Below are 51,929 nucleotides of genomic sequence, written 5' to 3'. Positions count from 1 at the left end.
AAAGCCAAAGTCCAATAAAGGTAAAAACCAACCTTTACCGGCCTTTGTCTTTTGCTTGTCGGGGCTTTAGCAAACGCCTTCCACATTTCGTGTTTGAAAGGAGTGATGTGTTTGGTTGATTATGACTATGTATACCGAATAAAAAAAGATTTTGTAGAAAGAAGGAGTAATTTGGAAAAGGTAGAAATGGTTAAATGATGGAAACTTGCTTAAAAATGCTCAAAAAAGCTTTTAGCAAGATATAGATAGAACGGGTATTTTTAAGAAAGTAGAGTAATAGATTTTTAAGTGAAATAATTTTAAAAAGGGGAATTGATGACATGAAAGAAGCAGCTTTTGAAACAAAAATAATACCACCTCATTTGAAACAATACTTATCGGAGCAAAATTATGATCTTTACACGCCAATTGATCATGCTGTATGGCGCTATGTAATGAGACAGAATCATCACGCATTAAAAGATAAAGCACATTCTGCATTTGTCGATGGACTAAAGATGTCAGGAATTGAAACGGAAAAAATTCCAAATGTAGCTGAAATGAACGAGTGCCTTTCAAAAATCGGTTGGGGCGCAGGTATCGTTAATGGATTAATTCCGGGCGCTGCATTTTTTGAACTTTTAGCAAATGGTATTTTACCAATCGCAACTGAAATTAGACAAATAACGAATATAGAATATACACCTGCTCCAGATATTATTCATGAGGCTGCAGGCCACGCGCCAATATTATTTGATCCTGTATTTAGAGAATACGTACAAAAAATTGGATCAATTGGTGCAAAGGCATTTGCTACAAAAGAAAAACAAGAACTATTTGAAGCAGTTAGAAATTTAACGATTGTAATGGAAGATCCAAAATCGACTCCAGAAGAAAAAGCTGCTGCACAAAGATTAGTGGAAGAAAGACAAAAAGCAATTGTTGGAATTTCAGAAGCTGAAAAAATTTCACGCGTATTCTGGAGAACAGTTGAATATGGTCTAATAGGTGAACTAGAAAATCCAAAAATTTACGGTGCTGGTTTATTATCATCAGTAGGTGAAAGCACACATTGCTTTACAGATGCAGTTGAAAGACTACCTTTTTCGATTGAAGCTTCTACATTACAACCAAAAAACATAACTGAAATGCAAGCACAATTATTTGTATGCAAAGATTTCGATGAATTAATGCAAGGCGCTGAAGAATTGGCAAGCATTATGGCATTCCGTGTAGGTGGTACAGAAAGCTTAGATAAAGCTCTTAAATCGAAAAGCGTTGCTACATTTGAATTAAATTCTGGATTAAGTGTAACTGGTATTGTTCATGCAATCGTAAAAGACGAAAACGGTGAAGCAATTTACGTTAATACAACTGGCGAAACAGCACTTTCAATAAACAATAAACAATTAGAAGGTCACGGAAAAGACTACCATGCTAAAGGATTTGGTACACCAATTGGACTTCTAAAAGGAAATATTGAATTAGAAAAATGTGATGATGCTGCACTTGAAAATTTAGGTATTGTCGTAGGGAACTTTGTTGATTTAGAATTCTTAAGCAATGTAAGCGCTTCCGGTAGAATTGTGAATATCATTAAAAATGAAGACAAAGTTGCATTAATCTCATTTGAAGACTGCACTGTTACTTACGAAGGAAAAGAATTATTCAAAAAAGAGTGGGGAACTTTTGATATGGCAGTTGGTTCTCGAGTTGAATCAGCATACCCTGGTGCAGCAGATCCAACGTCTTACTTTAGTGATTCAATTAAAGAAGTAGAGTTTGTAATGGAAACACCTGCCCCATTAACTGAATTAGAAAAATTATATAAAGAAGTTAGAGTAATTAGAGAAAAGAATACATTCTGTGATGACTGTATTTCTAAACTAATTGCTGTGCATAACGAGCTTAATCGTGAACACCAAAATGATTGGTTATTACGATTAGAATTACTTGAAGTAGCTACAGTTAATGCTAAATTAGAGCAAATTGTTGAGCCGCTAAAAGCTGAATTGGAAGCATTAAGAAAAGAGGATTCTTTAAAGAATCTTATTACAAATGGCTTAAAGTTAGTATGATATGTAAGAATATTGGGAAAAGCGTTACTTCTATAGAAGTAATGCTTTTCTTATTTAATAGTTCTGGTAATCTAAAGATATAAATTTTCATAAAAGAAGAGGTGTTATCAATGGCATTTGAAGTAAAAGGAATTGATCATATTCAATTAGTTTGTCCAAAGGGTGGAGAGGACGAAGCTAGAAAATTTTATAATGGAATTTTAGGAATGAAGGAATTGCCAAAGCCGGAAAATTTAAAAGGCAGAGGTGGATGCTGGTTTATTTGTGGTAATCAAGAAATTCATATTAGTATTCAAGAAGATTTTATAGCACCTAAAAAAGCTCATCCTGGATTAATTGTTACAAACATAGAGGCATTAAGAGAGCAACTCCTTCAACTCAACTTAGAAATCAAAGAGGAACCACCAATAGAAGGTCGTACTCGCTTTTTTGTTAATGATCCGTTTGGGAACAGAGTCGAGTTTTTAGAATTTCATTAAGAATAATTGTTAACCACTGTATATAATCAGTGGTTCAGAGTGTTGAAATTTAAAATGGTCAATAGAGAAAACGGACATTAAATGAACATTTATTAATGATGAAATTTTCATTTTTTGGATGATCTATCTATTAATGGTTTTAAATTTTAATATGTTTGAGCAATTTTATGATTCCCCAATAACACTATTAAGTTTTTTTCAGAAGTTAAAAATATAATGAGCTAATTTTTTAGAAAAACAAATTCAATTGATTAGTTTATAATTAATGTTCGATCTTAATTGACCTACAAACTGATTGATAAACAACTGTTAGGATACTCTTAGTAAAGGCTATTTGATTAGGTTTTATTACAGACTTTTTTTGATGAATAAGTTGATTGGAATGGAGGGGTGCTCGACTCCTATGGGAGAAGCGGGAAGGCTGGGACCCCGCAGGCTTGCCGAGGAGGCTCAGGTCTCGCCCCATGGAAAGCGAGCATCCCGTAGTGGAAATCAACATCACTCTACTCCTTTTACGAAAACTTGGTAATTTAATTGACAAGATTGTTTTTCAATAGCGTGACCACTGTATATAAACAGTGGTTTTTTACTTTTAATTAGAGATTTATCGAGAATTAAATTGTTAAAATTGATATGATTTAATTATCAAATACAAAAGAAGGTGCTTCATGGTTAAACAATTAAATTTACCGAAAGAGTTACAAATTTATAAAGAAACAATTGAGTCTACTGTTAAAGATTCAGTTGAAATTGAACCGATCGTAAGAAAGACTTCTTTAATAGAAAGTAAGTTTTCAGGGGACCCTTATTTTCCAGTTAGTATGGAGTATCCAAAGGATGAAAATGAGGAGTCTATGAAATTACTTGCTCAGATAAACTTTTCTGAGTTACCAAAAATAGAAAATTTTCCAACATCGGGATTACTTCAGTTTTATATAGCGATTGATGATCTGTATGGGCAAGATTTTGATCATCCAACTAGTCAAAAAAGCTTTAGAGTAATCTATCATGAAAATATAAATGAAACAAATCTAATTGAAGATTTCTCTTTTATAAATGGTGATGTAAAAGATGAATTTCCAATTGGAAAAGAAGCTGCAATGCATTTTGAATTAACAGCTCAACCAATATCCCCTGAAGCAATGGACTTTGAGAAAATCGACTTAGACGTACCGTTTGACGCAGAAATTGAGCATGACGATTATGAAGAGCTAGGTGAGCTTTATTTTGAATATTTTAGTGGAGATGGTCATCGAATTGGAGGGTATCCATACTTTACTCAGTCAGATCCAAGGGAATATATTAAAAAAACTGAAAATCACTCCATCTTGTTATTACAAATTGATAGTGATGATACAATTGAATGTATGTTTGGCGACGTTGGTGTAGCGAATTTCTTTATTAAAAAAGAAGATTTGTTAAAAAAGGATTTTACTAATGTCCTATACACATGGGATTGTTGTTGAATTTTACTAGATGAAAGAGAGCATTATCCAGCTATAAGCAGGAAGTAGTGAACTTTTTATGGAACTAGTAATGAGTGAATGAAGAGATAATTTAAATAGTCAGAATTATTAAGTAGTTACACTTGTAAAAGTTGCAAGGAGGTTTGTTATGAAATTTATCGCGTTCGAAAATATACACTTAGATGAAGCGGCTAGTCTTTTGGCTATCCGTCATATGTATGACAGAAGTATAAACCCTGAATTACCATCTAAATTTGAAGAGGCTATATATGCTAAGAAAGCTATTGAAGCGCTTTTTAATGAAAAGGATAGTTTTGGTATTGCAGCGATGAAAGATTCTGAGTTAGTTGGCTATATGATTGGGTCAATTCAAACAGATAAAAATCGAGAACGTCATACTTGGATTAAGTATGCAGGGATGGCGATAGCAGAAAGTGAAGATGTAGAATTATATCGCGAATTATATGCAGAGTTTGCCAAGAAAATGGTAGAGCTTGGTTCGTTTAATCATTATGTAATGGTACCAAGTGGAAATAAGTCGACTTTAGATGCTTGGTTTCATATAGGATTTGCCTATGAGCAGGTTCATGGAATATGTGATTTATCAGTTTCGTCGGATCAAGTATTTGAAGGTATACAGATTCGAGGGGCTACTAGTGAAGATGAAAAAAGAATACGTGAATTAGCAACTGTGATCATGGAACACCAAGCGAAGTCACCGGTATTTGCACCAGGGTTTATTGAAGAAAGAGAAGACTATCAGGAAGGTTACGCTGAAATCATTAATGATGAAGCTGCAACGTTATGGTTAGCTCTCTATCAAAATGAGATTGTAGGTTTTCAAGTATTTGAATCAGCGGCAGCATCTGATGAGAATTTATTAACACCTGAATCTTGCATTAGTTTAGTAGTAGGAGCAACGGTCGAATCTTCTCGCGGAATGGGTGTTAGCTCGGCCCTATTACAGCATGGACTTACTTTTGCTGGCAAAGAAGGTTATAAACTTTGCGAAACAGATTGGAGAATAACGAATTTAGAATCCTCGAGATTCTGGCCAAAAAATGGTTTTAAACCGATAGCGTATCGTCTAGTCCGTAAGATTGATCCAAGAATAATATGGGCAACAGGTGTTTAATGGGGCAGGAAAAGCAGGGAAATTAAGGAGTGTAGGAAACAGATGAAATTAGTTGGTAATAATATATATTTAAGGCAGTTAGAAGTCGCAGATGCTGAGGATTTTTTATCATACGAAGTTCGAAATAGAGGGTTTTTTAAACCTTTTACATATATAAAAGACGAGAGTTTCTATACTTTGGAAGCTCAGCAGGATCGCATTAAGTCATATATAGAGAAAAGTGACAACGATCTGTATTATGGCTTTGGTATCTTTTTAAAGGAAACAAATGATTTTATAGGTTTTACGATGCTAGCAGAGGTTTTAAGAGGAGATTTACAAAGTTGTTTTGTTGGTTATTCTTTAGATGAACAACAAAATAGTAAAGGATATACAACTGAAGCTGCAAAGTTAGTTGTAGAATATGCCTTTAATGAATTAAAATTACATCGCATTGAAGCAGGTGTAATGCCTCATAACCTTGGTTCAATTAGAGTATTAGAAAAGGCGGGTTTCCATAAAGAGGGAATTGCCAAGAAAAATGTTCGCATAAACGGGAAATGGGAAGATCACCAAATGCTGGCTATTATTAATGAAAATGAATAACTATCTAACTTTTGGAGGGATTAACATGAATATTATTAGTTATCCAGATTTATCGAGTAGACCACATAGTCTCACTGTGGAACGAGTAATGGAAAATTCATTAGATGTATTGTATGAGGCTTGGACAAATAGATTTGGAGATTGGTTTGCTGCGCCAGGTTCGGTGATTATGAAGGCAGAGGTTAATTCCGTATTTTTCTTTGAGACGCATTTTGAAGATAAACGTCATCCTCATTATGGGCGCTTTTTAAAGCTTGAGCACAATCAACTTGTTGAGATTACTTGGTTCACCTCAGGATCAAAAACGGAGACTGTAGTCACTGTAGAGTTTTCAACAAATGAAAGTGGAGCAGCAGTTATTAAATTGACACATGCAGGTTTCCCAGATGAATTATCAAGAGACCAACACGAGCAAGCGTGGCCGATGGTGCTTGAGCAACTTGATCGTCGAATGAAGGAATTAGCATAAGTATGAAAAAAGAATCATTTCTTTTAGAGCTACAAGTATTAAAAGAAATTGCAGAAATATTAAACGAGGGTACTGATTTACACAGTACCCTCAATTGTGCCTTAGCCAAATTAGTTCAAGTTACGGGTCTAGATACAGGATGGATTTTTTTAATTGATAAAAATGGGGATTTTGAATTAGTCGCTTCACATGAATTACCACCAGCTCTTATGGACGAAGAAGCTAAGCCGATGTGCAATGGAGATTGTTGGTGTGTAAATAAATATAATACAGGCAGACTTAATAAGGCATCAAACATTATGGAATGTAAAAGATTAGAAGACTCAATTATTCATAATTGGGGAGAAACAAATGGTGTCACCCACCATGCGACTGTACCACTGCAAGCAGGTGAAGAATCTTTTGGTTTATTAAATGTTGCTGCTTCTAATAAATTAAAATTTGATCAGGAAGAATTGAATTTATTAGGTGCAGTTGCGTTGCAAATTGGAACGGCAATTAAACGAATTCAACTAACTGAAAAGGTAAAAGAGTTTGAGCTGATTCAAGAACGAAATCGTCTTGCAAAGGACTTACACGATTCAGTTAGTCAATTATTGTTTTCAATTAATGTAACTGCTAAAGCAGGTGCAAATGTATCCGACAGCCCGAAGTTAAAGGATACATTTAGTCATATTCAACAAATTGCCCAAGAAGCACAAGCAGAAATGAAAGCTTTAATATGGCAGCTTAGACCACAAGGTATTGAAAAAGGAATTGTTAGTGCATTAATTAACTATGGTGAAATGCTAGGATTAAGAGTAATTAGTAATGTAAAAGGAACAACAATCTTACCTTCTAAAATTGAAGAAACGTTATGGCGTGTAGGTCAGGAAGCGTTTAATAATTGTAGAAAACATTCAGGACAAAATACGGTATTTTTACAGTTGTCAATCAGTACTAAGAAAGCAAAAATGACGATACGAGATCAAGGTGTAGGTTTTATATGCCCAAAGGACGTACAAATTCCAACATTAGGTTTGAAAAGCATGAAGGAAAGAGTCGAATCGATAAAAGGGTCATTTTTAGTTGAAAGTGATTTGAATAAAGGAACAAAAATTACGACGAATATCCCTTTTTAAGAAGGAGAGTTTTATGTCTATTAAAATATTAATTGCTGATGATCATCATGTAGTTAGGAGAGGACTTATTTTCTTCTTAAATACGCAAGATGATATCGAGGTTATCGGAGAAGCATCGAATGGAGAAGAGGCATTAAGCTTAGTAAAAGAATTAAGACCTGATATTGTTATCATGGATTTAGCGATGCCAGTTCTAGATGGAATTGAGGCAACCAAAAGAATAAAAATAGAGGGCTTGGCTGTTAAAGTAATGATACTAACTAGTTTTTATGATCAAGATCATATTTTACCCGCTATTGAAGCGGGTGCAGCCGGATATTATTTAAAAGATAGTGACCCAGATGAGCTCGTTTCCGCAATCCGAAAGATACACGATGGGGAAAAACAGTTTCATTCGAAGGTTACGACGCAATTAGTTTCTGCTTTAACTGGGAAGATCGAAACAAAGAACGATGAATCATTTCAAGATAAATTAACTAAACGAGAAATGGATGTATTGAAGGAAATTACGAGGGGGAAGAGTAATAAAGAAATAGCAGCATCTTTATTTATTACAGAAAAAACTGTAAAAACCCATGTTTCGAATATTTTAGCCAAGACTCAGCTTCAAGATCGAACCCAACTGGCACTTTACGCAGTTCGAAATGGGATTCTAAAATAGACAGTAGCAAGTAAAGACTTTTAATTTTTAATAGAAAGGAAGAGTTTGATGCGAATTCTTGTATTAGGAGCTGGAGGAATTGGCGGCTATTTTGGAGGACGCTTAGTAGAAAAGGGTGAAGATGTTACATTTCTAGTACGAGCTAATCGGAAAAGGCAGCTAGAGGAAAATGGCTTGATCATTCGTAGTGTTAATGGTGATTTTTCATTTCAACCGAATCTAATTACTGCAAAGAGTCCTGCCGAGATTTTTGACATCGTGCTTTTCTCGACTAAGTCATATCATTTAAGTGACGCTATTTTGGATGTAAAACCGTTCGTAGGTGATCAAACTGTTATTTTACCTCTTTTGAATGGGATTGCTCATCTAAATCCTTTAAAGCAGGCATTTGGTGAAGAAAAAGTTATAGGCGGTTTATGTTTTATTGAAACAACTTTGAATGAAGCTGGGGAAGTTGCTCAAACAAGTAAAGCAGCTAGACTTGTATTTGGTGAGTTCTTAAGTAAAGAAACTGACCGTATTAAAAGAATTGCTGATGCATTTAGTGGTTCAAAAGCTGACTTTGTCCATAGTAAACAGATTGAACGTGATATGTGGCATAAATATTTGTTTATTACTGTAATGTCTGGCGTTACATCTCTTATGCGTGCCCCTATTGGCCCAATTAGAGAAAGTGATGGCGGAAGAGCTACTATCCGTGAATTATTTGAAGAATGTACTAATATTATGAGGTCCCATGGTGCACCGATTTCTGAAAATATTGTGGATGAGCATATGAAATCAATCAATGCACTTGGATATGATATGAAGTCTTCTTTGCAGAGGGATATGGAAAAAGGTTCCTTAGTAGAAGGGGACCATTTGCAAGGGTATTTACTAGAACTTGCAAAGAGAAAGGGCATACCTGCTAAATTACTTGAATTAGTTTATCAAAATATTAAAGTTTATCAAAAAATGAATCAAGAAACCGAACGTCTTTCTGTTTGAAATCTACAACTTTAGTTGTAGATTTTTTTTATTTTTATATACTCCTAAACGTGTAGAAAAGTTCTATCAAACGACTGAAGTTTGGACTTTATTAATTGACTATACTAAAAGTACAAATTAAAGGAGTGGAAAGTATGAAAATTATAATGATCAATGGTAGCCCAAGAAAAGAAGGTCGTACAGGTAAATTAACTACAATCATCTCGAAAAAATACAATGTAAAAACAATTGATTTAAGTGAACTGGTATTACCAATTTATAATGGTCAAGAGGAGCAAAATGAAATAGCAAATATCCAAAAACTAAGATCACAGCTAGAAAATGCTGATGCTATGATCATTGCAACACCGGAATATCACGGTGGAATGAGCGGAGCATTAAAAAACGCTTTTGACTTTTTAGGTAGTAAGCATTTTAAAGATAAGCCAGTTGCAATATTGGCTGTATCCGGTGGAGGAAAGGGAGGAATTAATGCACTTAACAATATGAGAATTGTTTTAAGAGCATTATATGCAAATGTTTTATCGAAACAAGTAGTGATTGATCCATCAGATTTTATATCAGAATGTACTGCGTTAGAAGAAAATACATCTTATTTAGTAGATGGCTTAATTCAAGAATTAAAGCTCTACACACAAATATCAAAAAAGCTAAGCGAAGAATGGGCAACATCCAATTATTAAAGGATAAAGGTGATGAAGATGAAAAATTGGGTTCAGTTTAGAATTGCAAGACCTACAAACCAATTAGCTGAAATAAGTAAATTCTATGGTGAAGGGCTTGGATTAAAAATCGTGGGAGGGTTTCAAAATCATAATGGGTATGATGGGATTATGTTTGGATTACCTGATGTTGAATACCATTTAGAATTTACTCAACATATTGATGGAAGCCCATGTCCTGCCCCAACAAAGGATAATCTTTTAGTATTTTATATACCTCATAAAGCTGAAATAGATCTTGTCATAAACCGATTAAATAATATGGGTTATATTGACGTTGAACCTGAGAATCCTTATTGGCTCGGAAAAGGTATTACATTTGAAGACCCGGATGGATGGAGAATTGTGTTAATGAATACTGAAGGATTGAGGAATACTTAGGATTTTATTTTAAGTTTTAAATATAAAACATACTGAAGAGGGCGTCCATAAGTCAGTTAACCTGACTTATGAGACTCCCTCTTAATTAATTCGGTATAGACTTATGTATATTATTGTGAAAGAAATATACATAAATTGAATTTTACAATTGGCTTAAACTAATGGTCTATCGATTAAGGTAGCGAATTCAAGATCGTGTTCATGATTATCAATGATCGTTGTCATTCCTTTGACAAAGTGAACGTGCTTACCGTTTCCTACTGGAATAGGAGGTCCAGTTTCAATAATAACCTCGTGATGATGATCTAGAAAATCTGTATTTACTATAATTCGATGTATATGACTGTGTCTTCCTACTGGAATGACTTCGCTTGTAACGCCAGCAAAACGATGATTATGTCGGTCTTCACCTTCTTCTGCAAGTTTAGTACTTGCTACGAACTCATGTACATGTGTTTGAGGCTTTTCTTCTTTGGGTTTTACTTCTTTCTCTTCATTAGGCTCTCTTTCATTTTCTTCATTTAGCTCTCTTTCTCTTTCTCTTTCCCTTAGTCTTTTTCGATATTCAAACGGGTCTCTTTTCATAAATTGACGCCCCCTTCGATAAAGATTGTCTTCCTTTTTCATCTTATTAGTACCAGTAAATAAATATGTTTATTAAACGTTAATATTTAGATGTTTTTTTATTTTAAATTATTGAATTACTTTCAAAAAATAAGTAAAATATAGTTAATACTTATAAAAAGAAGGTAGAATGTATGGATTCTTACGATTTAAAAATTATTAATCATTTAATGGATAATTCTAGAATAAAGTGGGCGGATTTAGCTAGTGAGGTTGGCTTGTCAGCTCCGGCTACTGCTGAACGTGTTAATCGATTAGTTGAACAAGGTGTGATTAAAGGATTTGGTGTGCTAGTTGATTCAGAAAAAGTTGGAAGTGAATTAACTGCGTTTGTAGCTGTCTCGCTTGAGCGACCTGAAAATCGAGCGCATTTTTTAGAGCTTGTTAATCAATTAGATGAAGTACAGGAATGTCATCATATTGCAGGTGAAGATGATTATTTACTAAAAATAAAAAGTAGAAATACAAAAGACTTGGATCGTGTAATTAGTCATGAAATAAAAGGGTTAAAGGGCGTAATAAGAACAAAAACAACGATTGTAATGGATACAACGAAAGAAACCTTTCGTCTGCCATTACAAAAACATAAATTTTCTATAGAGTAGGGAGGGCAACATGAATCTTGAATTTTATATAAAAGGATTATTAATTGGCCTATCAATTGCTGCACCTGTTGGCCCAATTGGGGTACTGTGTATCCGTAGAACTTTAGCATATGGAAGAATGGTTGGTTTAGTTTCTGGACTTGGGGCTGCTACTGCTGATGGTATTTATGGTTTAGTTGCAGGCTTTGGATTAACTGTCATTATGAACTTTTTAATTGGTCAGCATTTTTGGATTCAGCTAATCGGTGGCTTTTTCCTTTGTTATCTAGGTGTAAAAACACTTATTTCAAAAGCTAGCTATACTCAATCTGATACACAGAAGAAAAATATGATTAATGCGTTTTTATCAGTTTTATTTTTAACGCTGACAAACCCAATGACGATTCTATCATTTATCGCCATTTTTGCAGGTTTAGGAATCTCGAGTTCAGATAACAATATTGTTTCGTCGGTCATTTTAGTATTAGGTGTTTTTTGTGGTTCAAGTTTATGGTGGATAATATTAAGCAGTGGTGTGGGATTATTTAGAACTCGAATAAATGATCGATCTTTAACATTAATTAACCGTTTATCAGGTATCATTATTATTATTTTTGGTGGCATAGCTTTATATGGATTAATGTAAGTAAGCGTAAGAGGGCATTAAAATGTTATTAATAAAAAGTATTATTTTAGGTTTATCAGTTTCAGCACCTGTAGGCCCTGTTGGTTTATTGTGCATACAAAGAATTTTATCTAGAGGAAAAACAGCTGGATTTATGACAGGATTAGGCGCATCTTCGGCTAACTTATTTTACGCTAGTATTGCCGCATTTGGTTTTTCCATCGTTTCATCATTTTTAATTGAGCAGAAATTTGCTCTTCGAATCGTAGGTGCAATATTTTTACTTTATTTAGGAATAAAAACCTTTCTAAAAAAACCTGCTAAATCTGCCTCAAATTTGAAGGGTGAAAGCATGGTTAGCATGTTTCTCTCCACATTTTTATTAATGATCACAAATCCTGTAACAATATTAAACTTTGTAGCAATGTTTGCAGGACTAGGTTTTGATCAAAGTTCTACATCAATAGGTTCGGCAGTATCACTAATTATAGGTGTTTTTTTAGGAGCGGTTTCTTGGTGGCTTATTTTAAGTAGTGTAGTTAGTTTGTTACGAAATAAAATTACAACTCACTTAGGATTAGTAAATAAATTAGCTGGTTTAATGATTGTTGTTTTAGGAATTATGACATTTATTGAGTAAAGAAAGAAGCTATATACTAATAGCTTCTTTCCTTTTGGATAGATTGTTGTTTTCTAGAATTGAATGGATAGCCCTTTATTTATTGTAAAAAAACATCACATACCAAATTCCGATTGTTAGGAATGCGCCTAAGGCAATAAATATTGCTTTATATACCCAATGAGGCAAGAAGAACAATATAGCACCTATTCCACTAACGCCATTCCCTCCAACACCACTATTTTTTAAACCTGCATGTGCTTCTTTTTTATACATGATTCCAAAGCCAAGTAAAAACAAACCTATTATCGTAAAGCAAATTAGATAAGCAATATCATTTCCATTCATTTTCTTCACCCTTTTTATTAATCTTTCTTATAATTTAAGGATAAATTACCTACTATCACTGTTCAACCATTTTTTTCCATTTTTTAGCTGATTTTAACCATTAAGACACTGGTCAAAGTTTCCTTCTAATAGCAGCCGTTAACGATTTTCTACGGTTTAACTTGCTTCGATCATAAGTTTGTGTAAAATAAATATGATTGACATTTAATGAATGTTGTAACTATAATAGTTACATCGGAGGTTGAATCCTATGAAAATCAGTAGTCGTTTTACCGTTGCTGTTCATATTTTATCTTTAGTCACGATGGAGAATAGTGCGCTTTGTACTTCCGAATGGATTGCAGGAAGTGTAAATACGAATCCAGTCGTAATTAGAAGAGTAATGGGAAAACTTAAGAATGCTGGCTTAATTCAAGTCCGTCGAGGAACCGGTGGAGCTACACTTCAAAAGTCTTTGAGTGAAATTACTCTTTTAGATGTTTACAGAGCGGTTGAAGTTGTAGAAGAAGGAGAACTTTTTCAATTTCATGAGAAACCGAATCCGAATTGTCCAGTAGGTGCAAATATTCAGGCAGTGCTAGAACTGATCTTAAATCGAGCACAAGAAGCAATGGAAAAAATACTGGATGAAGTTACTATGGAAGAATTAGTTACAGTATTAAGCAAAAAAATTGGATAATATCATTCAATTTTTTTTATAAATGATGTAACTATTATCGTTACATCTGTATATTATTTATATTTTTTTTGAATTGGTTATAACTAGTTTAGTTACGACTATGAGGTCAAACAACTTAACAAAACTTTAGGAGGAAAAAAAGATGAAAATTGGTATTATTGGAGCAACAGGAAAAGCAGGAAACCTTATTTTAAAAGAAGCAGTAGAACGAGGACATGAGGTAACAGCAATCGTAAGAGATGCTTCTAAATTAACGAATAAAGAAGTACCAGTATTGGAAAAGGATTTATTAGATTTAAATTCAACTGACTTAAAGCAATTTGATGTTGTCGTAAATGCATTTAAAGCAGCTGAAGGTCAAGAGCATCTATATATTGAAGCTGGGAATGGCTTAATAAATGCGTTAAAAGATGCAAGAGATACTAAATTAATCGTAGTCGGTGGAGCAGGAAGCTTGTATGTTGATGAAGACAAAACGATTCAATTAGTGGACACACCTGAATTTCCAAAAGAATATTATGCTACTGCATCAAATATGACAAAAAGTCTTCATGACTTACAAAAAACAACTGATATTAAGTGGACGTTTATTAGTCCAGCGGCATTTTTTGATCCGAATGGTAAACGTACTGGAGCTTATCAAAAAGGAAAAGACAATTTTATTGTTAATAAAAAAGGTAATAGCTATGTAAGTTATGCTGACTATGCCATTGCATTACTAGACGAAATTGAAAATCCTCAGCACTTAAATGAGCGATTTACATTGGTTTCTGAAGCAGAATAAGCTTCAATCAGTCTGAAAATCAAATTTTAGGGACACACAGAAGCGATTCTTTATGAGAATCGCTTTTGCTCTTTATAAAAATAAAAAGGACCTCATAATTTGAAGTCCACCAAGTTAATTAATGTGCAATTATTATCTATATTTGTTTCTTTTTATAACCATAAAAATACATACTTAGAGGCCACCAAATAACTGCAAATATTGGATATACTGCCCAAATAGTATCTGGGGATGAAATGATATTTACAATGATAAAGAAAATACTAATTAGTATGCTAGCTGTAAACGAAAATGCTACAAACGCTTTTCTTTTCGCATAATAAATTGATAATGGCCACCAAATAATTGCGAATGCCGGATAAATGACCCAAGGATATTCTGGAGAAGCGATAAAATTCAATAATCCATAATATGCGATTGTAATGATACTGCCAAGGAGAGCAATCGATAAAGTTCTAGCCTTCTTACCTAAATGCATGAAGATTGGCCAACTAATAATAGGAAAAGCGGCATAGAAGAACCAAAGATAATCAGGTGAGTGAATTAAGTTTTCCGTTAACAAGAATGCAAGGAGTACGATACTGCCAAAGAGTGAGAATTGCTTCATCGATCTTTTTCCAATGAAGTATAAACTAATTGGCCAAAATAAAATGAAAAAGCATGGGTAAATGAACCAAATCGTGTTAGGAGATGTAATAAAATTAACGAGCATAAAAAAGACCATTGTCATAATGCAGCCTGCAGTTGCAAAACCGATATAATTTTTCATTGTTACTCACCTCACTTTTTACGTTGCCAGTAGAAATACATTGAAAGGGGCCACCATAATAATCCAAAGGTTGGGTATACAAACCATATGGTCTTTGGAGTATAGTAAAAATTAATAAATAAGAAAAAAGCGATCAGTAAACCACTACCCCAAATTGAGTAAGATAAATTTAGCTTTGCAAAATTTGACTTTTTGCTATCTGGTTTTCTAACACCAAGTTCACTCTTTAATTCCTCAATATCACCAAATTCTACAATTGCTTTGTTTATAGCATCTTCTTCTTCCTTACCATTTTCCATTAAAAACATGACTTTTTCTTCTAAGTTTTGAATGATCTCTTGTTTAACTATTTCTGATTGTTCAGTTTTAGGAACATCTTTAAATAGTTCTTCAATATGATTTCTAATTTTTTTCATCGTATCTCCTCCATAAATAAATCAATTATTTCTTTTACTTCCTGCCATTCTTTTACTAATTCACCTAAATATGCTTTACCTAATGAAGTAATTTTGTAATATTTTCTTTTTCCACCGTGTGTAATATCGCCAAAATAAGCTTCCACTAATTCCTTTTTTTCTAAGCGCTGAAATACAGCGTATAATGTTGCTTCTTTTATTTGAAAACGATTGTCTGTCCGTAATCCAATTTCTTGAGAAATCTCATATCCATAGCGGTCTTTCTCAGAAATGAGTTTTAATATGATTGAGTCAAGATGCCCGCGTATGATGTCACTTCTAACCATAATTCACCTTCTAAAATATTATTCTATCTGATAGAGTAATGTTAACAATAATTACTCTATCTGTCAAAGTAATTTTATGTAATTCTGTTTATGACTATTCGAGAGAAATGATAAGCCCGTCCGAAGCCAATATAAAATAATTATTTTTTCTTTGTCCTGCTCTACTATATGTCACATTTTTTGTATTTCATTCGTCTTAATTAGTGAAGAAAAGGAAAGGGAGAGAGAATAGTATGAATTTAAATCAAATAGATGGTCATCAAAAATGGGATGTTACTGTATTAGGTGGTGGTATTGCGGGGTTAACTGCTTCGATCTACTTAGCTCAAGCAGGTAAAAAAGTACTTCTATTGGATAAAGCAACTAAATTAGGTGGGAGAGGTATTTCTAATACAATTGGCGATGCGCATTTAAATCTTGGAGCACACGCATTATATACAAACTGTATCGAAATTTTAAATGAAGTAGGTGTTACTGTTTCTGGCAAACTTCCAAAATTGAGTGGTGCATTTATTCTTGGAGATCAATTTAATCAAATGAAAATAATCGAGGCATTTAATTTATTTTTGGGTAATCATTTAAAATGGAAAGAAAAAATGGAATTTATTCGTTTTTACCGACATATTCGTAAAATGGATTTAGATGAAATCAATCATATTAGTTTAGAAGAATATTTAAATAGAAGAATTACAAGTCTGAATGTAAAGAATTTATTTTTAGCCTTTATACGCGTATCTACCTTTACAAGTAATTCTGAATTGATAAGTGCCGGAGTGGCAATTGGTCAGCTTCGTAGTGCGAAAGTAATGTATATAAACGAAGGATGGCAATCGATTGTTAACGACCTAATTAAAAAGGCGAATCAACTTGGTGTTACGATTCAAAATAGTACTGTAGTATCTACAATTACTGGCTCTTATCCTAACTTAAATCTTTTCTTGAAAAATGATACTAGAATCAACACTAGCTGTTTGTTATCAACTATTAACCCAATTGATTTAGTTAAGTTAATAGATGAGCCAGTTTCAGATTCATTTTTACAAAAATGTAATCAAATGATTCCAGTAAAAGCTGCATGCCTTGACCTTGTAATGAAAGGTTTACCAAATCCAAAACTCAATTTTGCTTTAGGTGTTGATCAACCATGGTATTTTTCAAATCATTCAACAGTAGCTAAATTATCGAAAGAAGGAGAAATTGTAGTCCACATCATGAAATATTTAAACTCAGGTTTTGAAACAGATTCCTCAAAAGATGAGGAAGAGTTAGAAAGTTTACTTGATTTAGTTCAACCAGGTTGGAGAGAGTATGTCATTTCACGTCGCTATCTTCCTAAGCTTGTTGTTTCCAATGACATAAAAAAGCCATTTCATAAATTAGACAACAATTTATCAAATAATGAAGTAGGCTTAGAAGGAATTTACGTTGCAGGAGACTGGATAGGGGAGACAGAACTTTTATTGAATGCATCACTAAAGAGTGCTAAAAATGCTACTAAACTTATAAATGAGAAGCTTGAACTTCAACTAATTTAAGATAGAGGAGAAGATACTTCATGGAAGTAGATTATCTATATTCTCAATATAAACCACTTTTATTTTCAATAGGATATAGTATGCTAGGTTCGGTTGAGGATTCGGAGGATTTGGTGCAGGATACTTTTCTCACAGTTCAAAAGATGAATCAATCAACCACAAAAGAAGAGCCGAATAATATAAAAGCATTTCTATGTAAAGTTATGACAAATCGTTGCTTGGATTTATTAAAATCCTCAAAAAATAAACGTGAAGTTTATATAGGACCGTGGCTTCCAGAACCGATTATTCAAAACTTACCTGAAGATATACATGATGATCCGATGGAAAAGATGATTTTAGATGAAACGATAACCTATGCCTTTTTAGTTTTACTTGAACAGTTAAATCCAACCGAAAGAGCAGTATTTGTTTTACGTGAAGCCTTTCAGTTTGACTTTCGTACAATCGCAAATATTTTAAATAAAACTGAATTGAATTGCCGTAAAATATTCAGTAGACTTCAACGCAAAGTTCAAAGTAAGGATGTAGTTGAAAAACGAGATCTAAATCAAGAACTAGCCATTGCAAAACGATTTATTGAAGCTGCTGAAACAGGTAATTTAGAGATGCTAATATCACTTTTAACGGAAGATATCGTACTAGTAACTGATGCTGGTGGTAAAACGAAAGCTGCTCTTCGTCCAATCAATCTACAGAAAAATGTTATTGCATTCCTTGTTGGAGTGAGGAAGAAAATTAACTCTCCATCCGAAATCGAAATTGCTTTGATCAATAATCAAATTGGATTAATTGTTAAAAGTGAAGGCGAGGAGCCAACCGTAATTTGTTTTGAAATAGAAGGAGACCGTTATCGAAGTATTTATATGGTTCGAAATCCGGATAAGATAAGATTTTTAGGTTGATTATCAAGAGCATTTTAAACATTAGAAGAGGGTATCCCATTTTTATGGGAGCCCTTGTTTTTAAAAGGTAAGAAAATGAAAGCATCTTACCCATAGAGGGTTCATGAGTAAGTAAAATAGCGAAAATAAGAAAGAGAGTAACTCATAAAGGGTTCATGAGTAAGTAAAAAAGTAAAAATAAGAATTTTAGTAACTCATAAGGCGTTCATGCGTAAGTAAAATAGTGAAAACAAGAAAAAATACTAACTCATAAGAGTAAAAGGGTGTAAGTCTAAGAACAGCCCTTTTTATTTTTGGTTTTTTTTACAAAAAGCTTTATAGTTTTAGTAGTCACTATGTTCAGATTATAAATTTTAGGAGTGTTTATGGAAACGAAAGAGTATCTAATATCACAGCTTAATGAAATTGAAAAATGGGAAAAAGATCAAAAAAGCGTATTTTTTTGGGAGAAAATCGGTAGAATCCCATTTATGATCTTGGATAAAATTACACCTAAGTTCATTCACGATAAGATTGGAGTTATTTTAGATGAACTATCTAAATATGTGAATGCTGGTGGTCAATATTTAGTTAGTGTTCCTTCAACTTTAACTAGGATGAGTAAGGAGCTTTCTATTCAAGAATTAACCGAAGTGGAAATGGTCAAACAACTTAGTCTTGAACAAATGGATCGTGTTTCGAATGGTTTTATTGCTAGTCGTAAACAATTTGCAAAGGTTCAAGGGGCTACGACAGGTTTTGGTGGAATGTTTACGATTGCAATCGATATACCAATTTTATTAGGGCTTACATTAAAGACACTTCAAGAAATAGCGATTTCTTATGGTTATGATCCAAATGATCAAATGGAGAGAGTCTTCATTATTAAATGCTTACAATTTACATCTGCTGATATAGTTGGTAAAAAGGCGATATTAGAAGAGTTAACAAATATTGAAGGAAAAAAAGCCTTTTCTCAAATTGAAGGTTGGAGAGAAGTATTTTATACATATCGAGATAACATGGGCTGGAAGAAGCTGTTTCAAATGATCCCAATTGCAGGTTTAATATTTGGTGCATATGTAAATAAACAAGCAATTGAAGATGTTGGCGAAGCTGGAAGAATGCTTTATAAAAAAAGACGAATCATGGAAAGACTGCATGATTTAAAATAAACAGAAAAAAGATGAATTTAGTTTAGAGCTAAATTCATCTTTTTTGTTGAATTCATAAATCAAACGTTTGTTTAATTTTTAAATTTATTTGGGAATTGCTTAATAATGCCTGAAGACAATGCATCTGCAAGAACGATAATGTGATCAAGACCTGCATCAAATGCTTTTACATTGCCATCCCAATTCATTTGTATTCTTGTTACAACTTCATTTGTTACCATTTTTAGATGCTTGTATAGCAAGTCTTTTAAAGCTTGATTTGTCCAATTTGGATTTGCTTTACTCAAAAATGCAGCAATGTCATCTGCATTTTTAAACCATTGATCGTTTAATGTTTTTAAAGTTGCCATATCATTCGCTTTAGCAGCATCAATGATTTTACCAGCCAATACAATATGGTCAGTTAATAGTTTAGCAAGCTGATCTCCTGCTGCAGCACCATAATAAGGTTTAACTGCATTTCCAATATCTTGTTGATTTCTTAATAGTCGAGCAAGTACTATGTCCTTATCTGGCAATCCAGCAACCGCGCTAACAATATACTTACTAGTCCAAATCGTATGATCCATCCAAAGCTTTCTCATATCGCCTTGGAATTTACACGCTGATTTACTAATGTATCTTCCATGAGCTCGAGTATCAGTTTGCTCGGCACTGGATTTAATAGGGGATAAAATTAGTGCAAAACATAAAAATAGAGATGTGAATTTAAGTATTTGTTTCTTCATTTAGATGTCTCCTTTGAGATGTTTTCAAAATGTACCAGTATTATTTTGGATTTTTTTTAAAGTAATATTCAAAGTCTTTATATTTACTTCAATTGTTCAATGATTTTTCCTATGGAAAACATTAAAAAAGATTATATGTACTATGTAAAAAGTGATTTTGATTTAGTATAATAGTTAGTGGAAAAAAATGGGAATAACGGAATTGAAAGTATTGCTTATTCTTTGGAAGGTGAAGGGGAGGAAAGCTTTGTTAAATTATTTATATCCAAGTATCTTTATCATGACTTTAATCATTTTATTTTTTTGTTATAGATACTTTAAAGGTTATATTACTCTACTAAAATATTTATATTGGATCATCTTTGGAATCTACATTACATGTCTCGTGGATATTACTTTGTTCCCATTTCCTTATCAAAAAAATCTAATTCAAGTCATGATTGAGGATCACTTAGGATATACAAATAATTTTGTCCCTTTTAAAGTAGTTGTAGATTCAATAAGTTATGGATCATTTTCAATTGCTCTAAAGCAAGTTGGCGGAAATATTGTATTATTTATGCCAATAGGATTTGCTTTGCCAGTTCTGTATCCTAAAATTATGAAAAGTAGAACGATATTAGTTGGTTTTACTGTAAGTTTAGGGATTGAAATAATCCAAGGAACCATGGGATTTTTTCTTGGATATAATTATCGATCATGCGACATTGATGATTTATTATTAAATACATTTGGTACTGTATTAGGAGTCGTATTCTTTAGTTTAAGTACTAAATTATCTATTAAACCAAGACTATTAGAAGAAAGTCGTTAATCAATATATAAAAAGACAAGGAGCATGATGCTACTTGTCTTTTTGTAACTTCTGGAGTTCTTTCACTGTCACAAATTTATATCCATCTTTCGATAATAAATCCAATATCCCCTTAATTGTTGCTAATTCTTTACCAGTTTTATCATACATCGGATGAATTAAAATAATTGAACCCGGTTTAATATTTTTCTTTACATAGTTTATTTTGTCTTCAGGTTTTGTGTAAAAAGTATCTGGCTCCAAATTCCATGTAATCGTTTCTCTGTTATGTTTATGCATGTAATACGGTAACCCAAATAGTTTTTTCCCATTTGGTGGACGGAACTCAATTTCCCCTTTATAGCCAGCTTTTCGAATTAGTTTATCTGTCTTTTCTATTTCATTTTTGATAAATGAAGGTGATTTTAACACCATTCTGTCATGAGAATATGTATGATTTCCAACTTGTTGTCCCGCATCCACAATTTTTTTAGCTTCCTCGGGATTCTTTTCAATTGGCTGTTTTCGCATAGATTGTTGCTATTTTGACCATACTCCTAAAGGGTGCTAAAATACTTGTTTGGGAGGTGCTTTTTCAATGATGGAACATGTTTATGCTGATTTCACTGATTTATCAAAACAAGACCAAATCAAGTTATTCAATCGCTTAAAAACAGAGTTCTTCTGTAATGATGAAGAAGAAATAGCTGACACATACACTACAATTAGAGAAACTCGCTTTAGCGAAGGTCTTGGTTGTGTTCATTGTGGAAGTGTAAAGGTTAAGCGAAACGGTAAATATCGTGGGAGACAGCGTTACTTCTGTCATGATTGCAGCAAGTCATTTAATGACTTAACAAATACTCCGATTTCAGGTTCACGATATCTTGGAAAATGGGCTAAATATTTTCGTATGATGATTGAAGGCTACACCTTACCAAAAATTGCTGAAGAGCTTAAAATTCACATATCCACTTGTTTCTATTGGAGGCACAAGATTTTATTTGCATTGCGTTCTTTAGGATTTCAAGGTTTAAAGGGAATCGTTGAAAGCGACGAGACCTTTTTCAAAGAGTCCTTTAAAGGGCGTAAAGTAGAAGGCAGAGACCCCAAAGAACGTGGTGGAAGAGACCCGAAAAGAGGTATAAGTAATCTGAAAATTGCAGTTGTAGTTGCACAAGACCGTAATGGTCAAGTAGTTGTTAGAAAAGCTGGTCGTGGTCGTGTCCGAGCAGAAGAAATAGATGCGGTAATTGGGGAGTATATAGACCCCTCTGCTTTGTTATGCACTGATACTGCTACAAACTATAAAAAGTTTGCATTGGATAAAGGTCTAAAACATGAAACAATCAATGTTAGTAAAGAAGGGTATGTTAAAAAAGGCATATACCATGTTCAACATGTCAATAGCTTTCATAAACGTCTTGGAGATTGGATGGATAGATTTCAAGGAGTAGCCACTAAATATCTCGATAACTACCTATACTGGTTCAAATTCTTACAACAAAATAAGAAGTTAGCTACTAAGGATAGAGTAAAGGGTATGATGTTAGGTTCCTGTCAAAATCCTAATTACATTACAGTTAAGTATTTACGAGAAGTATAAATATAGTTGGATTAGAACAAAAAAGCCATATCAATTGATATGACTCTAAAGGCATATTATGCAACTAACGAATGCGTTAGCCATCCATGAATCCACAGATTCACAATAGTGAATGGAAGTTTATATCGTACTCCCATGGTAGTTGCTTAAGGAAATTTAAATTTATATTAAACTTTAATAATTTCATTTTTTTTCATTTTCTTCAGTATTAAATAAATCAGTTAAAGGATTTTGAATTGAACTGAAATACGTTGAAAACATATTAAGAATTCCTACAACGAACAGTATCCATCCGAAGCCTCTTAGTAAAACAGGTCCAACAAAATTAGTAAAATAAGTTAAAGTGACAATTAAAAGACCAAATATAATGTACATTGCACTGACTGGATTTTTCATGTTTATTTCTCAACCTCTCGATGTAAATTTTATTGTTAGTAAATAATTCCATATTTTACGCATAAATTCCTTCTTCAACTAACAATAATTTTCCTTTACTAATACATTATTTTATAAAAGCAACAAACTTTACGAAAACAGCCTTTCAATTTCATTACCGATTAGAAAAAAAGTAGCTTTTGCATTGTATTGATCTAAAAGTGGAAGAATGTCATCAACGTTTTTTGTTGGACCGTCGTCAAATGTTAAAGCCACTACTTTTTGGTTAGTGTGTACTTCGTTTGTTAATCCACCAAAAAGCTGAAAAGATCTTGCATTCATTAGCTTGTACAATCCAAATAAGATCAGAAACAAAATTAGAATACTTGCACTTATTTTAAGTAGTCTTTTTTTCATCTATTTTACCTGTCTTTCTAGATATTGAAATTAAACATAATTATATCATCACTAATTAAAAAAGAATAAAAGAAGGAAATTAAAGGGAATTTAAGAGTGATGGAAGAAGTAGTGTAATACAGATTAAGGTTCTTCTTTTTCGGGAGTATTTTTTGAAAATAAGTTTTTATTTAGTTAAAACAATCTACTTGCAAAGTTATCAGTTTAGTATTAAACTGATAACAAGATCGATCAAAGAGGTGCAAAAATGTTAAATAGTCATAATGAATCTTCTGCAAACAAATCAAAAAATTTAGCAGTATTACTTTGGTTTCGATTAGCTCGTTTTTATCTTAAAAATGTTAGAGAATCAAATAATCATTTGAAAAAGTGGGGACTGACGACTGCTCAATTTGATGTAATTGTACATGTAGGGAGAAATAAGCGTCTTACTCAGCAAGAATTAGCCGATAAATTAGTTGTTACAAAAGGAAATGTGACTCATCTATTAAAGAAAATGGAAGAGCTTCAGTGGATTAAAAGAGAAGTTGAATGGAAAAACAAATATCTCTCTTTAACAGAGATAGGTCAAAAAATGTATGAAGAAATCATTCCTACACAGGATGAGTTTCAACAAGCTCAATTCAACAAATTAACTGAAGAAGAACAATTACAATTACTTACTTTATTAAGGAAATTAAATAAAAAATGAATTAGAGCGGAGGAGAGTTTATGGAGAAAATGAAAGGCATACATCATATCACTGCGATAGTTGGTGATCCACAAGAAAATATGGATTTCTACGCTGGGATTTTAGGCTTACGCTTTGTGAAAAAAACAATTAATTTTGATGATCCAGGTACGTATCACTTTTATTTTGGAAATGAAGCTGCACAACCAGGGACGATCATGACTTTTTTCCCTTGGGCTAATGCATATAAAGGAAAAGTAGGAAGTGGGCAAGTAGGAATCACAACTTTCTTAATCCCAGCTAACTCAATGGAATTTTGGGAAGCGCGTTTAGCATCATTTAATATTCATACAAAAAAAGTAAGTCGATTTGGAGAAACATTTCTTCAATTTGAAGACTTTCATGGCTTACAGCTTGAATTAGTGGAAAGGGAAGCTGGCCAGGAAAATACTTGGGAATTTAATGGTGTTACAAAGGATGTAGCAATTAAAGGGTTTGGTGGTGCAGTTTTATATTCTGGAGCACCGAATAAAACAGCTGAACTGTTGGAAAACGTAATGGAATTAGAATGCTTAGGTCAAGAGGGGAATTATTTACGTTTTAAGGCTGCTAGCGATATCGGAAATATGATCGATATTGAATTAGCAGCAGTAGGAAGAGGCGCTATGGGAGTTGGAACTGTCCATCATATTGCATGGAGGGCAAGTAATGATGAAGAACATGTAAAATGGCAAGAAAAGTTATATGACAATCATTATGGAGTTACTGAAGTAAAAGATCGAAATTATTTTAATGCAATTTATTTTCGTGAAAATGGTGGACTTTTATTTGAAATTGCAACTGATCCACCAGGATTTATGATTGATGAGGATATAGACCATTTAGGAGAACAGTTAATGCTACCAAAGTGGCAGGAACCACATCGTGAAATAATAGAAAATCACTTGCAACCAATTGTTGTTAGAGAAGTGAAAGGAGAATGAAGATGAAGCACGTATTTAATAGAGGAAGTAATCCATCAAAGCCAACATTTTTATTATTACATGGTACAGGTGGGAATGAACTTGATCTATTACCAATTGCAGGTATGATCGATGATGAAGCTTCTGTATTATCTGTAAGAGGTAATGTGAGCGAAAATGGAATGCCACGTTTTTTTAAGCGATTAGCTGAAGGTGTATTTGATATGGAAGATTTAGTTTTCCGTACAAAAGAATTAAAAGAGTTTATTGAATCGGCGTCCGAAGAACATGGATTTGATTCGAATAATATGATCGCAATTGGTTATTCAAACGGTGCAAACATTGCAGGTAGCTTACTGTTCAATTATGAAAATGTATTTAAAGGCGCAATGCTATTCCATCCAATGGTACCGATTCGTGATTTAGAATTGCCAAATATGAAAGATGTGTCAGTCTTCATTGGTGCAGGCAAAAATGATCCAATTTGTTTACCCCAAGAAACAGAAGAATTAGCATCATTGTTAGACGGCGCTGGTGCAAAAGTCGTTACACATTGGGAAAACATGGGGCATAGCTTAACTAGATCGGAAATTGAAGCAGCAGCTGATTGGTACAAAAATAACTTTTAAGGAGCATGCAATAATGATGAAATCTTTTTCTCCAGCGGATTTAAGTGATCGTGATAATTATAAGTTCTTGATTGGTGGGATTATTCCAAGACCAATTGCTTTTGTTACAACTGAATCAAATGAGAATGTCTTAAATGGAGCACCATTTAGCTATTTCAACATCGTAACGTCTAATCCACCTATGATATCTGTATCTGTTCAGCGACAAAATGGTAAACAAAAAGATACAGCTAGAAATGCGATTGAGAAAAAAGAGTTCGTTGTCCATATTGTTGATGAATCAAATGTTGAAGCGATTAATAAAACAGCTGCTGCATTGCCACCTACTGAGAGCGAAGTTGAATTAGCAGGGTTAACCCCAGTGGAAAGTGTAATGGTTTCAGTCCCAGGAGTGAAGGAGTCAAAAATTCGAATGGAATGTATCTTAGAACAGGCAATTCCATTAGGAACAGATAACGAGGCTTGCGACTTATTAATAGGCAAGGTTGTTTATTTTCATATAGAAGATGAAATTTATGAAAATGGACGGATCGATGCAGATGGCTTAAAAGCAGTTAGTCGTTTAGCAGGGAATGATTATGCTAAAGTTGGAGAAATGTTTACAATTGATCGTCCTAAATAAGTTTAAAAAGATTGAAGGGTAAAGTCGCATGGACTTTACCCTTTATTTTTGTTTGAAAATATTAGCTTTCTAAATTTAAATAGTAAAATTTTATCATTAGTATTAATACTTTTTGTCTGCACATAGTATATAGTTGATGATATTAAATAGACTGTCCATTTTTGGAGGTCTTTTTTTTTGTACGAGCTATTAATTAATTGCTAAATGTCTACGAAAAAAAGTAGAAAATAATTAAAAGAAAAATGAACGTTTTGCAGAACCTAATCGTATAACAAATGAAAACTAAATAAATATTGAATAAGTTAGCTAGGAAGGAGGAAGAAATGGCTGATTTAGATGAATTAGAAATTATAAAGTATGCTCAGCAAGGTGACCAAGATGCATTTGCTATACTATTTCAAATCCATTATTCCTTTTTATATAAATACGTATTGAAGATGACGTTAAATCAACAAACTGCAGAAGATTTAGTGCAGGATACGATGTTGAAAGGTTATGACAATATAAAGAAATACAACGGTCAATCCAAATTTTCAACTTGGTTAATTACAATCGCTACTAGACTTTATTTAGATCAACAAAGAAAGAAAAAGCGCGAATGGTTTTGGCAAAAAAATGAGTCTGTAGAATTATCACGATCCTTAAATTGGCAGTTGGCTTATAAAGGGTTCGAGTGGAGTGATATTATGGAGGGTTTTGAAAAGCTTAAATCGGAAGTGCGGGCGGCCATATTATTAAAGCATTACTACGGCTATACGAACGAAGAAATTGGAAATATGATGGGAATTCGAGAAGGAACGGTTAAATCAAGAATTCATCATGGGATGAAGGAATTAAGAAAGGAGTTAATGCAAGATGGATAAAGAAGAAATTGTTTCAGCGTTTAAGCAGTTTGATGAATTAACGAATGTACATGAACCCTCAATCAACGCGATTACAGAAAAAATTAAAAGTCATCAAGAAAAAAAGAAAACCATTTTTCTTAAAGAACTAATCTTATTCATCTGTGTAGCGTGCAGTCTATTTATCGGTGCACTACTTATATCGTTAGAAGCACCAGTAAGTATTGTTATTATTCAATGTTTAGGTTTCATTGCTATACCAATTATTTATAAACGAGATAAAAAGAAAATTGAAAGTGAGTGGATTTAAAATGGAATGGACAACGGAAAATATTATCATTTTAGTGTTAGTCTTCATAATTTTAATAATTCAAAGTATCACACTTTTTACAAAAGCAAAAAAGAGAAGTCGTTCAGCATGGTTATGGGGGCTGTTAGGAATGATTCAATTCCCTTGGCCTAGTATCTTCTTTTACTTTTTAGTTGTTCGAAAAGATCGAAAAAAACTAAATTAAGAAAGTGGGCGGTTTGGGATGGAAATCAGACCAGCGTTAAATATAAAAGAGACAACATTTCAAAAATGGATAAATGGGATTTCGCTACTAATAACCGTTTTATCTGGAGCCTATTTAATGATGATGTATCATAAGCTACCAAGCGAAATACCAATGCATTTTAATGTGAATGGAGATATCGATAATTGGGGACCGAAATGGACAATATTCATTATATGGGGGGTTGGGCTTATTCTTTATTTCGTCAATTCTAACCTTCAGACAATTCCTCAAAAATATAATTATATCGTAAAAATTACACAAGAAAACGCTGAGAAACAATACAAATTAGTGCTGCAAATGATGTCATTTTTAAAGTTAGAACTCATGATTATAATTGTATACCTTATCTGGGTAGTTGTACAAAATTCAAAAGGAACGATGGATCAACTGAATATTTTTGTTATGGTAGGGTTTGTAATTTGTTTATTTAGTACACTGATTGTGTATGTGATTAAATCAAGAAAATATCGATAGTGTAGAAATACTAGACTAATTGGAACGGTTCAATTAGGTCTAGTATTTTTAATTTTATGTTTGACAATTTTAGTGTATCACCTGTATAGTACACGTATAAGGTGTATTAATCGAGTAATACGCATAGTGATGTATTAAGTGTATGAACTAAGTAGTACACACACATGCTAATTAAATTGAATTAAGAACGAGGAGGTGGATTGATGGAATTTATAGTGAATAACCGTGAACCCGTTTATTTACAGGTCGTTAGGCATTTTAAACAACAAATTGCCAAAAGACTATTAGAAGCTGGTCAAGAGATACCATCAAGAAGAGAATTAGCTGTTCAATTTAATATAAATCCAAATACTGTACAAAAAGCATACAAGGAAATGGAGGAACAAGGATTGATTACGACTGAACGAAATTTCCCTAGTAAGATTACGACTGATATAAAAGTGTTAAATAGTGTACGAAATGAATTGATTATGGAAGCTGTAAATGAATTCGTCGATTCAATTAAAGTAATAAATGTTCCTGTGGAAGAATTACTTACAATGGTTAAACAAAACTATGAACAAAAGATAAAAGAAGAAATGAAAGGAGATGCTTAAATGATCCAAGTAAAAAATGTTTCAAAAAAATATGGTCGGAAAAATGTTTTACGTGATATTTCTTTTACTGCAAATAAAGGAGAAATCACTTGTTTAATAGGCATTAACGGTGTTGGTAAATCTACAACGATGAAGGCGATTATGGGGATTACGCCAATCGATCGCGGAGAAATATTAATAGATGATAAGAAAATGAATCATACAATGTACGAAAATATCACCTTTATACCAGATACACTTACAATGCTTCCTAGTTTTACAGTTGGAGAAGCAATGCAGTTTATGAAAGACTTTTATGTAAATTGGAATCCAGAGCGTGCAAAAGAATTACTTGGATTTTTCCGTTTAAAGGAAGATGAGAAATTAGGTGAGCTTTCAAAAGGGAATGCTGCAAAAGCCAATTTACTTTTTGGTTTAGGACTAGATGTAGATTATGTTCTGATGGATGAACCTTTTTCTGGTATCGATATGTTTAGTAGAGAGCAAATTGCAAAAGTGTTTACGAGTCACTTAATTGAGGATCGAGGCGTGATTATAACCACGCACGAAATTAGTGATATTGAGCATTTAATCGATAAGGTCATTTTATTAGATAACGGTGAAATTCTGAAAGAGTTTTATACTGAAGAAATTCGATTAGAAGAAGGTAAATCAGTTATGGATGTAATGAGAGAGGTGTATGACCGTTAATTTTAATTAATTAAAATTAATAAAAATATCACAATTCGTTCTAAATGAAAATCACCCATTGTGTTTAAATGTACATGAGGTGAGTAAATTGAAAGTTGATTTGATAGGTGGAACTGAACAAACTCTTAAAGAATTAAAAAAAACAATGATACTTGCGATGAGAGTAAGATTAAGGCCAACTAAAGAACAAGAAAAACAATTATGGAAATCAGTGGGAACTGCTAGATGGGCTTATAACTGGGCATTGTCCAAACAAGAAGAAAATTATAAAAACGGTGGGAAGTTTATTTCTGATGGCATATTAAGAAAAGAATTAACTGTATTAAAACAAACTGATGAATTTTCTTGGTTGTATGAAGTATCGAATAATATTACAAAACAAGCGATAAAAGATCTTTGTGAAGCGTATAAGAAATTCTTTAAAGGGTTAACTGATAAACCACGATTCAAAAGTAGAAGAAAATCAAAATCATCTTTTTATAACGATAATGTGAAGTTGAAAATAGGTGGAAATAAAGTATTGATTGAGAAGGTCGGTTGGGTTGTAGTTTCTGAATGTATACCAGATGAAAAATACTATAATCCTAGAATAAGTCACGACGGAAAATACTGGTATCTTTCTGTAGGGATTGAGGTATCAAAACCAATTCTTGAACTGACGAATGTCTCACTTGGAATTGATGTAGGAATTAAAGAGTTAGCCGTTTGTTCAGATGGCATTAAGAAGAAAAATATTAACAAAACAAGCACTGTTAAAAGTGTAGAGAAACGCCTACGTAGGTTGCAGCGTCAAGTTTCTCGTAAATATGAAATGAATAAGGAGGGAAACCGTTTTGTCAAAACAAGCAACATTATAAAAATCGAAAAGAAGATACAACACCTCCATAGAAGGTTGACAAATATCAGACTAAATCATCATCATCAATCCACGAGCGAAATAGTGAAAACCAAACCATATCGCATCGTAATGGAAAGTTTAAATATCAGAGGGATGATGAAGAATAAGCACCTTTCAAAAGTTATTGCAAAGCAGTGTTTATTTAAATTCAAACGCCAGATTCAATATAAATGTGAAAAATATGGCATTGAATTTTTTGAAGCTGATAAATGGTACCCATCTTCTAAAATGTGTTCAAGTTGTGGGAATTTGAAAAAAAATTTAAAACTATCAGATCGATTCTATAAATGTGAATGCGGTCATGAAATCGATCGAGATGTAAACGCAGCGATCAACTTGTCACGATATAAATTAGTAAACTGACACCTAGACGTCATTACTGATATGTAGGGTTCGTTGTATCCGAATTTACGCCCTTGGAGTGTTAGATCAAACGAAAGTAGCTTAACTAGGCAAAATCGGACACGAAGAATAGGGAAATAAACGAAATCTATAAAAATAATAGATATAATTATTGGTTTTTATAATTTTTGGCAACGGTGTATGAATCGTGAATCGATATTTAAAACTAGTTAATTTTGAGGTTAATCGATTTTTTAAATTATATATAGGGTTATTAATTGTAGTAGCTATATCACAGTTTGTAAGTTTATTTGTAGTAAAGTCCAACTATATGAAAGCGGCTAATGATGCAAACTATGCAAGTTCTTTGAAAGCAACAGAAGAGTTTATCTCTTCAAATGGGTTACTTAACTTTAATCAGGTTGCTAATCACCCACTATTTATTGGTCCAATTGTCATATGTATCGCATTAATGATGTTCTATGTTTTTATCATTTGGTACAGAGATTACTTCGGGAAAAACACATTTATTTACCGTTTATTTATGTTACCAACATCAAGAATGACAATTTACTTTGCGAAAGCAAGTACGATCTTAATTATGGTGTTAAGTTTACTCGCTTTTCAATTAATACTATTACCAATTGAAATAAATGTATTTCAAAATATTGTTCCAAGTGATCTTTTAGGGAAAATGAGTACGGTTGAACTTTTTATGAATCCCAATATTTTTGCAATGGTGTTACCAAGTAACTTTGAGGATTTCATTTTTAGGTATCTTATTGGAATGGGATTAGTGTTTACTCTTTTCACATTCATTCTATTAGAACGTAGTTATCGCTGGAAAGGTATATTATTTGGGATTTTATACGCTATGGCGATTGTAGTTTTAATTCTTATACCAGAGATTATTCAATCTTACGTTTTTGGAAATGATTTCTCATTTTATCCAAGCGAAGTCATTTATATGGAAATAGGTCTTTTTGCAATCATTATTACAGGTTCAATCTTATTTAGTAAATATTTATTAAAAAACAAAGTATCGGTGTAAGGAGGAGTTTAGAATGAAGCGATATCGTAATTTGGCAGTAATAGCCGTTGTCACGACAATCAGTTTAGGTACGTTTTTTACGAAAGTAGCTATGTCAGAAAGCAAGTTGCCTAAATTTTACTTAAAGACCGAAAATGGAGATTCGAAATACGTTAAAAATTTAGTTCTTAGCGGTGGATACGGTCAGGATGGAGGTAGGGGCTTAAGTATCACTACTGACGGAAGTGAATATAAAGATACTAATTCAATTCTTAGTGAACTTGATAGTGAATACTATGACTTAAAAAAATTAAATGATTTAAAAAAGAAAGAAAGAAACTTTATGCGCGGAAAAATTTCTTCTTCTCAATTTTATATCGATAAAGATTTTGCATGGCACGCCGAGGTAAAAGGTGGAAAACTTGATGGTACGTATGAGCATAAAAATAATCATTTTAAAATGTATATAGATGGTCTTGATCTTCAAAATAAAGACCGTTATAAATTTAAAATTGATATCCAAGGTGAAGAAAACTACTCATATATAGATGTAGAGGATGTACAATTAATTGGTAAAGATTTAGTTGTCACTACTTATCAAAATAAAACGATAGATAATAATACAAAATCAGATGTAAATGTCGATCAAACTGAACTAGTTATGTATCGAATTAATGTAAACCAAAAGAAAATTGTTGATCGTAAAGTGATTAATAAATCATCCAATGACCAAAAGACACACACTCATACTGAATTACAAAATACGATATCAGAATCAGATCAAACGATTCCTTCTAAATTCAGTGTCTACAAAAAGGCAAAACTAAAGGATACAGTTCAAACGAATGGAGAAACAACAACTGAAGAAATTAGTAATGAAGTATTCGTATTTAATTTAGAAACTGATAAAGAAGAACCTTTAAATTTATCGAATGAACAAAAAGAACAATTGAAGCGGAGTAATGTAATCCTTGATAAAGATAACTTGTATTTTATAACGAACGGTGATAAAGATCTTTCAGTATTAATGTATAATCTAAACAATAAAAAAGTCGAAGGTGCACCAGTTCATATTTCTAAAATAAATGCTAATAACCTTTCAAATTATAAAATTATTGATGGAAAACTATATGCAATTACGAATAACAATGAGAATCCTGGAAAGTTAAATAAAGATTTGATTATTTCCGATTTAACAAGCGGACAAAGTGTTTTCGAAGGTAAGATTGATGTGAAGAACATTAAAGGAAATGCTAGTAAAGCATTAAAAAAATTACAGATATATGATTTTAAGGTTGAATAAGTAGGGCAGGAAAAAGAAAAGACATGGGTTATAGGAAAAGATTTTATAAAACTTATAAAATCTTTTCCTACTCCTTCTCTTTCTTTATTCCTGTTCTTTTTTTTATCTCATCCTTCACTTTGGGAATATACGTTCTAGTTTAATTACTTGAATTCGTATTTAAACATCGATAATATGTAAAGATGATTATTTTTTAAAGTACGTTTGTTCTGTTTTTGATTGATTTTTGAAATTTTGTGGTAAAATAGAAGGATAGGTATGTTTTGGAAATGGAGGCGGGGAAGATGGAGCAGGGATTCGAGGTAGTTTCTAATTATTCACCTCAAGGCGACCAGCCAAATGCGATTAAGCAGTTAGTTGATGGAGTTAGAAATGGTAAAGAGCATCAAGTTTTATTAGGTGCTACAGGTACGGGAAAAACGTTTACCATTTCAAATGTAATTAAAGAAATAGGAAAACCAACATTAGTATTTGCTCACAATAAAACATTAGCAGGGCAATTATACAGTGAATTAAAAGACTTCTTTCCTAATAATGCAGTTGAGTATTTCGTTAGTTACTATGATTATTTTCAGCCAGAAGCTTATGTACCTCAAACGGATACTTATATTGAAAAAGATTCAAGTATTAATGATGAAATTGATAAATTACGTCACTCTGCGACTTCCTCCCTTTTTGAACGTAAGGATGTCATTATTGTAGCGAGTGTATCTTGTATTTACGGTTTAGGTTCTCCTGAAGAATATCGTGAATTAGTTTGTTCTCTTCGTATTGGAATGGAAATTAGTAGAGACGACCTATTACATAAACTAGTAGATATTCAGTATGCGCGTAATGATATTGACTTCTCACGTGGTACATTCCGAGTTCGTGGAGATGTTGTTGAAATATTCCCGGCATCACGTGATGAGCACTGTATTCGTGTGGAATTTTTTGGTGATGAAATTGAAAGAATTAGAGAAGTGGATGCATTAACAGGTGAAATTTTAGGTGACCGTGAACACGTTGCAATTTTCCCGGCTTCCCACTTCGTTACACGTGAAGAAAAAATGAAAATCGCCATTAAAAATATTGAAGTTGAGTTAGAAGAACGATTAAAGGAAATGCGAGATAACGGTAAGTTACTAGAAGCTCAAAGGCTTGAGCAACGAACTAGATATGATTTAGAAATGATGAACGAGATGGGATTTTGTTCAGGAATTGAAAACTATTCCCGTCATCTGACGCTGAGACCACCAGGTTCTACGCCTTATACATTATTAGACTATTTTCCAGAAGATTTCTTAATGGTGATTGACGAGTCACATGTTACGGTTCCGCAAATTCGAGGAATGTTTAACGGTGACCAAGCTCGAAAGCAAGTATTAGTAGATCATGGATTCCGACTGCCTTCAGCATTGGATAATCGACCTTTAAAGTTTGCAGAGTTTGTGGAAAAAGTTCAACAAACTATTTACGTAACTGCGACACCTGGACCATATGAGCTAGAACTGTGTCCTGAGAAAGTAGAGCAAATTATTCGTCCAACTGGTCTACTAGATCCGACGATAGATGTTCGTCCGATTGAAGGTCAAATTGATGATCTGATCGATGAAATTCGTAATCGAATTGCTAAAAATGAGAGAGTACTAATTACTACTCTAACGAAGAAAATGTCTGAAGATTTAACGGATTATTTGAAAGAAATCGGAATTAAGGTTAACTATTTACATTCTGAAATTAAAACGCTTGAACGAATTGAAATTATTCGCGATCTTCGTTTAGGTAAATATGACGTATTAATTGGTATTAACCTTTTACGTGAAGGTATAGATATTCCTGAAGTTTCATTAGTCGTAATTTTAGATGCAGATAAAGAAGGATTTTTACGATCTGAACGATCATTAATCCAAACAATTGGTCGAGCAGCAAGGAATTCAAATGGTCATGTTATTATGTATGCTGATAAAATGACGAATTCGATGAATATTGCTATTAATGAAACAATGCGTCGTCGTGAGATTCAGGAAGAATATAACCAAAAACATGGAATCACTCCTAAAACGATTATTAAGCAAGTACGTGATGTGATTCGAGCTACTTCTGTTGCTGAAGAAGAAGAAGTTTATGAAAATGGTATTAGTGCTAAATATAAGAAAATGAACAAAAAAGAACGTCATTTATTTATTCAATCAATTGAAATGGAAATGAAGGACGCAGCGAAGGCGCTTGATTTTGAACGAGCAACAGAACTTCGTGACTTAATATTAGAATTGAAGTCTGAGAGGTGAAGAACTTGAAAAGTATGAATGAAATAATTATTAAAGGGGCCAGAGCGCATAACTTAAAAAATATCGATGTAACGATCCCTCGTAATCAATTAGTGGTTGTGACCGGTTTATCGGGATCAGGTAAGTCATCTCTAGCATTTGATACGATTTATGCAGAAGGTCAACGCAGATATGTAGAATCTTTATCTGCGTATGCACGTCAATTTTTAGGTCAAATGGATAAACCCGATGTTGATTCAATTGAAGGACTTTCACCTGCGATTTCAATTGATCAAAAAACGACTAGCCGAAATCCTCGTTCGACAGTTGGTACTGTAACAGAGATTTACGACTATTTAAGACTTCTGTATGCTCGAATTGGAACGCCGATTTGTCCAAATCACGGTATTGAAATTACTTCTCAAACAGTTGAACAAATGGTAGATCGTGTAATGGAATATCCTGAACGAACGAAAATTCAAGTACTGGCTCCTGTGGTATCTGGTCGTAAAGGGACACATGTAAAAGTATTTGAAGAAATTAAAAAACAAGGGTTCGTTCGTGTTCGTGTTGATGGGGAGCTATTTGATGTATCTGATGAAATAGAATTAGAGAAAAATAAGAAGCATTCGATCGAAGTTGTAATTGACCGAATTGTTGTAAAAGATGGTGTAGCATCTCGACTAGCTGATTCTCTTGAAACAGCATTAAAACTAGGAGAAGGTCGAGTAATCATTGATGTAATGGGTGAAGAAGAATTACTTTTTAGTGAACATCATGCATGTCCTTTATGTGGTTTCTCAATTGGGGAATTAGAACCGCGCATGTTTTCGTTTAACAGCCCGTTTGGAGCTTGTCATTCATGTGATGGATTAGGAACGAAATTAGAAGTGGATATAAACTTAGTGATCCCAAATGATGAATTAACACTTAAAGAAAATGCTATAGCACCGTGGGAATCAATTAGCTCAATGTATTATCCGCAATTACTAGAGAGTGTTTGTAATCATTACGGAATCGATATGAATATTCCATTTAAAGACATACCAAAAGATCTACAAGATAAAATTCTTTATGGTAGTAATGGTGAACAAATCTATTTTAAATACGATAACGAGCAAGGTCATGTACGAGAAGCAATGATTGAATTTGAAGGTGTTATTTCGAATGTAGAAAGACGTTTTAAAGAAACATCTTCAGATTTTATTCGTGAGCAAATGGAAAAGTACATGGCGCAACAGCATTGTCCAACTTGTAAAGGGCATCGTCTAAGAAAAGAGGCTCTTGCAGTATTTATTGGTGGCTTGCATGTTGGTGAAGTAACAAAAATGTCGGTTAAAGAAGCGTTTGATTTCTTTGGATCGCTTGATTTAACGCCAAAACAAGAAAAAATTGCAAATCTAATCCTTCGAGAAATTAGAGAGCGTTTAGGCTTTTTAGTAAATGTAGGTTTAGATTATTTAACATTGAACCGAGCTGCAGGTACATTATCTGGTGGAGAAGCTCAACGAATTCGTTTGGCGACTCAAATTGGTTCGAGATTAACTGGAGTATTATATATTTTGGATGAGCCATCAATTGGATTACACCAACGTGATAATGATCGTTTAATCTCAACATTGTTAAATATGAGAGACATCGGAAATACTTTAATTGTTGTAGAACATGATGAAGATACGATGCTAGCAGCAGATTATTTGATTGATATCGGACCGGGAGCTGGTATTCACGGTGGACAGGTCATTTCACAAGGAACTCCAAATGAAGTAATGAATGATCAAAATTCATTAACAGGGAAGTACTTATCGGGTGAGAAGTTTATCCCTGTACCGCTTGAGCGTAGAAAAGGCGATGGACGTGAAATTAAAATTGTTGGAGCAAAAGAAAATAATTTAAAAAATATATCAACTTCATTCCCATTAGGTACGTTCGTTGCAGTAACGGGTGTTTCAGGATCAGGGAAAAGTACATTAATTAATGAGATTTTATATAAATCATTAGCTCAAAAATTAAATGGTTCGAAAGTACGTCCAGGGGAGCATAAAGAAATTAAAGGCATTGAACAATTGGAGAAGGTTATTGATATTGATCAATCACCAATTGGTCGTACTCCTCGTTCAAATCCGGCTACTTATACTGGTGTATTTGATGATATTCGAGATGTATATGCTGCTACGAATGAGTCAAAGGTTCGCGGTTATAAGAAAGGCCGTTTTAGCTTCAACGTTAAAGGCGGTAGATGTGAAGCATGTCGAGGCGATGGAATTATTAAAATAGAGATGCATTTCTTACCTGATGTATACGTACCATGTGAGGTTTGTCATGGTAAACGATATAATCGAGAAACGTTAGAAGTAAAGTATAAAGATAAATCGATATCTGAAGTTTTAGATATGACAGTTGAGTATGCAGTTTCATTCTTTGAAAATATTCCAAAGATTAAACGTAAACTTCAAACGTTAAATGATGTAGGTTTAGGTTATATTACATTAGGTCAACCTGCTACGACTTTATCTGGCGGAGAAGCACAGCGTGTAAAACTAGCTTCTGAACTTCATAAACGTACGAATGGAAGAACTTTATATATATTAGATGAACCTACTACGGGGCTTCATGTTGATGATATTGCACGATTATTAGTTGTTTTACAAAGACTAGTAGATAATGGAGATACTGTACTTGTAATTGAACATAACTTAGATGTCATTAAAGCAGCCGACCATCTAATCGATCTAGGACCAGAAGGTGGAGACAAAGGTGGTACTATCGTAGCAACCGGTACACCAGAGAAACTATGTAAAGTCGAAGCGTCTCATACAGGTAAGTATTTAAAAGTTGTATTAGAACGTGACAAAGCAAGAATGGAAAAACGAATGGCATTGATGGAGTCTTAAAAGAAGACTCTTTTTATAAGTGTATAATTATTGAAATATTGATGTGATAGAGTAGTTGATTGGAACGAAAAGGGTGCTCAACTCCAGCTGAATTAGCTGGATAGCGAGCATCCTGGAACGGAAATCAACTATTCTTCTTTTTCTTTGTCAGATTGTTGAGTCAATAGGAAAACGCATATTAAGTGATCATTAATGATGATAATATTATCATTTTTTGGATGAGTTGATTATAGGTGTGAATAAGTTTGAGCAATTTAATTTTACGAACAAACTCTATTAATTGTTTATTCTTGTGAAGTTAAAAATATTTATAAGCTATTTTTTAGAAAACAAATCAAATGATGATTATAAAACGTTGATGTTCGATTTTATTTGACCTACAACTGATTAACAAGCTATTATGCAACTCTAAGTAAAGGATATTTGAATAGTATTTATTGACAAGATTTTTTTAACAGCGTAAGAAAATGAGGCAACCCCTTATTCGTTGTGTTTGTTTTAAGGACTTAATGTTATTCATAGTTCCTTTTACTTGAAAAGTAGTCCACATTTCTTTAATGTTTTAACATAGAATAAATAATGAAAAAGAAAAATTAGTAATGTTAAAAAATATGAGGGCGCATCGATAGAGAGGAGATTTTTTTTTGAAAAAACTATATCGATCTTCTAAAGATTCTATGCTTGCGGGTGTATGTGGTGGATTAGGTAAGTATTTTAATTTGGACAGTACATTAATCCGTTTACTGTTTGTTATATTATTCTTCGTAGGATTTGGAGCACTTCTATTTGTGTATTTAATTTGGATATTTGTTGTTCCAGAAGAAGGTGACGTGAAATAAATGAGATGGTTATTTTCATTAGCTATTAATAGCTTAGTTTTTATTGTAGTAGCAGGATTTCTGCAACCAGATTTTTATGTAAAAAATGTTCCAACGGCCATAATTGCTGCGTTGGTGTTATCGATCTTAAATACAATTATTCGCCCAATCTTAATTTTAATAACTTTACCTGTAACCATTTTTACAATGGGATTATTCCTGTTTATTATTAATGCATTTACGCTAGAAATTACTGATTATTTATTAGGAGATGCCCTACGAGTAAATGGTTTTGGAACTGCTATTATCGCATCGATTCTAATTAGCACATTCAGTATGTTAATTCAATATTTTGTATTTGGATCAAAGGACAAAAAAAAGCATAGTCATCGGTAAAAAAGAGGAGTCTCTTAAGTTATAGTACTTTTGAGAGTCTCTTTTTTTGTTTTTTAAACTGATTATCGTTGCTATAATGCTAAAACTGATTGTTCAGTCTTTAGATAAATTCACTTTTAGATTAATGATTTTTAATCATTTTAGCGTAGTTAGTGACTTGTCGACATTTTCCCACAAAGTTTAAAAATGGTACAATATGAGAGATAATACATAATTATTAATCCTTAGGAGGCTTGTATGGCTAAATTACGTACAAAGAATTTAGTTGAGTATTTTAAATTAGAGGTCATTAGTGGAAGTGCGGGTTTGAATCGTTCGATTAACACGACTGATTTATCTCGTCCAGGTATAGAGGTTGCAGGTTTTTTTACATACTATCCATCTGATCGAGTACAAATATTAGGGAAAACAGAATTAACTTTTTATCATAGCTTAACTGACGAAGAAAAACACGATCGATTAAGAAAGCTTTGTGCAGATGATACGCCTTGTATCATCGTGACACGAGGTTTAGAAATTCCATCCGAATTAATCGAAGCGGGTGAAGAAACTGGCGTACCTATTTTACTATCAAACAGTAAGACAACTAAAGCGTATAGTAGACTTACGAGTTATTTAGAGGCTAAACTTGCCCCAACTACAGCGTTACACGGTGTACTAGTTGATATTTACGGTGTCGGTGTATTAATTACTGGAAAAAGTGGAGTAGGTAAAAGTGAAACAGCTCTAGAGTTAGTAAAACGTGGTCATCGATTAGTAGCAGATGATTCAGTAGAGATTCGTCAAACTGATGAGGATACGCTAATTGGTTCATCGCCAGAATTGATTGAGCATTTATTAGAAATTCGTGGATTAGGAATTATCAATGTAATGACTCTTTTCGGAGCAGGATCTGTGCGTAATTACAAGCGTATTACGTTGAACATTGATTTAGAGACTTGGGACTCCCAAAAGGTTTACGACCGAGTTGGCTTAGACGATGAAAAACTTAGAATATTAGATACAGATATTTCGAAAATTACATTGCCTGTTCGACCAGGTCGAAATTTAGCTGTTATTATTGAAGTAGCAGCGATGAATTTCCGTTTGAAAAATATGGGTGTAAATGCAGCGCAGCAATTTGCAGATCGTTTAGAGAAAGTAATTCAAGGCGGTAATAATGTTAGTGATTTAATTTAATGAAAAAGTGGGGAAATTGAAATGGAGTCAAATATTCAGCCATTAGATAAAGTATTTTTACACTTAGGTCCACTTTCAATAAAGTGGTATGGGGTATTGATTGGATTAGGTGTTGTGTTAGGTTTATGGTTGGCAATTCGTGAAAGTAAACGACGTGGAATACCTGATGATACATTTTTAGATCTAATTTTAGTAGCTCTACCTTCAGCAATTATAGGGGCTAGAATTTATTATGTGCTCTTTGAATGGAACTACTATTCTAAGCATGTTAGTGAAATACCAGCAATTTGGCATGGTGGATTAGCTATTCATGGTGGTTTAATTGGAGCATTTATTGCTAGTTACTTCTTTGCAAAGAAAAGAGGCATTTCATTTTGGAAGCTTGCAGATATAGCAGCACCAAGTATTTTAGTAGGCCAAATGCTTGGACGTTGGGGGAACTTCATGAACCAAGAGGCTCATGGTGGACCAGTAACTAGATCATTTTTAGAAAGTCTTCATTTACCTACTTGGATTATTAATCAAATGTATATTGATGGAACGTATTATCATCCAACGTTTTTATATGAATCATTATGGAGTTTATTAGGGATTATTTTCTTACTAATTTTAAGAAGAGTGAATCTTAGACGTGGTGAAATGTTTTTAACTTATTTAATTTGGTATTCAATTGGTCGTTACTTTATTGAAGGATTAAGAACAGATAGTTTAATGTTAACAAGTACAATTAGAATGGCTCAATTTATTTCAGTCGTAATTATCGTATTATCTATTATTATTCTTATTTATCGTAGAGTTAAGGGGTTATCGAATGAGCGTTATTTAGACGCATAAGTTTGTAAAACAGGAGTGGGGAGCACGTTGGAAACTTTAAAGAGAGGGTTACTAGTTGGTTTTCAAACTTCTTGGAAAATAGGGAAAATAATTTTCCCTATTTCTTTCATTTTAACGATTATTAAAGAAACTGCTCTAATGGACTGGTTTGTTCATATTCTTGAACCATTAATGAGTTTTATTGGTTTAAAGGGAGATGCAGCATTAGTATTAGTTTTAGGAAATGTTTTAAATCTATATGCAGCTCTTGGAGCAATGCTTCCGATGGATTTAACTGTTAAGGAGGCATTGATCCTTGCAGTTATGTTAAGTTTTTCTCATAATCTATTTGTTGAAACGACAGTAGCTACTGCTGTAGGGGTTCGAGCATCTTTTGTTGTTTTAGTAAGGATAGGTTTTGCAATTTTATCTGCTATTTGTATCCATTTCTTTTGGTCAGGTGGAACAGAAATTGTTCATAAAGGCATTGCAGTTGCAGAAAGCGCTAACCAGACAGGATGGGATATCGTTTATACTGCTATCATTTCGTCATTAATGGGGATTTTAAACCTTATTAAAATTGTTTTTCCATTAATGCTAGTTATTCAAATTGCAAAAGATTTTGGGTGGATGAATTATATAACAAAAGCATTGTCTCCGTTTACTAAATTAATTGGTGTTGAAGCAAAAGCTGGAGTTACATTAGCTGCGGGATTGTTTTTTGGATTAGCTTTTGGAGCAGGTGTTATGATTCAAGCCGTTAAAGAAGATGGTGTTTCGAAACGTGATTTATATCTCGTTTTCTTATTTTTAGTAGCTTGTCATGCGGTAGTAGAAGATACACTTCTCTTTATTCCTTTAGGGATTCCAGTCTTATACTTATTTTTAATTCGATTTTTTGTCGCGTTAGTTGTTACTTGTATAGTTGCAAGAATCGTAGGTAGAGTAGGTAAGAAAACTGAATCAAGTTTAAAAGCTGAAGTGAAATAGAAAGGAAATTCTTATGAAAATAAATACGATCCTATTTGATTTAGATGGTACTTTAATCAATACAAATGAATTAATTATTGCTTCATTCTTGCATACTTTGAATAAATATTATCCTGAACAATATAAACGTGAACATGTTATACCATTTATGGGCCCTACTTTAACTGAATCTTTCTCTACGGTAGATGAAGAAAGAGTTGAAGAGCTGATCTCGGAATATCGCCGTTTTAATATGGAGATGCATGATGAGTTTGTTGAGGAGTATGAAACGGTTTATGAAACAATTGAAACTTTACACAAATTAGGCTATAAAATTGGGATTGTAACAACAAAGGCACGAAACGTTGTTGAAATGGGCTTAAGTTTTAGTCGATTAAAGCAATTCTTTGATACTGTTATCACAATTGACGACGTGCAAAATGCAAAGCCACATCCAGAACCGATTCAATTAGCTTTAAAAAAATTAAATTCTATTCCTGAAGAGAGTATAATGGTGGGCGATAATTACCATGATATTGAAGGTGGTCAAAATGCTGGAACGAAAACTGCAGGTGTTGCTTGGTCACTAAAAGGAAAAGAATTTTTAGCTACTTTTAAACCTGATTTTATGCTTGAGAAGATGAGCGATATCTTACCAATTTTAGGAATTGATGAGAATTGAGGAAAACGAAACGCTACCTAATTGAAGGGGAGAATTCACTTTGGCAAGTGTACAAGACTGTTTCATTTTGGAAAACATTTCGAAATGTCATTGTCATTGAAATAGCTCGTTATGTCCCTTTCTTTAGACTGAAAAACTGGATGTATAGGAATCTCATTGGAATGAAGGTAGGAGAGTATACATCCTTTGCGTTTAAAGTAACGCCTGATTTAATGTTTCCTGAATTAATTTCAGTTGGTAGGAATTCGATTATCGGCTATAATACAACAATCTTGGCGCATGAATATTTAATTAATGAATATCGATTAGGAGAAGTCATTATTGGTAATAATGTGTTAGTTGGTGCAAATACGACAATCCTGCCGGGTGTCACAATTGGTGATGATGCGAAAGTTTCAGCTGCAACACTCGTCAACAAGGATGTTCCAGCAGGTGCATTCGTTGGAGGTAATCCTATGGTTATTATTTCATTACCTCAATCTGAAACTACTATTTAACCTCTTAAAAAAGTGGTTTTCAATATTTTTTGTTTCGGTTAAAATAATACTTTGACAACTTATTTAGATAATGTGGAAATTGTACGTTCGTTTAAAATTCTTATAATTTGGACGGCGACTATTTCCTCTTTTTATGTGATATACTGTGATAAGCTTGAAAAACTGGAGGATCGAATGTCAGAAAATTTGGGGAATCAAACAAATCAATTTCATAATGTCGTTTTGTTCTCGTTACCGAAAGATTATTTCTACGAAAAAGGGATGAAAGCTTATAATAGTAACGATTCTGAGCAAGCGATTTATTATTTAAAAAAAGCTGCTGAAAATGAAGAAAATCAAACAGTTCTTATAGATATTTCTAGAAAGCTTTTATCATTACATCAATATCAAACTACAATTACAATTTTAGAATATATTTTAGATAAATATCCAACAAATGAGGATGTATATTATTTATTAGCATTTGCATTTTTTGAATTAGGATTGTTCCAAAAAGCCAATTTGTATGCTCAAAAGTATTTAGAAATTGGTACGGATGAAGAGCAATTAGAAGAACTAGAAGACTATTTAGATATTATTCAAAGTGAAGAAGATGATGATTTAAGTATTAATGATGACTTATTAGTGCTTCAAGAGCGAGTTACAAGCTATTTGGCAAATCATGATTGGAAATCAGCTAAAACAACTTTACTTAGTATTGTTGATAAGTATCAAGAATTTTGGCCAGCTTATAATAATCTAGCTTTAGTAGAGCTTCATTTAGGTAATCCTGAGGAAGCTGAAAGAGTATTACAATATGTTTTAGAACAAAATCCAGGTAATTTATCAGCTTTAATTCATTTAACTATGCTAAAAAGAATATTAAATGAACAAGAAATTGCTCTGCAATATCTGGAAAGCTTATCAAATATTGTTCCAATTTCTGAAGAGCACCGCCACAAGCTTGGTGTACTTTTCTATCAATTCAAGAAGTATGAAGAAGCTTATATGTTATTTCATTTACTTTATATGGAACGACCAGATCGTGAAATACAGTTTTATTATATGTTCTGTGATGCAGCTTATCAATCTGGAAGAATTGAAACGGCGGAGCGTATATGGAATTTTGAAATGACAAGTGAATTTAATGATCATGAGGAATTGGCTCCTTGGGCTGAAAAAAAACATTCATCGAATGAAATTGAACAATTAATGGCTGAAACAGAGTACCAAGCAAAATACTCCAATTCGAATAGTGAGAGATGGGGATTAATCTATTTTATGAAGGAATATTATTATGAACAAAAATTTAGTTCAATCCTTCAAGATTTAAATCCATTAGAAAATATTGGTCTCGATGAACAATTAGAACAGGTTCTTCTAAATAATATGTGTTATATAGAGCCTCATCCATCATTGAATATTGCGATTAACGGAGCAAAGAAAGTACAGACGACTTGGGAAGAAGATTATATAATACTACGTAATCATCTTCAATTATGGTTTTTCGCTATTTGTGAACTTACATTGAAATATAAAGAATTACCTGTAAATGAAGATGTTTTATTAGCTGCAACACATTATCTTGTTGAAAATGAAGTAAAACGTGTATCACAAAAGAAAATTGCAGCAAACTATAATATCTCTACCTATTTATTAAATAAAGGCATTAGCGCCATTCGAAGCTTGTTTTAATACCAGATGGTGTTAATGCAAGCTTTCTTTATTTCACATTAAGGTGAAGTATAAATTGGCGGCAAGGATTCGTACTCGACGTGGTAGCTTCGTCTAGAAGGCTCGCCAGTCGACGAGTTTTCTTTATCATGAGCATATGATTTGTTGTTTTATGTCTTCGCGTATTAGGATAGTGATAGTTAATGAAGTAGGGCAATTAGCCATTTAAGTACAAGGAGTGATTAAGAAATGGAAGAAAAAATTTATGATGTTATTATCATTGGAGCTGGTCCTGCAGGGATGACTGCAGCTGTATATACATCTCGTGCAAATCTTTCTACATTAATGATGGAACGCGGTATTCCAGGTGGACAGATGGCAAATACTGAAGAAATTGAAAACTACCCAGGTTTTGATAGTATTCTAGGTCCAGATTTATCAAATAAAATGTTTGATCATGCGAAAAAATTTGGTGCTGAATACGCTTATGGAGACATTAAAGAAATTATCGATGGTAAAGAATATAAAACAATAGTTGCTGGTAAAAAAGAATACAAAACACGTGCGATTATAATTTCAACTGGTGCAGAATACAAAAAAATTGGTGTTCCAGGTGAGCAAGAGCTTGGAGGACGTGGTGTATCATACTGTGCTGTTTGTGATGGAGCATTCTTTAAAGATAAAGAATTAGTTGTTATAGGTGGCGGAGATTCAGCAGTAGAAGAAGGCGTATATTTAACTCGATATGCTTCTAAAGTTACAATCGTTCACCGTAGAGATCAATTACGAGCTCAAAAAATTCTTCAAGACCGTGCATTTTCAAATGAAAAGATTTCATTTATTTGGAATTCAACAATTAAAGAAGTAAACGGAACTGATGGTAAAGTAAGTAGCGTAACGCTTGTTGATACTAAAAATGGTGAAGAATCTGAATTTAAAACAGATGGAGTATTTATCTATATTGGAATGCTTCCATTAACAAAACCATTCTTAAGTTTAGGCATTACAAATGAAAATGGATATATTGAAACAAATGATGTAATGGAAACAAGAGTACCAGGTATTTTTGCTGCTGGTGATGTTCGTGAAAAAACTTTACGTCAAGTTGTAACAGCTACTGGAGACGGAAGTATTGCTGCTCAAGCAGTACAACATTATATCGAAGAACTAAAAGAAGAATTATCTAAAACTAACTGATTTGATTTAAAAACGATAAACTGATTTATAAAATTAAGTTTTAGAATTGTGAACGAAATTGTAATATTCTGAAACTTATATGTAATTAGGGTGTAACTCTCTTGAAATATAGTTACTGTAATATAGACAATAACCAGAGAGCCCCCTAATATATATAGGAACATGGATATGCGCTTGTCCATGTTCCCTTTTTTTGCGCATTAAAGTATAAATTCGTAGCGACGAGGGAGGACATAACGTAGTTGCAAAGTTTAGCAATTAAGTATAAATGCAACTAAGCCTTTAGTCTTCAGCTTGCCAATCAGTGAGTTTTCTTTATTTGTCTCCGAAAGTGATCGATTTTGTTCCTCAACCCTAGTTTTAACCCACAAAATCTTTTCCTTTAGCCAGGACCTTTCTACCCTAATTCCTATTCTTAACAAGTTGTTGTCTGACTAGTTTAACGGTATAATATAGATTGGGCAGTTTCAACCAACTGCAAGTCCAAATTGTAAGTGAGGTATAAGAAATGCAAAGAGTTACACATTGTGTTTTGGTAAATGAAAATAATATCCTCTTGCTACAAAAACCTAGAAGAAACTGGTGGGTTGCACCCGGCGGTAAGATGGAGCCAGGTGAAAACATTAGAGAAGCAGTTGTTCGTGAATATCGTGAAGAAACAGGTGTTTACTTAAAAAACCCAAAATTAAAAGGTGTTTTTACAATTATTATAGAAGAAGATGCTAAGGTAGTGAATGAATGGATGATGTTTTCATTTTTGGCTACCGAGTTTGACGGTGAAAATCAAGATGAGTGTGAAGAAGGAATTCTTCGCTGGCATGCAATAGATGAAGTGAAAAATCTTCCTATGGCAGCAGGGGACTATCACATTATTGATTATTTACTAAAGGGTAAAGAAATTTTACATGGTACCTTTGTATATACACCGGATTTTGAATTATTAAGATATCGTTTAAATCCTAGTTAACCTAAATTATAGAAAGGGTTGAGTTAAATGCCTACAAGATCACATGTGAAAATGGTTATTATAACTGGAATGTCAGGTGCTGGAAAGACTGTCGTTGTTCAAGCGTTAGAAGATATCGGTTATTTCTGTGTTGATAATCTTCCTCCTGCTTTACTTCCAAAATTTGTAGAGCTATTAAAGGACCCGGATCACATTACAACAGATAAAGTTGCTCTTGTTATGGATTTACGAGGAAGAGAATTTTTTGATCAGTTAGGGAATTCGTTAGATCAATTAATGTCTACTCCTTCAATCATCCCTCAAATTTTATTTTTAGATGCAACGAACGCTGCACTTGTTACTCGCTACAAAGAAACTCGTCGTTCACATCCACTTTCACCAACGGGATCTCCATTAAAAGGAATTGAGATGGAACGTACTCTTTTAGCTGAGGTAAAAGGGCGTGCACAATTAATTTATGATACTTCAGATTTAAAACCTAAAATATTACGAGAAAAAATAATTGAACAATTTAGAGAAAATGAACAAGAAGGTTTCTCAGTAAATATTCAGTCATTCGGTTTTAAGTACGGAATACCGATTGATGCGGATTTAGTATTTGACGTACGATTTTTACCAAACCCATTTTATATTGAATCAATGCGTCCCTTAACTGGCTTAGATGAAGAAGTTTCCTCTTACGTTCTTAAATTTAATGAGACAACCGAATTTATGCTGAAATTAATTGATTTAATTAGTTTTATGTTACCTCAATATAAAAGAGAAGGTAAACGACAACTAATCATTGCGATCGGATGTACGGGTGGACAGCATCGCTCTGTTACTTTAGCAGAGTATTTAGCTAACTACTTTAAAGATCAATATGATACGAATATTAGTCATCGGGACGTTGAAAAAAGGAGTCATAAGTAATGGTTAGTCAACGTTCGAAAATAGTAATAATTGGAGGCGGAACGGGACTATCTGTTTTAGTTCGTGGGTTGAAAAAACATCCCGTTGATATTACCGCTATCGTTACAGTCGCAGATGATGGTGGTAGCTCTGGACGATTACGTGACGAGTTAAAAATTCCACCGCCTGGTGATGTACGAAATGTACTTGCCGCGTTATCAGATGTGGAACCGATGTTGGAAGAATTATTCCAGCATCGATTTGCTACATCTGGAGACCTTTCTGGACATTCTCTTGGTAATTTAATGCTAAGTGCAATGACTGCAATTACAGGTGATTTTTATCGTGCAATCATTGAAATGAGAAGGGTATTAAATGTTAGAGGGAAAGTTATACCAGCAGCTAATCAAAGTGTCGTATTAAAAGCTGAATTAGAAGACGGCACAATTGTTTCAGGTGAATCAAAAATTCCTTATTCTGGTAAAAAGATTAAAAGAGTATTTTTAGCACCAGGAAATGTTGAACCTTTAAAAGAGGCACTTGATGAAATTAATCGTGCTGACCTGATTGTAATTGGACCGGGTAGTTTATATACGAGTATCCTTCCTAATCTATTAGTTACTAAAATTGGGAAGGCTGTTGTAAATTCAAAAGCTAGAAAAGTATATGTATGTAATGTGATGACTCAAGCCGGTGAAACTTTGTATTATACAGCTAGCGATCATGTAAAGGCTCTATACGAACATTTAGACTCAAGCTTTATCGATACAATCATTGTAAATGAGGGCACAATGCCTAAAAATATTTTAGAACTATATAAAGAAGAACATGCTCAACAAGTAAAACTAGATATAACTGAGCTTAACTCTTTAAATTTAGAAATAGTTTATAAGTCGATCGTTAAATATGATGATAATGTGATTAGGCATGATACTGTAAAATTAGCTGAAATCTTGTGTGACCTAATCCCGACAAAAATAAAAGAATAATGAAAAATATATAGAACTAGAAGGAGGGGGTGATTCAAATGTCCTTTGCATCAGAAACGAAAAAAGAATTAACAACGATTGAAATCAAAGATTGTTGTTCAAAATCTGAGCTATCCTCTTTAATTCGAATGAATGGTTCATTATCAATTGCGAATCGCCAATTTATTGTAGATGTAGTTACTGAAAATGCAGCAATTGCTAGAAGAATATATGTATTAATTAAACGTGTTTATGATGTGGGCGTTGAATTGCTCGTTCGTAAAAAAATGCGTCTTAAAAAGAACAATGTATATATTGTTCGAATAAAAGAAGAAGCGAAACATATTTTAAATGATCTTTATATAACAGGTGAAGGATTTACCTTTACAAATGAAATAGCGAAAGAGCTAATTGCGAAGAAATGTTGTAAACGCTCCTATTTAAGAGGTGCTTTTCTAGCTGGTGGTTCGGTAAATAATCCAGAGACATCTTCATATCATTTAGAAATTTTTTCACTATATAAAGAGCATACGGAAGAAATTTGTCGTCTAATGAATGAATTCGGATTAAATGCTAAAACACTGGAGAGACGTAAAGGTTATATTACGTACTTAAAGGAAGCAGAAAAAATTACTGAGTTTTTAAACGTTGTTGGTGCACATTCAGCTTTATTAAGGTTTGAAGATATCCGCATTGTAAGAGATATGAGAAACAGTGTTAATCGTCTAGTAAATTGTGAAACTGCGAACTTAAATAAAACGATCAGTGCAGCCTTCAGGCAAATTGAAAATATACGTTATATCCAAAGCTCAGTTGGTTTAGATATATTACCACCAAAGCTACGTGAAATTGCAGAACTTCGAGTAGCGTATGAGGATGTAACATTAAAAGAGTTAGGTGAAATGGTATCTAGCGGTGCGATTAGTAAATCAGGAATCAATCATCGACTACGTAAAATTGATGAAATAGCTGATAAATTAAGAGCCGGAGAACCAATAAAAATAAAATAAAAGTTAAGAGGGAAGAAAAAAATGATTGAGAAAAAAGGGAGAGTACTATTAGAAACTGGAATACAGGCTCGTCCAGCAGCACAATTTGTTCAAGTTGCTACGAGATTTCGTTCAGAAGTATTATTAGCTTACAAAGGCAAACAAGTTAACGTTAAGAGTATTATGGGTGTTATGAGTCTAGCTGTACCTCATGGAGAAGAAATAGTCGTTACTGTTACTGGCGACGATGAAGTTGAAGCGATGGAAGCAGTAATGGACTTTATTGGAGAAGAAATTTGATGTAATTGGACATTCACAAGTTGGATGTCCAACTTTTTTTCTATAAAAAAACTAGCCGAAAAATTACGGCTAGTTTTTTAATATTATTTAATAGCTGCAGTATTAGAAATTACTTTATCAATTAATCCGTATTCTAATGCACGGTCTGCAGTCATAAAGTTATCACGCTCTGTATCGCGCTCGATCGTATCTAATGGTTGACCAGTACGATCTGCAAGAATTTTGTTTAATTTATCACGTAAGAACAAGATTCGCTTAGCTGCAATTTCGATTTCAGTAGCTTGACCTTGAGCACCACCTAATGGTTGGTGAATCATAACTTCTGCATTTGGAAGAGCATATCTCTTTCCTTTTTCCCCAGCAGATAATAAGAAAGCACCCATTGAAGCCGCCATACCAATACAAATTGTAGATACTTGAGGCTTAATAAAGTTCATCGTATCATAGATAGCCATACCAGCAGTAATACTTCCTCCTGGACTATTTATGTATATTGAAATATCCTTATCTGGATCTTCTGCTGCTAAAAATAAAAGTTGTGAAACGATTGAGTTAGCTACGTTATCATCGATTGCGCTACCTAACATGATGATGCGGTCTTTTAATAGACGAGAGTATATATCATACGCACGCTCACCACGACTTGTTTGTTCAATAACTGTAGGAATTAAATTCATTTTTTCTCCTCCTTGTTTAAAACAAATGAATGATTAATACAATAATACCTTTAAGGTCAGAAAAGGTCAAATAAAAGAGATGCTATATTTAATGTATTATTTAAACTAAAAAATATTGACCTTTTATAACATATCTATTTATCTAATACTTCAACATCATTAACGACTTTTCCTATTATTAAACGTAACTTTATGTAGTTTTTCTTTTGATATTAAAAAATTAATAACATAATGATTGGAGAATATTCTAGTTTGAAAAACAGAGTCTTGTTAAATTACCAAATTTTCGTAAAAGGAGTCGAGCACCCCTCCGTTCCAATCAACTTTTTCAACGTAAAAAGTTTACGATAAAAAGCTACTTTAATATCCTTTACTTAGCGTAAAATAATAGTTTATTAATTAAGATCAAACTTGAACTTATAAACTAATCATTTGAAGTTACTAATCTAAAATTTGTTATAAATTTTTTAACCTCTGAAAAGACAATTAATAAAGTTTATTAGAATTAAATATAATCTCATGGTGCCCCCTGTATTTAGAGGATGATGAGTTTCAATGCATTTACTAGTACCAACAAGTCATCAAATCAAAAGAGAAAAACGTATAAATCAAAATTTATAGAAGAAAATACACACACAAACCATTCCAAAGTGCATCTTCTTCTTTTTCATACTCAAAAAGAAACCTAAATCATTGCGGTCAGAACATTCTAACGATATAATAAAGCATAAGATTTTCATAATCCTACGAATAAGCTACATAGCGAAACATCAGCGCACCAATCGAGCCACTCCTTGCATTAGCTTACTGAGATTGGGGCGACAA

The 51,929-nt window shown here is 33.1% G+C and carries 58 protein-coding genes and 2 pseudogenes; 50 read left to right on the top strand and 10 right to left on the bottom strand.

What is annotated here, in order from left to right:
- Positions 1-320 precede the first annotated feature (320 nt).
- From ACFVR2_RS12725 to ACFVR2_RS12675, 11 genes are all read left to right on the top strand, one after another.
- Positions 321-2,057 (top strand): aromatic amino acid hydroxylase, encoded by a 1,737-nt coding sequence (locus tag ACFVR2_RS12725; RefSeq protein WP_387362176.1) that lies wholly within the window; start codon positions 321-323, stop codon positions 2,055-2,057.
- A gap of 110 nt (positions 2,058-2,167) precedes the next feature.
- Complete coding sequence (locus tag ACFVR2_RS12720) at positions 2,168-2,536, top strand: VOC family protein (protein ID WP_387362174.1); 369 nt, start codon at positions 2,168-2,170, stop codon at positions 2,534-2,536.
- A 668-nt stretch (positions 2,537-3,204) separates the two neighbouring features.
- The gene (locus ACFVR2_RS12715) at positions 3,205-4,002 is read left to right on the top strand and encodes a YwqG family protein (RefSeq protein WP_387362172.1); all 798 of its coding nucleotides are present in this window, start codon (positions 3,205-3,207) and stop codon (positions 4,000-4,002) included.
- Positions 4,003-4,150: 148 nt separating this feature from the next.
- Entirely contained in the window at positions 4,151-5,137 is a 987-nt protein-coding gene (locus tag ACFVR2_RS12710; RefSeq protein ID WP_387362170.1) for a GNAT family N-acetyltransferase, read from the top strand.
- Between the two features lie 42 nt (positions 5,138-5,179).
- Positions 5,180-5,722 carry a GNAT family N-acetyltransferase gene (locus tag ACFVR2_RS12705; RefSeq protein ID WP_387362168.1) on the top strand — a complete coding sequence of 181 codons (543 nt, stop codon included), beginning with the start codon at positions 5,180-5,182 and terminating at the stop codon, positions 5,720-5,722.
- Between the two features lie 25 nt (positions 5,723-5,747).
- The gene (locus ACFVR2_RS12700) at positions 5,748-6,191 is read left to right on the top strand and encodes an SRPBCC family protein (RefSeq protein ID WP_387362166.1); all 444 of its coding nucleotides are present in this window, start codon (positions 5,748-5,750) and stop codon (positions 6,189-6,191) included.
- A gap of 2 nt (positions 6,192-6,193) precedes the next feature.
- Positions 6,194-7,312: a GAF domain-containing sensor histidine kinase gene (locus ACFVR2_RS12695; RefSeq protein ID WP_387362164.1), complete on the top strand. Its 1,119-nt coding sequence runs from the start codon at positions 6,194-6,196 to the stop codon at positions 7,310-7,312.
- 13 nt (positions 7,313-7,325) lie between these two features.
- A complete protein-coding gene (locus tag ACFVR2_RS12690) occupies positions 7,326-7,973 on the top strand; it encodes a response regulator (protein ID WP_056469707.1) in 648 nt (215 codons plus the stop codon).
- Between the two features lie 48 nt (positions 7,974-8,021).
- Positions 8,022-8,960: a 2-dehydropantoate 2-reductase gene (panE, locus tag ACFVR2_RS12685; RefSeq protein ID WP_387362162.1), complete on the top strand. Its 939-nt coding sequence runs from the start codon at positions 8,022-8,024 to the stop codon at positions 8,958-8,960.
- Positions 8,961-9,094: 134 nt separating this feature from the next.
- Positions 9,095-9,643: an NADPH-dependent FMN reductase gene (locus ACFVR2_RS12680; protein WP_387362160.1), complete on the top strand. Its 549-nt coding sequence runs from the start codon at positions 9,095-9,097 to the stop codon at positions 9,641-9,643.
- 18 nt (positions 9,644-9,661) lie between these two features.
- Positions 9,662-10,063 (top strand): VOC family protein, encoded by a 402-nt coding sequence (locus ACFVR2_RS12675; protein ID WP_387362158.1) that lies wholly within the window; start codon positions 9,662-9,664, stop codon positions 10,061-10,063.
- A 153-nt stretch (positions 10,064-10,216) separates the two neighbouring features.
- On the opposite strand, the gene ACFVR2_RS12670 is transcribed toward ACFVR2_RS12675, so the two are convergent.
- A complete protein-coding gene (locus ACFVR2_RS12670) occupies positions 10,217-10,648 on the bottom strand; it encodes a YmaF family protein (RefSeq protein ID WP_387362156.1) in 432 nt (143 codons plus the stop codon).
- A gap of 173 nt (positions 10,649-10,821) precedes the next feature.
- Here ACFVR2_RS12670 and ACFVR2_RS12665 point away from each other — a divergent pair, with 173 nt between their 5' ends.
- Genes ACFVR2_RS12665 through ACFVR2_RS12655 form a run of 3 tightly spaced genes read left to right on the top strand, consistent with a single transcriptional unit; the run spans position 10,822 to position 12,536 of the window.
- Positions 10,822-11,292, top strand: coding sequence for an Lrp/AsnC family transcriptional regulator (locus tag ACFVR2_RS12665; RefSeq protein WP_387362154.1), 471 nt, complete (start codon positions 10,822-10,824; stop codon positions 11,290-11,292).
- 10 nt (positions 11,293-11,302) lie between these two features.
- Positions 11,303-11,917, top strand: coding sequence for a LysE family translocator (locus ACFVR2_RS12660; RefSeq protein ID WP_387362152.1), 615 nt, complete (start codon positions 11,303-11,305; stop codon positions 11,915-11,917).
- A gap of 22 nt (positions 11,918-11,939) precedes the next feature.
- A complete protein-coding gene (locus tag ACFVR2_RS12655) occupies positions 11,940-12,536 on the top strand; it encodes a LysE family translocator (RefSeq protein ID WP_387362150.1) in 597 nt (198 codons plus the stop codon).
- A 75-nt stretch (positions 12,537-12,611) separates the two neighbouring features.
- Here ACFVR2_RS12655 and ACFVR2_RS12650 read toward each other — a convergent pair whose 3' ends face one another.
- The gene (locus tag ACFVR2_RS12650; protein WP_387362148.1) at positions 12,612-12,863 is read right to left on the bottom strand and encodes a hypothetical protein; all 252 of its coding nucleotides are present in this window, start codon (positions 12,861-12,863) and stop codon (positions 12,612-12,614) included.
- A 250-nt stretch (positions 12,864-13,113) separates the two neighbouring features.
- On the opposite strand from ACFVR2_RS12650, the gene ACFVR2_RS12645 reads away from it, so the two are divergent.
- Positions 13,114-13,542, top strand: a complete 429-nt coding sequence (locus ACFVR2_RS12645) for an Rrf2 family transcriptional regulator (protein ID WP_387362146.1) — start codon at positions 13,114-13,116, stop codon at positions 13,540-13,542.
- 142 nt (positions 13,543-13,684) lie between these two features.
- On the top strand, positions 13,685-14,326 hold the full coding sequence (locus ACFVR2_RS12640) for an NAD(P)-dependent oxidoreductase (RefSeq protein ID WP_387362144.1): 642 nt from the start codon (positions 13,685-13,687) through the stop codon (positions 14,324-14,326).
- A 136-nt stretch (positions 14,327-14,462) separates the two neighbouring features.
- On the opposite strand, the gene ACFVR2_RS12635 is transcribed toward ACFVR2_RS12640, so the two are convergent.
- The 3 genes from ACFVR2_RS12635 to ACFVR2_RS12625 are packed head-to-tail and all read right to left on the bottom strand — an operon-like array spanning position 14,463 to position 15,837.
- A complete protein-coding gene (locus tag ACFVR2_RS12635; RefSeq protein ID WP_387362142.1) occupies positions 14,463-15,095 on the bottom strand; it encodes a hypothetical protein in 633 nt (210 codons plus the stop codon).
- Positions 15,096-15,106: 11 nt separating this feature from the next.
- Complete coding sequence (locus tag ACFVR2_RS12630) at positions 15,107-15,511, bottom strand: permease prefix domain 1-containing protein (protein WP_056469743.1); 405 nt, start codon at positions 15,509-15,511, stop codon at positions 15,107-15,109.
- Entirely contained in the window at positions 15,508-15,837 is a 330-nt protein-coding gene (locus tag ACFVR2_RS12625; RefSeq protein WP_387362140.1) for a PadR family transcriptional regulator, read from the bottom strand. The genes ACFVR2_RS12630 and ACFVR2_RS12625 overlap by 4 nt, the downstream gene beginning before the upstream one ends.
- Before the next feature lie 233 nt (positions 15,838-16,070).
- Here ACFVR2_RS12625 and ACFVR2_RS12620 point away from each other — a divergent pair, with 233 nt between their 5' ends.
- The 3 genes from ACFVR2_RS12620 to ACFVR2_RS12610 all read left to right on the top strand — a co-directional run bounded on the left by ACFVR2_RS12620 (position 16,071) and on the right by ACFVR2_RS12610 (position 19,431).
- The gene (locus ACFVR2_RS12620) at positions 16,071-17,372 is read left to right on the top strand and encodes an NAD(P)-binding protein (RefSeq protein ID WP_387362138.1); all 1,302 of its coding nucleotides are present in this window, start codon (positions 16,071-16,073) and stop codon (positions 17,370-17,372) included.
- 20 nt (positions 17,373-17,392) lie between these two features.
- Positions 17,393-18,277, top strand: a complete 885-nt coding sequence (gene sigJ / locus ACFVR2_RS12615) for an RNA polymerase sigma factor SigJ (protein WP_387362136.1) — start codon at positions 17,393-17,395, stop codon at positions 18,275-18,277.
- Between the two features lie 365 nt (positions 18,278-18,642).
- Complete coding sequence (locus ACFVR2_RS12610) at positions 18,643-19,431, top strand: EcsC family protein (protein ID WP_387362134.1); 789 nt, start codon at positions 18,643-18,645, stop codon at positions 19,429-19,431.
- A 71-nt stretch (positions 19,432-19,502) separates the two neighbouring features.
- Here the strand turns inward: ACFVR2_RS12610 and ACFVR2_RS12605 are convergent, their stop codons facing one another.
- Entirely contained in the window at positions 19,503-20,159 is a 657-nt protein-coding gene (locus ACFVR2_RS12605; RefSeq protein WP_387362132.1) for a glycosyltransferase, read from the bottom strand.
- 247 nt (positions 20,160-20,406) lie between these two features.
- Between ACFVR2_RS12605 and ACFVR2_RS12600 the strand changes: the two genes are divergently transcribed.
- The gene (locus ACFVR2_RS12600; RefSeq protein ID WP_387362130.1) at positions 20,407-20,973 is read left to right on the top strand and encodes a VanZ family protein; all 567 of its coding nucleotides are present in this window, start codon (positions 20,407-20,409) and stop codon (positions 20,971-20,973) included.
- 30 nt (positions 20,974-21,003) lie between these two features.
- Here ACFVR2_RS12600 and ACFVR2_RS12595 read toward each other — a convergent pair.
- Positions 21,004-21,468 (bottom strand): annotated as a pseudogene (locus ACFVR2_RS12595) (polysaccharide deacetylase family protein); the annotation flags it as partial.
- 82 nt (positions 21,469-21,550) lie between these two features.
- On the opposite strand from ACFVR2_RS12595, the gene ACFVR2_RS12590 reads away from it, so the two are divergent.
- A complete protein-coding gene (locus ACFVR2_RS12590) occupies positions 21,551-22,558 on the top strand; it encodes an IS1595 family transposase (RefSeq protein WP_387362128.1) in 1,008 nt (335 codons plus the stop codon).
- 183 nt (positions 22,559-22,741) lie between these two features.
- Here ACFVR2_RS12590 and ACFVR2_RS12585 read toward each other — a convergent pair whose 3' ends face one another.
- Both ACFVR2_RS12585 and ACFVR2_RS12580 read right to left on the bottom strand, forming a co-directional pair.
- Entirely contained in the window at positions 22,742-22,954 is a 213-nt protein-coding gene (locus ACFVR2_RS12585; RefSeq protein ID WP_387362126.1) for a hypothetical protein, read from the bottom strand.
- A 132-nt stretch (positions 22,955-23,086) separates the two neighbouring features.
- Positions 23,087-23,350: pseudogene (locus tag ACFVR2_RS12580) on the bottom strand (polysaccharide deacetylase family protein); the annotation flags it as partial.
- 247 nt (positions 23,351-23,597) lie between these two features.
- Here ACFVR2_RS12580 and ACFVR2_RS12575 point away from each other — a divergent pair.
- The 29 genes from ACFVR2_RS12575 to ACFVR2_RS12435 all read left to right on the top strand — a co-directional run bounded on the left by ACFVR2_RS12575 (position 23,598) and on the right by ACFVR2_RS12435 (position 50,427).
- A complete protein-coding gene (locus ACFVR2_RS12575; protein WP_387362124.1) occupies positions 23,598-24,041 on the top strand; it encodes a MarR family winged helix-turn-helix transcriptional regulator in 444 nt (147 codons plus the stop codon).
- A gap of 20 nt (positions 24,042-24,061) precedes the next feature.
- Positions 24,062-25,003, top strand: coding sequence for a ring-cleaving dioxygenase (locus tag ACFVR2_RS12570; RefSeq protein ID WP_387362122.1), 942 nt, complete (start codon positions 24,062-24,064; stop codon positions 25,001-25,003).
- A gap of 2 nt (positions 25,004-25,005) precedes the next feature.
- Positions 25,006-25,611, top strand: a complete 606-nt coding sequence (locus ACFVR2_RS12565; protein WP_387362120.1) for an alpha/beta hydrolase — start codon at positions 25,006-25,008, stop codon at positions 25,609-25,611.
- Between the two features lie 16 nt (positions 25,612-25,627).
- Positions 25,628-26,233 (top strand): flavin reductase family protein, encoded by a 606-nt coding sequence (locus ACFVR2_RS12560; RefSeq protein WP_387362791.1) that lies wholly within the window; start codon positions 25,628-25,630, stop codon positions 26,231-26,233.
- Positions 26,234-26,556: 323 nt separating this feature from the next.
- Entirely contained in the window at positions 26,557-27,096 is a 540-nt protein-coding gene (sigY, locus tag ACFVR2_RS12555) for an RNA polymerase sigma factor SigY (protein WP_387362118.1), read from the top strand.
- Entirely contained in the window at positions 27,089-27,385 is a 297-nt protein-coding gene (locus ACFVR2_RS12550) for a YxlC family protein (RefSeq protein WP_387362116.1), read from the top strand. Before sigY ends, ACFVR2_RS12550 begins: the two co-directional genes overlap by 8 nt.
- A gap of 1 nt (position 27,386) precedes the next feature.
- Complete coding sequence (locus tag ACFVR2_RS12545) at positions 27,387-27,590, top strand: transcriptional regulator (RefSeq protein ID WP_387362114.1); 204 nt, start codon at positions 27,387-27,389, stop codon at positions 27,588-27,590.
- A gap of 18 nt (positions 27,591-27,608) precedes the next feature.
- Entirely contained in the window at positions 27,609-28,106 is a 498-nt protein-coding gene (locus ACFVR2_RS12540) for a DUF1648 domain-containing protein (RefSeq protein WP_387362112.1), read from the top strand.
- Between the two features lie 203 nt (positions 28,107-28,309).
- Complete coding sequence (locus tag ACFVR2_RS12535; protein WP_387362110.1) at positions 28,310-28,702, top strand: GntR family transcriptional regulator; 393 nt, start codon at positions 28,310-28,312, stop codon at positions 28,700-28,702.
- The gene (locus tag ACFVR2_RS12530) at positions 28,703-29,392 is read left to right on the top strand and encodes an ABC transporter ATP-binding protein (protein ID WP_387362108.1); all 690 of its coding nucleotides are present in this window, start codon (positions 28,703-28,705) and stop codon (positions 29,390-29,392) included.
- Between the two features lie 145 nt (positions 29,393-29,537).
- The gene (locus ACFVR2_RS12525; protein ID WP_387362789.1) at positions 29,538-30,653 is read left to right on the top strand and encodes an RNA-guided endonuclease InsQ/TnpB family protein; all 1,116 of its coding nucleotides are present in this window, start codon (positions 29,538-29,540) and stop codon (positions 30,651-30,653) included.
- Positions 30,654-30,840: 187 nt separating this feature from the next.
- On the top strand, positions 30,841-31,683 hold the full coding sequence (locus ACFVR2_RS12520) for a hypothetical protein (RefSeq protein WP_387362106.1): 843 nt from the start codon (positions 30,841-30,843) through the stop codon (positions 31,681-31,683).
- A gap of 13 nt (positions 31,684-31,696) precedes the next feature.
- The gene (locus ACFVR2_RS12515; RefSeq protein WP_387362104.1) at positions 31,697-32,965 is read left to right on the top strand and encodes a hypothetical protein; all 1,269 of its coding nucleotides are present in this window, start codon (positions 31,697-31,699) and stop codon (positions 32,963-32,965) included.
- A gap of 284 nt (positions 32,966-33,249) precedes the next feature.
- Complete coding sequence (gene uvrB / locus ACFVR2_RS12510; protein ID WP_387362102.1) at positions 33,250-35,235, top strand: excinuclease ABC subunit UvrB; 1,986 nt, start codon at positions 33,250-33,252, stop codon at positions 35,233-35,235.
- A 14-nt stretch (positions 35,236-35,249) separates the two neighbouring features.
- Positions 35,250-38,108, top strand: coding sequence for an excinuclease ABC subunit UvrA (gene uvrA / locus ACFVR2_RS12505; protein ID WP_387362787.1), 2,859 nt, complete (start codon positions 35,250-35,252; stop codon positions 38,106-38,108).
- Between the two features lie 644 nt (positions 38,109-38,752).
- Positions 38,753-38,947, top strand: a complete 195-nt coding sequence (locus ACFVR2_RS12500) for a PspC domain-containing protein (RefSeq protein WP_025568734.1) — start codon at positions 38,753-38,755, stop codon at positions 38,945-38,947.
- Entirely contained in the window at positions 38,948-39,322 is a 375-nt protein-coding gene (locus ACFVR2_RS12495; RefSeq protein ID WP_387362100.1) for a phage holin family protein, read from the top strand. It begins immediately after the preceding gene.
- 237 nt (positions 39,323-39,559) lie between these two features.
- Positions 39,560-40,501 (top strand): HPr(Ser) kinase/phosphatase, encoded by a 942-nt coding sequence (gene hprK / locus ACFVR2_RS12490; protein WP_387362098.1) that lies wholly within the window; start codon positions 39,560-39,562, stop codon positions 40,499-40,501.
- Between the two features lie 21 nt (positions 40,502-40,522).
- Complete coding sequence (lgt, locus tag ACFVR2_RS12485) at positions 40,523-41,335, top strand: prolipoprotein diacylglyceryl transferase (RefSeq protein ID WP_387362096.1); 813 nt, start codon at positions 40,523-40,525, stop codon at positions 41,333-41,335.
- Between the two features lie 27 nt (positions 41,336-41,362).
- On the top strand, positions 41,363-42,304 hold the full coding sequence (locus ACFVR2_RS12480; RefSeq protein ID WP_387362094.1) for a nucleoside recognition domain-containing protein: 942 nt from the start codon (positions 41,363-41,365) through the stop codon (positions 42,302-42,304).
- Positions 42,305-42,317: 13 nt separating this feature from the next.
- On the top strand, positions 42,318-42,965 hold the full coding sequence (ppaX, locus tag ACFVR2_RS12475; RefSeq protein ID WP_387362092.1) for a pyrophosphatase PpaX: 648 nt from the start codon (positions 42,318-42,320) through the stop codon (positions 42,963-42,965).
- Positions 42,962-43,462, top strand: coding sequence for an acyltransferase (locus ACFVR2_RS12470; RefSeq protein WP_387362090.1), 501 nt, complete (start codon positions 42,962-42,964; stop codon positions 43,460-43,462). The genes ppaX and ACFVR2_RS12470 overlap by 4 nt, the downstream gene beginning before the upstream one ends.
- Before the next feature lie 174 nt (positions 43,463-43,636).
- A complete protein-coding gene (locus ACFVR2_RS12465) occupies positions 43,637-45,136 on the top strand; it encodes a tetratricopeptide repeat protein (protein ID WP_387362088.1) in 1,500 nt (499 codons plus the stop codon).
- A gap of 228 nt (positions 45,137-45,364) precedes the next feature.
- Positions 45,365-46,312 carry a thioredoxin-disulfide reductase gene (trxB, locus tag ACFVR2_RS12460; protein ID WP_387362086.1) on the top strand — a complete coding sequence of 316 codons (948 nt, stop codon included), beginning with the start codon at positions 45,365-45,367 and terminating at the stop codon, positions 46,310-46,312.
- Between the two features lie 508 nt (positions 46,313-46,820).
- Entirely contained in the window at positions 46,821-47,279 is a 459-nt protein-coding gene (locus ACFVR2_RS12455; RefSeq protein WP_056469826.1) for an NUDIX hydrolase, read from the top strand.
- A gap of 27 nt (positions 47,280-47,306) precedes the next feature.
- Positions 47,307-48,191 carry an RNase adapter RapZ gene (gene rapZ / locus ACFVR2_RS12450; protein WP_387362083.1) on the top strand — a complete coding sequence of 295 codons (885 nt, stop codon included), beginning with the start codon at positions 47,307-47,309 and terminating at the stop codon, positions 48,189-48,191.
- Positions 48,191-49,159, top strand: coding sequence for a gluconeogenesis factor YvcK family protein (locus ACFVR2_RS12445; protein WP_387362081.1), 969 nt, complete (start codon positions 48,191-48,193; stop codon positions 49,157-49,159). The genes rapZ and ACFVR2_RS12445 overlap by 1 nt, the downstream gene beginning before the upstream one ends.
- 38 nt (positions 49,160-49,197) lie before the next feature.
- On the top strand, positions 49,198-50,148 hold the full coding sequence (gene whiA, locus ACFVR2_RS12440; protein WP_098428527.1) for a DNA-binding protein WhiA: 951 nt from the start codon (positions 49,198-49,200) through the stop codon (positions 50,146-50,148).
- A gap of 21 nt (positions 50,149-50,169) precedes the next feature.
- Positions 50,170-50,427, top strand: a complete 258-nt coding sequence (locus ACFVR2_RS12435) for an HPr family phosphocarrier protein (RefSeq protein ID WP_387362078.1) — start codon at positions 50,170-50,172, stop codon at positions 50,425-50,427.
- An 83-nt stretch (positions 50,428-50,510) separates the two neighbouring features.
- Here the strand turns inward: ACFVR2_RS12435 and clpP are convergent, their stop codons facing one another.
- Positions 50,511-51,104, bottom strand: coding sequence for an ATP-dependent Clp endopeptidase proteolytic subunit ClpP (gene clpP, locus ACFVR2_RS12430; protein ID WP_335410037.1), 594 nt, complete (start codon positions 51,102-51,104; stop codon positions 50,511-50,513).
- Positions 51,105-51,929 lie beyond the last annotated feature (825 nt).

This window comes from Gottfriedia sp. NPDC057991, from assembly GCF_042886615.1.
Classification (GTDB): domain Bacteria; phylum Bacillota; class Bacilli; order Bacillales; family Bacillaceae_G; genus Gottfriedia.
This window is presented reverse-complemented; position numbering and strand designations above follow the sequence as displayed.

Bases quoted from the DNA above. Each gene is read 5' to 3' on its own strand.
- ACFVR2_RS12445 (WP_387362081.1), top strand. From the start codon at position 48,191: ATGGTTAGTCAACGTTCGAAAATAGTAATAATTGGAGGCGGAACGGGA.
- ACFVR2_RS12545 (WP_387362114.1), top strand. From the start codon at position 27,387: ATGGAATGGACAACGGAAAATATTATCATTTTAGTGTTAGTCTTCATA.
- clpP (WP_335410037.1), bottom strand. From the start codon at position 51,104: ATGAATTTAATTCCTACAGTTATTGAACAAACAAGTCGTGGTGAGCGT.
- ACFVR2_RS12590 (WP_387362128.1), top strand. From the start codon at position 21,551: ATGATGGAACATGTTTATGCTGATTTCACTGATTTATCAAAACAAGAC.
- ACFVR2_RS12725 (WP_387362176.1), top strand. From the start codon at position 321: ATGAAAGAAGCAGCTTTTGAAACAAAAATAATACCACCTCATTTGAAA.
- sigY (WP_387362118.1), top strand. From the start codon at position 26,557: ATGGCTGATTTAGATGAATTAGAAATTATAAAGTATGCTCAGCAAGGT.
- ACFVR2_RS12700 (WP_387362166.1), top strand. From the start codon at position 5,748: ATGAATATTATTAGTTATCCAGATTTATCGAGTAGACCACATAGTCTC.
- ACFVR2_RS12495 (WP_387362100.1), top strand. From the start codon at position 38,948: ATGAGATGGTTATTTTCATTAGCTATTAATAGCTTAGTTTTTATTGTA.
- ACFVR2_RS12650 (WP_387362148.1), bottom strand. From the start codon at position 12,863: ATGAATGGAAATGATATTGCTTATCTAATTTGCTTTACGATAATAGGT.
- ACFVR2_RS12625 (WP_387362140.1), bottom strand. From the start codon at position 15,837: ATGGTTAGAAGTGACATCATACGCGGGCATCTTGACTCAATCATATTA.
- ACFVR2_RS12655 (WP_387362150.1), top strand. From the start codon at position 11,940: ATGTTATTAATAAAAAGTATTATTTTAGGTTTATCAGTTTCAGCACCT.
- ACFVR2_RS12525 (WP_387362789.1), top strand. From the start codon at position 29,538: ATGATACTTGCGATGAGAGTAAGATTAAGGCCAACTAAAGAACAAGAA.
- ACFVR2_RS12515 (WP_387362104.1), top strand. From the start codon at position 31,697: ATGAAGCGATATCGTAATTTGGCAGTAATAGCCGTTGTCACGACAATC.
- ACFVR2_RS12705 (WP_387362168.1), top strand. From the start codon at position 5,180: ATGAAATTAGTTGGTAATAATATATATTTAAGGCAGTTAGAAGTCGCA.
- ACFVR2_RS12710 (WP_387362170.1), top strand. From the start codon at position 4,151: ATGAAATTTATCGCGTTCGAAAATATACACTTAGATGAAGCGGCTAGT.
- ACFVR2_RS12680 (WP_387362160.1), top strand. From the start codon at position 9,095: ATGAAAATTATAATGATCAATGGTAGCCCAAGAAAAGAAGGTCGTACA.
- ACFVR2_RS12610 (WP_387362134.1), top strand. From the start codon at position 18,643: ATGGAAACGAAAGAGTATCTAATATCACAGCTTAATGAAATTGAAAAA.
- ppaX (WP_387362092.1), top strand. From the start codon at position 42,318: ATGAAAATAAATACGATCCTATTTGATTTAGATGGTACTTTAATCAAT.
- ACFVR2_RS12530 (WP_387362108.1), top strand. From the start codon at position 28,703: ATGATCCAAGTAAAAAATGTTTCAAAAAAATATGGTCGGAAAAATGTT.
- rapZ (WP_387362083.1), top strand. From the start codon at position 47,307: ATGCCTACAAGATCACATGTGAAAATGGTTATTATAACTGGAATGTCA.
- trxB (WP_387362086.1), top strand. From the start codon at position 45,365: ATGGAAGAAAAAATTTATGATGTTATTATCATTGGAGCTGGTCCTGCA.
- ACFVR2_RS12670 (WP_387362156.1), bottom strand. From the start codon at position 10,648: ATGAAAAGAGACCCGTTTGAATATCGAAAAAGACTAAGGGAAAGAGAA.
- ACFVR2_RS12665 (WP_387362154.1), top strand. From the start codon at position 10,822: ATGGATTCTTACGATTTAAAAATTATTAATCATTTAATGGATAATTCT.
- ACFVR2_RS12715 (WP_387362172.1), top strand. From the start codon at position 3,205: ATGGTTAAACAATTAAATTTACCGAAAGAGTTACAAATTTATAAAGAA.
- sigJ (WP_387362136.1), top strand. From the start codon at position 17,393: ATGGAAGTAGATTATCTATATTCTCAATATAAACCACTTTTATTTTCA.
- ACFVR2_RS12640 (WP_387362144.1), top strand. From the start codon at position 13,685: ATGAAAATTGGTATTATTGGAGCAACAGGAAAAGCAGGAAACCTTATT.
- lgt (WP_387362096.1), top strand. From the start codon at position 40,523: ATGGAGTCAAATATTCAGCCATTAGATAAAGTATTTTTACACTTAGGT.
- ACFVR2_RS12560 (WP_387362791.1), top strand. From the start codon at position 25,628: ATGAAATCTTTTTCTCCAGCGGATTTAAGTGATCGTGATAATTATAAG.
- ACFVR2_RS12435 (WP_387362078.1), top strand. From the start codon at position 50,170: ATGATTGAGAAAAAAGGGAGAGTACTATTAGAAACTGGAATACAGGCT.
- ACFVR2_RS12540 (WP_387362112.1), top strand. From the start codon at position 27,609: ATGGAAATCAGACCAGCGTTAAATATAAAAGAGACAACATTTCAAAAA.
- ACFVR2_RS12720 (WP_387362174.1), top strand. From the start codon at position 2,168: ATGGCATTTGAAGTAAAAGGAATTGATCATATTCAATTAGTTTGTCCA.
- ACFVR2_RS12455 (WP_056469826.1), top strand. From the start codon at position 46,821: ATGCAAAGAGTTACACATTGTGTTTTGGTAAATGAAAATAATATCCTC.
- uvrB (WP_387362102.1), top strand. From the start codon at position 33,250: ATGGAGCAGGGATTCGAGGTAGTTTCTAATTATTCACCTCAAGGCGAC.
- ACFVR2_RS12675 (WP_387362158.1), top strand. From the start codon at position 9,662: ATGAAAAATTGGGTTCAGTTTAGAATTGCAAGACCTACAAACCAATTA.
- ACFVR2_RS12635 (WP_387362142.1), bottom strand. From the start codon at position 15,095: ATGAAAAATTATATCGGTTTTGCAACTGCAGGCTGCATTATGACAATG.
- ACFVR2_RS12605 (WP_387362132.1), bottom strand. From the start codon at position 20,159: ATGAAGAAACAAATACTTAAATTCACATCTCTATTTTTATGTTTTGCA.
- whiA (WP_098428527.1), top strand. From the start codon at position 49,198: ATGTCCTTTGCATCAGAAACGAAAAAAGAATTAACAACGATTGAAATC.
- ACFVR2_RS12645 (WP_387362146.1), top strand. From the start codon at position 13,114: ATGAAAATCAGTAGTCGTTTTACCGTTGCTGTTCATATTTTATCTTTA.
- uvrA (WP_387362787.1), top strand. From the start codon at position 35,250: ATGAATGAAATAATTATTAAAGGGGCCAGAGCGCATAACTTAAAAAAT.
- ACFVR2_RS12565 (WP_387362120.1), top strand. From the start codon at position 25,006: ATGAAGCACGTATTTAATAGAGGAAGTAATCCATCAAAGCCAACATTT.
- ACFVR2_RS12690 (WP_056469707.1), top strand. From the start codon at position 7,326: ATGTCTATTAAAATATTAATTGCTGATGATCATCATGTAGTTAGGAGA.
- ACFVR2_RS12535 (WP_387362110.1), top strand. From the start codon at position 28,310: ATGGAATTTATAGTGAATAACCGTGAACCCGTTTATTTACAGGTCGTT.
- ACFVR2_RS12550 (WP_387362116.1), top strand. From the start codon at position 27,089: ATGGATAAAGAAGAAATTGTTTCAGCGTTTAAGCAGTTTGATGAATTA.
- ACFVR2_RS12620 (WP_387362138.1), top strand. From the start codon at position 16,071: ATGAATTTAAATCAAATAGATGGTCATCAAAAATGGGATGTTACTGTA.
- ACFVR2_RS12660 (WP_387362152.1), top strand. From the start codon at position 11,303: ATGAATCTTGAATTTTATATAAAAGGATTATTAATTGGCCTATCAATT.
- ACFVR2_RS12585 (WP_387362126.1), bottom strand. From the start codon at position 22,954: ATGAAAAATCCAGTCAGTGCAATGTACATTATATTTGGTCTTTTAATT.
- panE (WP_387362162.1), top strand. From the start codon at position 8,022: ATGCGAATTCTTGTATTAGGAGCTGGAGGAATTGGCGGCTATTTTGGA.
- ACFVR2_RS12575 (WP_387362124.1), top strand. From the start codon at position 23,598: ATGTTAAATAGTCATAATGAATCTTCTGCAAACAAATCAAAAAATTTA.
- ACFVR2_RS12630 (WP_056469743.1), bottom strand. From the start codon at position 15,511: ATGAAAAAAATTAGAAATCATATTGAAGAACTATTTAAAGATGTTCCT.
- ACFVR2_RS12570 (WP_387362122.1), top strand. From the start codon at position 24,062: ATGGAGAAAATGAAAGGCATACATCATATCACTGCGATAGTTGGTGAT.
- hprK (WP_387362098.1), top strand. From the start codon at position 39,560: ATGGCTAAATTACGTACAAAGAATTTAGTTGAGTATTTTAAATTAGAG.
- ACFVR2_RS12465 (WP_387362088.1), top strand. From the start codon at position 43,637: ATGTCAGAAAATTTGGGGAATCAAACAAATCAATTTCATAATGTCGTT.
- ACFVR2_RS12695 (WP_387362164.1), top strand. From the start codon at position 6,194: ATGAAAAAAGAATCATTTCTTTTAGAGCTACAAGTATTAAAAGAAATT.